Source organism: Aeromicrobium panaciterrae (genome assembly GCF_039537165.1).
GTDB lineage: Bacteria > Actinomycetota > Actinomycetes > Propionibacteriales > Nocardioidaceae > Aeromicrobium > Aeromicrobium panaciterrae.
On the sequence record NZ_BAAAZZ010000002.1, the window covers coordinates 2,588,608 to 2,646,278 of the forward strand.

51 protein-coding genes and 2 tRNA genes (2 of these 53 only partly in view) are annotated in these 57,671 nt (G+C 67.2%); 35 read left to right on the plus strand and 18 right to left on the minus strand.

Annotation, left to right across the window (positions count from 1 at the left end; all coding sequences use genetic code 11):
• The 8 genes from ABD683_RS13625 to ABD683_RS13660 form a co-directional block, all read left to right on the plus strand.
• A protein-coding gene (locus ABD683_RS13625) for an LPXTG cell wall anchor domain-containing protein (protein WP_344770498.1) crosses the window boundary here: on the plus strand, positions 1–882 show its 3' portion. Its footprint begins 687 nt before the window's first position; the window shows 882 of its 1,569 coding nt (coding positions 688–1,569); its start codon lies off the left edge, out of view; its stop codon occupies positions 880–882.
• A gap of 166 nt (positions 883–1,048) precedes the next feature.
• On the plus strand, positions 1,049–3,634 hold the full coding sequence (gene clpB / locus ABD683_RS13630) for an ATP-dependent chaperone ClpB (RefSeq protein ID WP_344770499.1): 2,586 nt from the start codon (positions 1,049–1,051) through the stop codon (positions 3,632–3,634).
• 73 nt (positions 3,635–3,707) lie between these two features.
• Positions 3,708–3,797, plus strand: a complete 90-nt coding sequence (gene kdpF / locus ABD683_RS13635; protein WP_344770500.1) for a K(+)-transporting ATPase subunit F — start codon at positions 3,708–3,710, stop codon at positions 3,795–3,797.
• Positions 3,798–3,806: 9 nt separating this feature from the next.
• Positions 3,807–5,465, plus strand: coding sequence for a potassium-transporting ATPase subunit KdpA (kdpA, locus tag ABD683_RS13640; RefSeq protein ID WP_344770501.1), 1,659 nt, complete (start codon positions 3,807–3,809; stop codon positions 5,463–5,465).
• The gene (kdpB, locus tag ABD683_RS13645) at positions 5,462–7,459 is read left to right on the plus strand and encodes a potassium-transporting ATPase subunit KdpB (protein ID WP_344770502.1); all 1,998 of its coding nucleotides are present in this window, start codon (positions 5,462–5,464) and stop codon (positions 7,457–7,459) included. Before kdpA ends, kdpB begins: the two co-directional genes overlap by 4 nt.
• A 3-nt stretch (positions 7,460–7,462) precedes the next feature.
• Positions 7,463–8,044, plus strand: coding sequence for a potassium-transporting ATPase subunit KdpC (gene kdpC, locus ABD683_RS13650; RefSeq protein WP_344770503.1), 582 nt, complete (start codon positions 7,463–7,465; stop codon positions 8,042–8,044).
• A 29-nt stretch (positions 8,045–8,073) separates the two neighbouring features.
• Positions 8,074–10,584, plus strand: a complete 2,511-nt coding sequence (locus ABD683_RS13655) for a DUF4118 domain-containing protein (protein WP_344770504.1) — start codon at positions 8,074–8,076, stop codon at positions 10,582–10,584.
• On the plus strand, positions 10,581–11,258 hold the full coding sequence (locus ABD683_RS13660) for a response regulator (RefSeq protein ID WP_344770505.1): 678 nt from the start codon (positions 10,581–10,583) through the stop codon (positions 11,256–11,258). Before ABD683_RS13655 ends, ABD683_RS13660 begins: the two co-directional genes overlap by 4 nt.
• On the opposite strand, the gene ABD683_RS13665 is transcribed toward ABD683_RS13660, so the two are convergent.
• On the minus strand, positions 11,237–11,854 hold the full coding sequence (locus ABD683_RS13665; protein ID WP_344770506.1) for an FMN-binding negative transcriptional regulator: 618 nt from the start codon (positions 11,852–11,854) through the stop codon (positions 11,237–11,239). The two genes, ABD683_RS13660 and ABD683_RS13665, sit on opposite strands and share 22 nt — an antisense overlap.
• Before the next feature lie 16 nt (positions 11,855–11,870).
• Positions 11,871–12,167, minus strand: coding sequence for a DUF503 domain-containing protein (locus tag ABD683_RS13670; RefSeq protein ID WP_344770507.1), 297 nt, complete (start codon positions 12,165–12,167; stop codon positions 11,871–11,873).
• Positions 12,168–12,202: 35 nt separating this feature from the next.
• Here ABD683_RS13670 and ABD683_RS13675 point away from each other — a divergent pair, with 35 nt between their 5' ends.
• The gene (locus ABD683_RS13675) at positions 12,203–12,787 is read left to right on the plus strand and encodes a YczE/YyaS/YitT family protein (RefSeq protein WP_344770508.1); all 585 of its coding nucleotides are present in this window, start codon (positions 12,203–12,205) and stop codon (positions 12,785–12,787) included.
• A gap of 49 nt (positions 12,788–12,836) precedes the next feature.
• Positions 12,837–13,214: a hypothetical protein gene (locus tag ABD683_RS13680; protein ID WP_344770509.1), complete on the plus strand. Its 378-nt coding sequence runs from the start codon at positions 12,837–12,839 to the stop codon at positions 13,212–13,214.
• Here ABD683_RS13680 and ABD683_RS13685 read toward each other — a convergent pair.
• Positions 13,211–13,456 (minus strand): TFIIB-type zinc ribbon-containing protein, encoded by a 246-nt coding sequence (locus ABD683_RS13685; RefSeq protein ID WP_344770510.1) that lies wholly within the window; start codon positions 13,454–13,456, stop codon positions 13,211–13,213. The two genes, ABD683_RS13680 and ABD683_RS13685, sit on opposite strands and share 4 nt — an antisense overlap.
• A 28-nt stretch (positions 13,457–13,484) precedes the next feature.
• Positions 13,485–13,835: a TraR/DksA family transcriptional regulator gene (locus tag ABD683_RS13690; RefSeq protein ID WP_344770511.1), complete on the minus strand. Its 351-nt coding sequence runs from the start codon at positions 13,833–13,835 to the stop codon at positions 13,485–13,487.
• Between the two features lie 323 nt (positions 13,836–14,158).
• Here ABD683_RS13690 and ABD683_RS13695 point away from each other — a divergent pair, with 323 nt between their 5' ends.
• A complete protein-coding gene (locus ABD683_RS13695) occupies positions 14,159–14,632 on the plus strand; it encodes a hypothetical protein (RefSeq protein ID WP_344770512.1) in 474 nt (157 codons plus the stop codon).
• Positions 14,633–14,698: 66 nt separating this feature from the next.
• Here the strand turns inward: ABD683_RS13695 and ABD683_RS13700 are convergent.
• From ABD683_RS13700 to ABD683_RS13720, 5 genes are all read right to left on the minus strand, one after another.
• Positions 14,699–14,771: transfer RNA gene (locus ABD683_RS13700), tRNA-Lys, on the minus strand.
• A 59-nt stretch (positions 14,772–14,830) separates the two neighbouring features.
• The gene (locus tag ABD683_RS13705) at positions 14,831–16,342 is read right to left on the minus strand and encodes a phytoene desaturase family protein (RefSeq protein ID WP_344770513.1); all 1,512 of its coding nucleotides are present in this window, start codon (positions 16,340–16,342) and stop codon (positions 14,831–14,833) included.
• The gene (locus tag ABD683_RS13710; RefSeq protein WP_344770514.1) at positions 16,332–17,033 is read right to left on the minus strand and encodes a DNA alkylation repair protein; all 702 of its coding nucleotides are present in this window, start codon (positions 17,031–17,033) and stop codon (positions 16,332–16,334) included. The genes ABD683_RS13705 and ABD683_RS13710 overlap by 11 nt, the downstream gene beginning before the upstream one ends.
• A complete protein-coding gene (locus tag ABD683_RS13715) occupies positions 17,002–17,814 on the minus strand; it encodes an ABC transporter permease (protein WP_344770515.1) in 813 nt (270 codons plus the stop codon). Before ABD683_RS13715 ends, ABD683_RS13710 begins: the two co-directional genes overlap by 32 nt.
• Positions 17,811–18,794: an ATP-binding cassette domain-containing protein gene (locus tag ABD683_RS13720; RefSeq protein ID WP_344770516.1), complete on the minus strand. Its 984-nt coding sequence runs from the start codon at positions 18,792–18,794 to the stop codon at positions 17,811–17,813. Before ABD683_RS13720 ends, ABD683_RS13715 begins: the two co-directional genes overlap by 4 nt.
• Before the next feature lie 115 nt (positions 18,795–18,909).
• Between ABD683_RS13720 and ABD683_RS13725 the strand changes: the two genes are divergently transcribed.
• Positions 18,910–19,890 (plus strand): pirin family protein, encoded by a 981-nt coding sequence (locus ABD683_RS13725; RefSeq protein ID WP_344770517.1) that lies wholly within the window; start codon positions 18,910–18,912, stop codon positions 19,888–19,890.
• A gap of 2 nt (positions 19,891–19,892) precedes the next feature.
• Here ABD683_RS13725 and ABD683_RS13730 read toward each other — a convergent pair whose 3' ends face one another.
• Positions 19,893–20,543: a type 1 periplasmic-binding domain-containing protein gene (locus ABD683_RS13730; protein ID WP_344770518.1), complete on the minus strand. Its 651-nt coding sequence runs from the start codon at positions 20,541–20,543 to the stop codon at positions 19,893–19,895.
• A gap of 192 nt (positions 20,544–20,735) precedes the next feature.
• On the opposite strand from ABD683_RS13730, the gene ABD683_RS13735 reads away from it, so the two are divergent.
• The 6 genes from ABD683_RS13735 (at position 20,736) to ABD683_RS13760 (ending at position 28,696) form a co-directional block, all read left to right on the plus strand.
• Positions 20,736–21,950 carry a HupE/UreJ family protein gene (locus ABD683_RS13735; RefSeq protein ID WP_344770519.1) on the plus strand — a complete coding sequence of 405 codons (1,215 nt, stop codon included), beginning with the start codon at positions 20,736–20,738 and terminating at the stop codon, positions 21,948–21,950.
• A 120-nt stretch (positions 21,951–22,070) separates the two neighbouring features.
• The gene (locus tag ABD683_RS13740; RefSeq protein WP_344770520.1) at positions 22,071–23,573 is read left to right on the plus strand and encodes a purple acid phosphatase family protein; all 1,503 of its coding nucleotides are present in this window, start codon (positions 22,071–22,073) and stop codon (positions 23,571–23,573) included.
• Positions 23,574–23,669: 96 nt separating this feature from the next.
• Complete coding sequence (locus ABD683_RS13745) at positions 23,670–24,716, plus strand: COG1470 family protein (protein ID WP_344770521.1); 1,047 nt, start codon at positions 23,670–23,672, stop codon at positions 24,714–24,716.
• Positions 24,653–26,176, plus strand: a complete 1,524-nt coding sequence (gene glpK, locus ABD683_RS13750; RefSeq protein ID WP_344770522.1) for a glycerol kinase GlpK — start codon at positions 24,653–24,655, stop codon at positions 26,174–26,176. Before ABD683_RS13745 ends, glpK begins: the two co-directional genes overlap by 64 nt.
• Positions 26,177–26,201: 25 nt before the next feature.
• Entirely contained in the window at positions 26,202–27,947 is a 1,746-nt protein-coding gene (locus ABD683_RS13755; RefSeq protein WP_344770523.1) for a glycerol-3-phosphate dehydrogenase/oxidase, read from the plus strand.
• Entirely contained in the window at positions 27,947–28,696 is a 750-nt protein-coding gene (locus tag ABD683_RS13760; RefSeq protein WP_344770524.1) for a DUF4097 family beta strand repeat-containing protein, read from the plus strand. Before ABD683_RS13755 ends, ABD683_RS13760 begins: the two co-directional genes overlap by 1 nt.
• On the opposite strand, the gene ABD683_RS13765 is transcribed toward ABD683_RS13760, so the two are convergent.
• The 3 genes from ABD683_RS13765 to orn all read right to left on the minus strand — a co-directional run bounded on the left by ABD683_RS13765 (position 28,693) and on the right by orn (position 31,247).
• Positions 28,693–30,249, minus strand: coding sequence for a peptidoglycan-binding protein (locus tag ABD683_RS13765; RefSeq protein ID WP_344770525.1), 1,557 nt, complete (start codon positions 30,247–30,249; stop codon positions 28,693–28,695). The genes ABD683_RS13760 and ABD683_RS13765 overlap by 4 nt on opposite strands.
• A 249-nt stretch (positions 30,250–30,498) precedes the next feature.
• Positions 30,499–30,574 (minus strand) — tRNA-His (locus ABD683_RS13770).
• 61 nt (positions 30,575–30,635) lie between these two features.
• Positions 30,636–31,247: an oligoribonuclease gene (gene orn / locus ABD683_RS13775; RefSeq protein WP_344770526.1), complete on the minus strand. Its 612-nt coding sequence runs from the start codon at positions 31,245–31,247 to the stop codon at positions 30,636–30,638.
• 136 nt (positions 31,248–31,383) lie between these two features.
• On the opposite strand from orn, the gene ABD683_RS13780 reads away from it, so the two are divergent.
• Both ABD683_RS13780 and ABD683_RS13785 read left to right on the plus strand, forming a co-directional pair.
• The gene (locus tag ABD683_RS13780; protein WP_344770527.1) at positions 31,384–32,145 is read left to right on the plus strand and encodes a DsbA family protein; all 762 of its coding nucleotides are present in this window, start codon (positions 31,384–31,386) and stop codon (positions 32,143–32,145) included.
• A gap of 188 nt (positions 32,146–32,333) precedes the next feature.
• Complete coding sequence (locus ABD683_RS13785; RefSeq protein WP_056208020.1) at positions 32,334–32,537, plus strand: cold-shock protein; 204 nt, start codon at positions 32,334–32,336, stop codon at positions 32,535–32,537.
• 61 nt (positions 32,538–32,598) lie between these two features.
• On the opposite strand, the gene ABD683_RS13790 is transcribed toward ABD683_RS13785, so the two are convergent.
• Positions 32,599–33,456 (minus strand): NUDIX hydrolase, encoded by an 858-nt coding sequence (locus tag ABD683_RS13790; RefSeq protein WP_344770528.1) that lies wholly within the window; start codon positions 33,454–33,456, stop codon positions 32,599–32,601.
• 112 nt (positions 33,457–33,568) lie between these two features.
• On the opposite strand from ABD683_RS13790, the gene ABD683_RS13795 reads away from it, so the two are divergent.
• Both ABD683_RS13795 and ABD683_RS13800 read left to right on the plus strand, forming a co-directional pair.
• Positions 33,569–34,099: a helix-turn-helix domain-containing protein gene (locus ABD683_RS13795; RefSeq protein ID WP_344770529.1), complete on the plus strand. Its 531-nt coding sequence runs from the start codon at positions 33,569–33,571 to the stop codon at positions 34,097–34,099.
• Complete coding sequence (locus tag ABD683_RS13800) at positions 34,096–35,349, plus strand: MFS transporter (RefSeq protein ID WP_344770530.1); 1,254 nt, start codon at positions 34,096–34,098, stop codon at positions 35,347–35,349. Before ABD683_RS13795 ends, ABD683_RS13800 begins: the two co-directional genes overlap by 4 nt.
• Here ABD683_RS13800 and ABD683_RS13805 read toward each other — a convergent pair.
• Positions 35,288–35,497, minus strand: coding sequence for a DUF6458 family protein (locus ABD683_RS13805; RefSeq protein ID WP_344770531.1), 210 nt, complete (start codon positions 35,495–35,497; stop codon positions 35,288–35,290). The genes ABD683_RS13800 and ABD683_RS13805 overlap by 62 nt on opposite strands.
• Before the next feature lie 143 nt (positions 35,498–35,640).
• On the opposite strand from ABD683_RS13805, the gene ABD683_RS13810 reads away from it, so the two are divergent.
• The 12 genes from ABD683_RS13810 (at position 35,641) to ABD683_RS13865 (ending at position 53,588) form a co-directional block, all read left to right on the plus strand.
• Positions 35,641–36,420, plus strand: a complete 780-nt coding sequence (locus tag ABD683_RS13810) for an enoyl-CoA hydratase/isomerase family protein (RefSeq protein ID WP_344770532.1) — start codon at positions 35,641–35,643, stop codon at positions 36,418–36,420.
• 134 nt (positions 36,421–36,554) lie between these two features.
• Positions 36,555–38,885 (plus strand): coiled-coil domain-containing protein, encoded by a 2,331-nt coding sequence (locus ABD683_RS13815; RefSeq protein ID WP_344770533.1) that lies wholly within the window; start codon positions 36,555–36,557, stop codon positions 38,883–38,885.
• 31 nt (positions 38,886–38,916) lie between these two features.
• On the plus strand, positions 38,917–40,347 hold the full coding sequence (locus tag ABD683_RS13820; RefSeq protein ID WP_344770534.1) for a hypothetical protein: 1,431 nt from the start codon (positions 38,917–38,919) through the stop codon (positions 40,345–40,347).
• Positions 40,348–40,550: 203 nt separating this feature from the next.
• Positions 40,551–41,330 carry an electron transfer flavoprotein subunit beta/FixA family protein gene (locus ABD683_RS13825; RefSeq protein WP_344770535.1) on the plus strand — a complete coding sequence of 260 codons (780 nt, stop codon included), beginning with the start codon at positions 40,551–40,553 and terminating at the stop codon, positions 41,328–41,330.
• A 16-nt stretch (positions 41,331–41,346) separates the two neighbouring features.
• Positions 41,347–42,288: an electron transfer flavoprotein subunit alpha/FixB family protein gene (locus ABD683_RS13830; protein WP_344770536.1), complete on the plus strand. Its 942-nt coding sequence runs from the start codon at positions 41,347–41,349 to the stop codon at positions 42,286–42,288.
• A 249-nt stretch (positions 42,289–42,537) separates the two neighbouring features.
• Positions 42,538–44,178, plus strand: coding sequence for a peptide ABC transporter substrate-binding protein (locus tag ABD683_RS13835; RefSeq protein ID WP_344770537.1), 1,641 nt, complete (start codon positions 42,538–42,540; stop codon positions 44,176–44,178).
• 140 nt (positions 44,179–44,318) lie between these two features.
• Positions 44,319–45,245, plus strand: a complete 927-nt coding sequence (locus ABD683_RS13840; RefSeq protein ID WP_344770538.1) for an ABC transporter permease — start codon at positions 44,319–44,321, stop codon at positions 45,243–45,245.
• Positions 45,238–46,212: an ABC transporter permease gene (locus tag ABD683_RS13845; RefSeq protein WP_344770539.1), complete on the plus strand. Its 975-nt coding sequence runs from the start codon at positions 45,238–45,240 to the stop codon at positions 46,210–46,212. Before ABD683_RS13840 ends, ABD683_RS13845 begins: the two co-directional genes overlap by 8 nt.
• Complete coding sequence (locus ABD683_RS13850; protein WP_344770540.1) at positions 46,209–47,921, plus strand: dipeptide ABC transporter ATP-binding protein; 1,713 nt, start codon at positions 46,209–46,211, stop codon at positions 47,919–47,921. The genes ABD683_RS13845 and ABD683_RS13850 overlap by 4 nt, the downstream gene beginning before the upstream one ends.
• An 83-nt stretch (positions 47,922–48,004) precedes the next feature.
• Positions 48,005–48,667, plus strand: coding sequence for a hypothetical protein (locus tag ABD683_RS13855; protein WP_344770541.1), 663 nt, complete (start codon positions 48,005–48,007; stop codon positions 48,665–48,667).
• Positions 48,667–50,175 (plus strand): DNA polymerase Y family protein, encoded by a 1,509-nt coding sequence (locus ABD683_RS13860; protein ID WP_344770542.1) that lies wholly within the window; start codon positions 48,667–48,669, stop codon positions 50,173–50,175. Before ABD683_RS13855 ends, ABD683_RS13860 begins: the two co-directional genes overlap by 1 nt.
• Complete coding sequence (locus tag ABD683_RS13865; protein ID WP_344770543.1) at positions 50,175–53,588, plus strand: error-prone DNA polymerase; 3,414 nt, start codon at positions 50,175–50,177, stop codon at positions 53,586–53,588. Before ABD683_RS13860 ends, ABD683_RS13865 begins: the two co-directional genes overlap by 1 nt.
• 28 nt (positions 53,589–53,616) lie before the next feature.
• Here ABD683_RS13865 and ABD683_RS13870 read toward each other — a convergent pair whose 3' ends face one another.
• The 3 genes from ABD683_RS13870 to ABD683_RS13880 form a co-directional block, all read right to left on the minus strand.
• Positions 53,617–55,218, minus strand: coding sequence for an MFS transporter (locus ABD683_RS13870; RefSeq protein ID WP_344770544.1), 1,602 nt, complete (start codon positions 55,216–55,218; stop codon positions 53,617–53,619).
• Positions 55,215–55,832, minus strand: coding sequence for a TetR/AcrR family transcriptional regulator (locus ABD683_RS13875; protein ID WP_344770545.1), 618 nt, complete (start codon positions 55,830–55,832; stop codon positions 55,215–55,217). Before ABD683_RS13875 ends, ABD683_RS13870 begins: the two co-directional genes overlap by 4 nt.
• Positions 55,833–55,942: 110 nt before the next feature.
• Positions 55,943–57,109, minus strand: a complete 1,167-nt coding sequence (locus tag ABD683_RS13880; RefSeq protein WP_344770546.1) for a GNAT family N-acetyltransferase — start codon at positions 57,107–57,109, stop codon at positions 55,943–55,945.
• A gap of 113 nt (positions 57,110–57,222) precedes the next feature.
• On the opposite strand from ABD683_RS13880, the gene ABD683_RS13885 reads away from it, so the two are divergent.
• On the plus strand, positions 57,223–57,671 hold the 5' portion of the coding sequence (locus ABD683_RS13885; RefSeq protein ID WP_344770547.1) for an NUDIX hydrolase. It continues 238 nt past the right edge of the window; 449 of the gene's 687 nt are visible here — the first part of the coding sequence; the start codon lies at positions 57,223–57,225; its stop codon lies off the right edge, out of view.

Consider the following 57,671-nt stretch of genomic DNA (forward strand, 5'->3'; position numbering starts at 1 on the left):
GCGCCCGGTGAGGTCGACGTCGACGCCACTGCTGCGCCGGGATACGTCCTTGCCGAGGACGCAGTGATCCATTGGGACTTCACGGTCCTCGAGCAGCTGTCGGGACAGATCGACTGCCCCGTGATCACGGATGACCCGCCGGACTCGACCGACGTCAAGATCTGCCACGCCACTGCGTCGTTCCAGAACCCGTACAACGTGATCCCGCCGGCAACCGCGGGTGTGGCGAACGGGCACGACGAGGAGCACAACGGCCCGATCTTCAACGGTGTCGACGCAGGCTGGGGTGACATCATCGAGCCGTACGTCTACAACGGTGTCGAGTACCCCGGCCAGAACTGGACAGCCGAAGGCCAGGCGATCTACGCCAACGGCTGTGAGCCCGTCGACGAGGTCGAACCGACACCGCCGACTGTCACGGATCCGACGTGTGAGCTCGACGGAACGCTGTCCGTTCCCGCCGACACCGACGCCATCGACTACTCGCAGGAGCCTGAAGGCACGGGCCCCGGTGACTACGTCGTGACTGCGACCGCTACCCCGGGCAACTTCATCAGTGGCCAGTCGGAGTTCCCGGTCACCGTTGAGCCGAAGCTGTCGGCCGATGATCCGGCGTGTGTCACGGGCGGAACCGAGCCGGGTGGCGAAGAGGACGGACTGCTGCCCGACACGGGTGGCTCGTCGCTCCTGCTGCTCGTCCTCGCGGGTTCGATGATGGCCGCTGGATTCATGGTCCTCGCGGGCCGCAAGCCGGTGGGAGCCGCACTGGGACAGGGCGTCGTCTACTCGCCGATCCTGCCGCCGACCCACACGGCCGCGCAGTCATGGGTGAGCAAGCTGGTGGCTGCCATCAAGGCGACATTCAGGGGCAACAGCCACTGATCTAGCCGGGTTCGTCAGAAGGGGAGTCGCTCAGGCGGCTCCCCTTCTGCGCGTTCGCGTGGTGAAACGGGTGCTGGCTCGGTGCACATGGCAAAGTTGAGTGGAATGGACTCAACTCTGTCGATGTTGAACCTCATGACGCCCCAACCTTTGAGGAGGACCACCCATGGATCTTGCCAAGTTCACCACGCGCAGCCAGCAGGCACTGGGCAGCGCCATCTCTGCCGCCGCTGCCGCTGGCCATCCTGCGGTCGAGCCCGCCCACATCCTCGCGGCGCTGCTGACGCAGGACGGGGGCACGGCGGCACCCTTGCTGCAGGCAGGGGGCGTCGATCCTCAGGACGTGCGCTCCGGGCTCAAGGACGCCCTCGACGCACTGCCGTCCGCGCGAGGCGCGAACGTGCAGAACCCGTCGCTGAGCCGCGCCTCGCACGAGGTGCTGCAACGTGCACAGGACCTGGCTGACCAGCTCGGCGACGACTTCGTCTCGACCGAGCACCTCGTCGTCGGCATCGCCACGGTCGAGTCGGCGGCCAGGACCGTGCTGACCGACAACGGTGCCACGGCGGAGGCCCTTCAATCGGCGTTCACGGCCGTACGCGGCAATGCCAGGGTCACCAGCGCCGAGGCGGAGGACACGTACCAGTCGTTGGAGAAGTACGGCGTCGACCTGACGGCCGTGGCACGCGAGGGCAAGCTCGACCCAGTCATCGGGCGTGACAGCGAGATCCGTCGGGTCGTGCAGGTGTTGTCGCGGCGTACGAAGAACAATCCCGTGCTCATCGGTGAGCCCGGCGTCGGCAAGACCGCTGTCGTGGAGGGTCTGGCGCAGCGCATCGTCGCCGGAGACGTGCCGGAGTCGCTGCGCGGACGCCGGTTGATCTCGCTCGACCTCGCCGCGATGGTCGCTGGCGCGAAGTACCGAGGTGAGTTCGAGGAGCGGCTCAAGGCTGTGCTGACCGAGATCAAGGAGTCGGACGGACAGGTCATCACCTTCATCGACGAGCTCCACACCGTGGTCGGCGCTGGTGCCGGTGGTGACAGCGCGATGGACGCGGGCAACATGCTCAAGCCGATGCTGGCCCGCGGCGAGCTGCGCATGATCGGCGCCACGACACTTGACGAGTACCGCGAGCGCATCGAGAAGGACCCGGCCCTGGAGCGCCGCTTCCAGCAGGTGTTCGTCGGTGAGCCCAGCCCGGAGGACACGATCGCGATCCTGCGCGGGCTCAAGGAGCGCTACGAGGCGCACCACAAGGTGTCGATCTCGGACGCCGCGCTCGTGGCCGCCGCGACGCTCTCGGATCGCTACATCCCGGGTCGACAGCTGCCCGACAAGGCGATCGACCTGATCGACGAGGCCAGCAGTCGCCTCCGCATGGAGATCGACTCGAGCCCGATCGAGATCGACGAGCTGCGTCGTGCAGTCGACCGGCTCCGCATGGAGGAGCTGCACCTCGAGCAGGAGTCCGACGCCGCGAGCGAGGACCGCTTGGAGAAGCTCCGAGTCGAGCTGGCCGACAAGCAGGAAGCGCTGCGGGCCCTCGAGACACGATGGGAGCGCGAGAAGCAGGCCCTCAACGCCGTCGGCGAGATCAAGGAGCGCATCGACGAGGTGCGCAGCGCTGCCGAGCGCGCCCAGCGCGAAGGTGACCTGGAGACGTCGAGCCGGCTGTTCTACAGCGAGATCCCCGCCATGGAACGTCAGCTCGAGGACGCACAGGCCGCAGAAGCCGAGCACGACGGCGAGTCGATGGTGCACGAAGAAGTCGGCGCGGACGACATTGCCGAGGTGGTGGCCTCGTGGACCGGCATCCCGACCGGCCGCCTGCTGGAGGGCGAGACCGGCAAGCTCCTGCGGATGGAGGACGAGCTCGGCAAGCGGCTGATCGGCCAGAAGACGGCCGTTGCCGCGGTGTCGGACGCAGTACGTCGTTCGCGCGCCGGCATCTCCGACCCAGATCGTCCGATGGGATCGTTCCTGTTCCTCGGCCCAACCGGTGTCGGCAAGACCGAGCTCGCCAAGACACTTGCGGAGTTCCTGTTCGATGACGAGCGGGCCATCGTACGCATCGACATGAGCGAGTACGCAGAGAAGCACTCGGTCAGCCGCCTCGTCGGTGCGCCTCCCGGCTATGTGGGTTATGACGAGGGTGGCCAGCTGACGGAAGCCGTGCGCCGTCGCCCCTATTCCGTGGTGCTGCTCGACGAGGTCGAGAAGGCCCACCCCGAGGTGTTCGACATCCTGCTGCAGGTGCTCGACGACGGTCGGCTGACCGACGGGCAGGGACGTACCGTCGACTTCCGCAACGTCATCCTGATCCTGACGTCCAACCTCGGCTCACCCTTCCTGGCTGACTCGACGCTGGATGACCAGGCGAAGCGCGACGCCGTGATGGGCGTGGTCAAGGCGTCGTTCAAGCCCGAGTTCCTCAACCGGCTCGACGAGATCGTCATGTTCGACGCGCTCGGCACCGAGGAGCTCGCGCACATCGTGGACCTCCAGGTTGCGTCACTGGCGAGGCGACTCGAGGCTCGTCGCATCGCACTGGACGTCACGCCGGCGGCTCGCGAGTGGCTGGCGCTGACCGGCTGGGACCCGGCCTATGGCGCCCGGCCGCTGCGACGGCTCGTGCAGCAGTCGATCGGCGACCAGCTCGCGCGGATGCTGCTGGCGGGCGACGTACGCGACGGCGACACCGTGACGGTCGATCGCCGGCCCGATGCCGAGGAGCTCACGATCAGCGCGTAAAGATCGCGTCAAGATCCGCTAGGAGCCCGTCAACGCCCGAGGAACCGGGCGTTGGCGGGTGTGCGATGGGTGCATGACCTTCGATTCAGCCGTCTCACTGGTGATCGTGATCGGCCTGCTGGCGTACCTCGTGGCGGCCCTGATCTTCCCTCACCGGTTCTGAGGGGCGCACATGTCCGACACCTCTGCCGGGTTGCTCACGATCGCAGCTCTTGTCGCCCTGCTCGCCGCGGTCCACGTGCCGTTCGGTGACTACATGGCACGCGTCTTCACCTCGCCGAAGCACTGGCGTGTCGAGAAGCGCGTCTACCGACTGCTCAGGGTCGATCCCGACGCTGAGCAGACCGCCCGCTCCTACACGTACAGCGTGCTGGGGTTCTCCCTCGTCAGCATGGTTGCGCTGTTCGCGATCCTCGTCGGTCAGCGAGCGCTGCCGTTCGATCGAGGCATGTCCGGCATGCCATGGGACATGGGTCTCAACACCGCTGTCTCGTTCGTGACCAACACCAACTGGCAGTCGTACGCCGGTGAGTCGGCGCTGGGGTTCAGCGCCCAGATGGGCGGGCTTGCTGTGCAGAACTTCCTGTCGGCGGCGGTCGGCATCGCCGTGGCGGTGGCCCTGATCCGAGGCTTCGTACGCTCACGCAGCGGCGAGCTCGGCAACTTCTGGGTCGACCTCGTACGCGGCACTCTGCGGATCCTGCTTCCCGTCGCGTTCGTCGGTGCCATCCTGCTCGTCTCGCAGGGCGTGATCCAGAACTTCGCGGACCACACGGTGCACACGATCACCGGCGGCACGCAGGTCATCCCCGGGGGCCCAGCGGCGAGCCAGGAAGCGATCAAGGAGCTCGGCACCAACGGCGGCGGCTTCTTCAACGCCAACTCGGCGCACCCGTTCGAGAACCCCAACCCGCTGTCCAACCTGGTCGAGATGTTCCTCATCCTGGTCATCCCGATCTCGCTGACCCGCACGCTCGGCACGATGGTCGGCAGCCGCAAGCAGGGCCTGTCGATCCTCGGTGCCATGACCTTCCTGATCGCGGCCTCCGTCACGATCACGACCTGGGCCGAGGCGGGCGCCCGCTCGCAGGCGGCCAAGCTCGCCGGCGCGGCGATGGAGGGCAAGGAGACGCAGCTCGGTGAGTGGGCGTCGTCGCTGTTCGCCGTCGTCACGACTGGCACGTCCACCGGCGCGGTCAACGCCTCCCATGACTCGCTGACTCCCACGGGTGGCGGCACGGTGTTGGTCAACATGATGCTCGGCGAGGTCTCGCCGGGCGGTGTGGGTGCCGGCATCTACGGCATCCTCATCATGGCGATCCTGACGGTGTTCATCGCCGGCCTGATGGTCGGCCGTACGCCCGAGATCCTCGGCAAGAAGATCGGCGCCAGGGAGATGACGTACGTCGCGCTCTACACGCTGAGCGTCCCGGCGATCATCCTGGTCGGCGTCGGCACGGCGATCGCGCTGAGCGGCACGCCCGACGCGATGGGCAATCCCGGCGGTCATGGCTTCAGCGAGGTCGTGTACGCGTTCACGTCGGCCGCCAACAACAACGGCAGCGCCTTCGGTGGCATCACCGTCACGTCGACGTTCTTCCAGATCGCGCTGGCGTTGGCCATGCTGCTCGGCCGGTTCATCCCGATCGTGCTGGTCCTTGCGCTGGCCGGATCGCTCGCCAAACAGGGCAAGGTCCCGGCGACCGCCGGAACACTGCCGACTCACACGCCATTGTTCGCCGGACTGCTCGTCGGCGTGATCCTGCTGATCACCGGGCTGACGTTCTTCCCGGCGCTCGCTCTCGGACCCATCGCGGAGGCCCTCTCATGACCCTGTCCGCCCTTCTGTCGCAGCTGCCCTCGGCACTGCGGAAGCTGGACCCACGCCACCTGTGGCGCAGCCCGGTGATGTTCATCGTGTGGATCGGATCGGTGATGACGACCGTCATCGCGATAGCCGACCCGTCGGTGTTCGCCTGGGTCGTGACGGTCTGGCTGTGGCTCACGGTGGTCTTCGGCAACCTCGCCGAAGCAGTAGCCGAGGGTCGCGGCAAGGCGCAGGCCGCGTCGTTGCGTGCGGCGCGTACGGACGTCACCGCACGGCGGATCAATGCCGCTGGTGTCGAGGAGACCGTCGCCGGCACGCAGCTCCGCAAGGGCGACCGCGTCGTCGTCGAGGCCGGCGAGACCATCCCGGGCGACGGCGATGTCGTCGAAGGCGTCGCCTCGGTCGACGAGTCGGCCATCACCGGCGAGTCTGCGCCGGTGATCCGCGAGGCCGGTGGCGACCGGTCGGCTGTCACGGGCGGCACCAAGGTCCTGTCGGACCGGATCGTCGTCGAGATCACGTCGGCACCCGGCGAGACGTTCCTCGACCGGATGATCGCGCTGGTCGAAGGAGCATCCCGCCGCAAGACGCCCAACGAGATCGCCTTGTCGATCCTGCTGGTGAGCCTGACGATCGTGTTCCTGCTCGCGGTCGTCACGCTGCGCCCCATGGCGGACTACGCCGGCGCACCGCAGAGCACGCTGGTGCTGGTCGCGCTGCTGGTGTGTCTCATCCCGACGACGATCGGCGCGCTGCTCAGCGCCATCGGCATCGCCGGGATGGACCGGCTCGTACGCGTCAACGTGCTCGCGATGTCTGGTCGAGCCGTGGAGGCGGCCGGTGACGTCAGCACGCTGCTGCTCGACAAGACCGGCACCATCACGTACGGCAACCGCCGGGCATCGGAGTTCGTCCCCGCTGACGGCGTGACCCAGGTCCAGCTGCGCGATGCGGCACGGCTCTCGAGCCTCGCCGACCAGACCCCGGAGGGTCGCTCGATCGTCGAGCTCGCCCTGGCCGAGGGCGCCGACGACGCGGACCTGCCCACTGGTGCGGAGTTCGTGGAGTTCACGGCCCAGACTCGGATGTCGGGCGTCGACCTCGCCGATGGACGTACGGTCCGCAAGGGTGCGGGCTCGTCGGTCGCCGCCTGGGTCGGCACGGAGATGGAGCCCGGCGTCCGCACGTCGATCGACGCCATCGCCGGCAGCGGCGGCACGCCCTTGGTCGTCGCCGAGTCGACATCGTCGGGCAGCAGGGTGCTGGGCGTCGTACACCTCAAGGACGTCGTCAAGGACGGCATGGTCGAACGGTTCGCCGAGCTGCGCCGGATGGGGATCCGCACCGTGATGATCACGGGCGACAACCCGCTGACGGCCGCTGCGATCGCCAAGGAGGCGGGCGTCGACGACTTCCTCGCCGAGGCCACCCCCGAGGACAAGATGCAGCTGATCCACAAGGAGCAGCAGGGCGGGCACCTCGTCGCGATGACCGGTGACGGTACGAACGACGCCCCGGCACTCGCCGCTGCGGACGTCGGCGTCGCGATGAACTCCGGCACCTCTGCGGCGAAGGAGGCCGGCAACATGGTCGACCTCGACTCCGACCCGACCAAGCTCATCGACATCGTCGAGATCGGCAAGCAGCTGCTCATCACCCGTGGCGCTCTGACGACGTTCTCGATCGCCAACGACGTCGCGAAGTACTTCGCAATCATCCCCGCGATGTTCCTGGTGGCCTACCCGTCACTCGACGCCCTGAACGTCATGAACCTGGGGACCCCGAAGTCCGCGATCGTCTCGGCGGTGATCTTCAACGCGCTCGTCATCGTGGCGCTGATACCGCTGGCACTGCGCGGCGTGAAGTTCAGGGCCGCATCGGCGGAGTCCGTGCTGCGGCGCAACATCCTCGTCTACGGCTTCGGTGGCGTCATCGCACCGTTCATCGGGATCAAGCTCATCGATCTCATCGTCTCGACCATCCCAGGAATCGGATAACCCATGTCAGCCTTCATTCGCCAGTGCGTCGTCGGACTCAAGGTCCTGGTCGTCATGACCGTCCTGCTCGGCGTCGCCTACCCCGCCGCGGTGTGGGGAGTCGGCCAGGTCGCGTTCCACGACAAGTCGAACGGTCAGCTCATCGATCGCGACAGCAAGGACGTCGGATCGTCGCTGATCGGCCAGGACTTCCCGGTCGACGACCCGATGTGGTTCCACGGCCGGCCGTCCGCGACCGAGTACGACGGGCTCGCCTCCGCCGCCTCGAACCTCGGACCGTCCAATCCCGACCTCCTGAAGGCGATCAAGGAGCGTCAGGCAGCGATCGCCGAAGCGGAGGGTGTCGCCGTGAGTGACGTGCCCGCCGATGCGGTGACCGCGTCGGGATCGGGACTGGACCCGTACATCTCACCGGAGTACGCCGAGCTGCAGGTTGCGCGGGTCGCCCGGGAGCGGGGCCTGTCCGTCGAGACGGTGCGCAGGCTCGTGGACGACCACACGTACGGCCGGCAGCTCGGATTCCTCGGTGAGCCCAAGGTCCACGTGCTGGAGCTCAACCTGGCCCTCGAGCTGGCCACGACCTGATCTGGTTGCCGCAGGTGCACACTGAGAACGTGGACTCAGAGGCGAGGCAGCGAGGCATCCTGAGGGTGTATCTCGGTGCCTCGCCCGGCGTGGGCAAGACCTTCGCGATGCTCGACGAGGGCCGCCGACGTGCCACGCGCGGCACCGACGTCGTCGTCGGCTTCGTCGAGACCCACGGACGCGTGCACACTGCCGAGCAGCTCGACGATCTGGAGGTCGTGCCGCGGCGCCGGGTCGACTACAGCGGAACGTCCTACGAGGAGATGGACCTGCCGGCGATCATCGTTCGCCGGCCGGAGGTCGCCCTGGTCGACGAGCTGGCCCACACCAACGTCCCCGGCACCGAGAACGAGAAGCGTTGGCAGGACATCGAGGCGCTGCTCGACGCCGGGATCTGCGTCATCACCACCGTCAACATCCAGCATCTCGAGTCGCTCAACGACGTCGTCGAGTCGATCACGGGTGTACGGCAGCGCGAGACCGTGCCCGACAAGATCGTCCGCCAGGCCGATGCGATCGAGCTGGTCGACATGAGCCCGCAGGCGCTGCGCCGGCGGATGGCGCACGGCAACATCTACGCCGCCGACAAGGTCGACGCGGCGATGTCGCAGTTCTTCCGCGAGGGCAACCTCACGGCGCTCCGAGAGCTGGCGCTGCTGTGGCTCGCCGATCGCGTCGACGAGGGCATGGATCGCTACCGTGACCAGCACCAGATCGACTCGACGTGGGCTGCCCGCGAGCGCCTGGTCGTGGCGGTCACCGGCGGACCGGAGTCGGAGGTGCTGCTGCGACGAGCTGCACGGATCGCCTCACGTTCGGGTGGCGGCACCTGGATGGCGTTGTACGTGACTCGCGGAGACGGGTTGGTGCAGATGGACCCGGTGCGCTTGCACAAGCTGCACGTGATGACCGAGGACATGGGCGGCACGTTCCACACCGTCGTCGGCGACGATGCGGCCACGGCGATCCTCGACTTCGCCCGGGCCGAGAACGCGACCCAGGTCATCATCGGCGCGAGTCGCCGCAGTCGGGTGTCGACGCTGGTCAACCCGGGAATCGGCGAGATCGTGATCGCCGAGTCAGGTGACATCGACGTGCACATCGTCACGCACGACGAGGCGCGACGAAAGAAGGGCAACGTACGGGCGGCGCCCAACCTCGGACAACGGCGTCGGCTCCTCGGCTACGCGCTCGGCGTCCTGGGCCCGTTCGCGCTCACCGCGACCCTGCTGGCCACTCCGGACTTCCACGGACTGCCGACCGAAGCCATGTTGTTCATGGCCCTGGTCGTGGCGACCGCGCTGACGGGTGGCCTGAGGCCCGCGATCGTGACGTCGTTCGTCAGCGGATTCACGCTCAACTACTTCTTCACGCCGCCGCTGCGCAGCATCACGATCGCCAGCCCCGAGAACGCCTTCGCGCTGGGTCTGTTCGTCGTCGTGGCGATCGCCGTGTCCTCGGTCGTCGACCTGGCGGCGAGGCGTACGGCACAGGCGGAGAGGGCCACGGCCGAGGCCGATGCGCTGACCGTGCTGTCGCACAGCCTGCTGCACGCCGGCGACGACTTCCCGGCGCTGCTGGCCAGCGCCTGCGAGCTGTTCGGCATGCGCGGGGCAGCGATCATCGGCGCCGGTGACGAGATCCGTACGGCGTATGGCGCGCCGATCACCGCGCTCGCCGAGGCTGACGCCAGCGTGGCGATCGACGACGACTCATGGCTCGCCCTCGTCGGCCGATCGCTGCCGGCCGCAGACCAGCGGCTGCTCAAGGCCTATGCGGCCCACGCCTCCGTGATCGGCGAACGACGGCGTGCAGCAACCGCGAATGACGAACGTCGGGTCCTCGAGGAGGCCGACCGCACTCGCACGGCGTTGCTCGCAGCTGTCTCGCACGATCTGCGCTCACCGCTGGCGGCAGTCAAGGCCGCGGTCAGCAGCCTGCGCAACAACGACATCGACTGGTCGCCCGAGGATGAGCAGGCACTGTTGGCGACGGTGGAGGAGTCAGCCGACCGCCTCGATGACCTGGTCGCCAACCTCCTCGACATGAGTCGCCTGCAGATGGGTGCGGTCAAGGCGCATGTCGACGAGGTCGAGGTCGAAGGACTCGTACGTGGTGCCATCGCCTCGCTACCCGGACATGAACGCGTCGGTGTCACGGTCGAGCCCGATGCGGCGCTGATCGCGGCTGACGGCGGCCTGCTCGAGCGGGTGATCGCCAACCTCGTCTCCAACGCCCTGAGCTACGCGCCCGAGCCTGCCCATGTCGGCATTGCGACGTCTGCGTCGGCATCCCGCGTCTCGATCCGGGTGGTCGACTCCGGACCGGGCGTGGCCGACACCGAGAAGCAATCGTTGTTCGAACCGTTCCAGCGACTCGGCGACGTGCCGCGTGGCGAGGGTGTCGGCCTCGGACTCGCCGTCGCCCGGGGTCTGACAGAGGCCATGGGCGGTACGTTGACAGCCGAGGACACCCCGGGCGGGGGACTGACGTTCGTCATCGACCTTCCGCTGCACGCATCGGACGGAGACAGCGCATGACCTTCGTGCTCGCGGTCGACGACGATCCCGCTATCCTCCGTACGTTGTCGATCAATCTGCGTGCTCGCGGATATGACGTCGAGACCGCGGCTGACGGCCGCTCGGCGCTGCAGATCGTCGACGAGCGCATGCCCGACGTCGTGATCCTCGACCTCGGCCTGCCAGATCTTGACGGCGTCACGGTGCTCAAGCGGCTGCGCTCCTTCGGTCAGGTACCGGTCGTGGTGCTATCGGCCCGCCACGAGTCGGACGACAAGGTTGAGGCGCTTGACGAGGGTGCCGACGACTACGTGACGAAGCCGTTCGACATCGAGGAGCTGCTGGCACGGGTGCGAGCCGCGATCCGGCGCGGCGGCGGTGACGGGGAGTCGTTGGTCGTCGAGGTCGGCGACGTACGGCTCGACATCACCGAACGCACGGCCACCCGCGGCGGTGAGGATGTCCGCCTCACGCCAACCGAGTGGCACATCGTCGAGGTGCTGGCCCGGCGTCAGGGTCGCCTGGTCCGCCGGGCCGACCTGCTGCACGAGGTGTGGGGCCCGGGCTACGTCCGCGAGACCAACTATCTGCGGGTCTACATGGCGCAGCTGCGGCGCAAGCTCGAGCAGGATCCGTCGCGGCCGGCGTTGTTCATCACCGATCCCGGGATCGGCTATCGACTCGTGGTGTCCTGAGGTCCGGCCGCGGGGTCGGCGCCGTCTTCGAGGAGACCGGCCGCAACACCGGCCTGGTCCTCGGCGGAACGGTTCTGGCTGAGCTTCGCCTTCGCCTCGACCGTCGTCACGGTCAGCTCGATGCCGACGATGGCCTTGAGGTTCTTGCCGACGTACGTCTCGGGCGCGTCGGTGACCGCCCACGGCTCGTCGCGGCGCTGCTCGTGGCGATCGGTGAGACGGGTGACGGCGTCGCGTACCCACGCCGGGTCGTCGTGCACCGTCGCGGTGCCGGTGAGGTGAACCGACGAGTAGTTCCACGTCGGGACGACGCGGCCGTGCTCGGCCTTGGCGGCATACCAGCTGGGGGAGATGTAGGCCTGCGGGCCCGCGACGATGGCCAGACAGGGCTGACCGGGAGCAATCGCGCGCCAGTGCGGGTTGGCGCGGGCCATGTGTGCGATGACCGTGCCGCCGTCGTCGGACCACAGGATCGGCAGCAAGGTCGCCAGCGGGACGCCGTCGGCGCCGACCGTCACGATCTCGGCGCTCCCCATCGCCGCGACGAAGTCGTGCACGTCCGCGTCTGCCATGACGTTGAAGTGCGGGATGTACACGTGATCAGCGTACGGACTACTCGTCGTCGCTGGAGACCATGCCGCGATGCGCCGAGAGCAGCTCGATCTCCGGCCGCCGGGCCACGAAGTCGTCGACGGCGTCGAGCACGTCGATGACATGCGCGCTGTCGGCTGCGACGACGCTGACGCCGATACCGGCCCGGCGATGCAGGTCGAGCGAGTCGCTCTCGGCGACGGCGACGCTGAACGTGCGCCGGATGTCGGCGACCAGCGGCCGGACGTACGCGCGCTTCTCCTTGAGCGAGTGCACGTCGCCGAGGAGCACGTCGAACTCGATCCAGCCGATCCACATGTCGTCGATCCTCTCAGGCCTGCAAGGATCGGGTCGTGATCGTCCGCCTGAGCCGCCTCGTCGTCTCGTGCGTCATCCTCGGCATCGGCGTGGCCATGCTGTTGATCGCGGCGCTGGGGTCGGACGGCTACTCGACCATGATCAACGGCTTGTCGATCGCTCTCGACGTCACGTTCTGGGTCGTCAACCTCGTGGTCGGCATCGTGCTGGTCGCGATGGCATGGGCTCGGGGCCTCAAGCCGGGCATGGGCACGCTTGCCCAGCCGCTGGTCGTGGGCTTCGTTGTGTCGGGCTTGCTGGATGCGTTCGACGAGCCCGACTCGATGGGGGTACGCATCGTCCTCCTGGTGCTGTCGTTCCCGGTCGTGGCGGTGGGCGTCGCCGGTTACCTCGCGGTCGACGCCGGCGCGGGCCCGACCGAAGCCGCGGCGCTCGCGTTCGACCCGCCGGTGCCGTTCAAGTGGAGTTATAGCGTCGTGCAGGGTGGTGGCGCCCTGCTCGGCTGGCTGTGCGGCGCGGCGATCGGTCCCGGGACGATCCTGGTGATCTTCCTGCTCGGTCCCGTCGTCGACTGGCTCTCGTCACGTTTCTCGATCCTGTCGATCGACCGCATCGAGTGACACTGCCGATGTCGTCGAGATTCGGGCCCACCGGTGCGACTCTGGAGACATGACGAATCTGCTCAAACGCCTTGCGCTCGCGGCCGGCGCCAACGGACTTCTTCTGTTGCTCGCGGCCGTCCTGTTCGACAAGTTCGAGCTCAGCTTTGTGGGCTGGCTCATCGCCGCCGCACTGTTCACGCTGCTCACGATGCTGCTCGGCGGCATCATGGACTCCCTCGCGGGCAGGTACGCCGCCCAGGCGACGTTCCTGGGCGGACTGGCCACCACGTGGGTCGCCCTGCTGATCATCGATCAGCTCACCAAGCGCAAGAACTTCGATCTCGAAGGGCTCGGCACCTGGGTGCTGACGGTGCTCATCGTGTGGTTGGGCACGGTGGTCTACGGACTGGTCGACGCCCGGGTGATCAAGACCCGCAAGGCCTAGTCGAACAGCTCGCCGAGCCAGTGGCCCTTCTTCTTGCGATAGGGCTGCTGGCTCCGTGAACGGTCGTCGTAGCGCGGCTCGGCGTACTTCGGCGTGGGCGCGGCTTCCTGCGCCGCGCGATCGACGATCTTGTCGAGCTCGCCGCGATCGAGCCACACGCCGCGACACTCCGGGCAGTAGTCGATCTCGATGCCTGAGCGCTCGCTCATGACGAGAGTGGCGTTGTCAGTTGGGCATTTCATGTGATGGTTTGCCTCCTGCCCTAGCCAACTAGCCGGACGTTCGCGAAGTTCCCGCACACGCAACGCAGGTACGCGCGATCGGCCTGGCCTCGAGGCGCCCAGGCGCAATCAGCTCGTCGCACAGCTCGCACACGCCGTACGTCCCGGTGTCGACACGTACGCGCGCCGCCTCGATCTCGCCAAGGCGTCGCTCGGCCTGCTCGATGAGGGCGCCGACCTGGGACCTCTCGAAGGCGATGGTCGATCCCTCAGGATCGTGCTCGTCGTCTGCGTTGGAGTCGGCCGACGCGGCGACCATCTCGGCGAAGTCGCGCTTCAGTGCCGCGAGCTGCTCGGTGGCCTCACGATGCTCGGCGTCGAGCTGTGCCTGCGGATCCATGCCACTGACCCTAGGTGTCAGGTCAGACGTATCCGAGGCAGAGCAAAGGCCCCGTTTCGGCGAGGAACGAGGCCTTCGCCCGCCGATCTTGCGGGCGGTGCGGCATCAGGGACTCGAACCCCGAACTCGCTGGCTAATGGGCCTTCGAGAGGTGCGGAGCGCAGAGTGAGTATTGACGTGAGCCCGAGCGACTGAAAGTCTGTCCGGTTGCCTCGACGGAGGAACGGCGGCGCAGAGCGCTCCTACGTCGCACGAAGGAGCACGACATGTCCAGGCAATGGTGGCGGAGTCGTCGCGACCGCGACGACTCACGGATTCTCCCGATGAGGTTCCTGATTGACGAGGTCGGCGTCATATCGTTTCCCGCTGACTTCTTCAGCCGCGACATCGAGCGAGGAGAGTCGCTTCCCCCACCGGGACCAGCGGCGGTCATCCACGGGGCAACTCGCGAGTCCATCACGAATGCCGCTGAAGCCCTTGACCTAGCCGAGTTGGAGGGCGAAGACGGCCAAGCCCTCTTTTCTCGTCACACTCGCTGTCGCGACTTCCGATACCAGCTGGCTGGAGAACCTGCTCTAGACCTCGTGGTCGAGCGTTACGAGTCAACCAAGCTGATGAACTTGAGGTTCGGTAACGCGGTCATCACGGACTGGATCACCGAGCCGAACTACTCCGCGAGCGATCCAAATGACGAGCTCTGCGAACTTCGATGGGATGGAGGAAGGCACTTCCTGCTGACGTTCTTGTCGTTCATGGTGATTCTTCGCGCTGACAGCCTGACGTTCACATCGCAGTGACAACACATGCAGACAGATCCAGGACAGAGCAAAGGCCCCGTTCGGCGAGGAACGAGGCCTTCACAGTGCGGCATCAGGGACTCGAACCCCGAACCCGCTGATTAAGAGTCAGCTGCTCTGCCAATTGAGCTAATGCCGCGAAGCGGGTGCAACATTATCAGCCGGGCAGGCCGCTCCCATAATCGGCCATCGCGGCCTCTATGACTCGAGGATCGCGTGCGCAGCGTTGTGCCCGCCGATGCCGCTCACGGCGCCGCCACGGCGTGCTCCGCTGCCACACAAAAGCACCCTCGGATGGCTCGTCGCGACGCCCCAACGCTCTGCGGGATTGTGGGGTTTTTCGCCTTCCTCGAGCCACGGCCAGGCGAGGTCGCCGTGGAAGATGTGGCCGCCGGGCATGCCCAGCGCCTGTTCGATCTGCGCCGGCGTCTTGTGCTCGACGCCGAGGATCAGCGGCTCGATCGGCTCGGCGAGATGCTCATTGATCGCCGTGAGGAACTGTTCGTATGCGCGCGTCGCCGCGGCCTCGTCCGGGAGCACCTCGTACGGCGTGTGCAGGCCGAAGTACGTCAGCGTCTGGGCGTCGGAGGCTGCGAGCTCGCGGCCGAGGATCGACCGGTCGGTGAGGGTGTGGCAATAGAGCTCGCCCGCAGCCGCGTCGGGCAGCTCACCCCTCGATGCGGTCGCCCAGGCTGCTTCGAGCTCCGACATCGACTCACCGAGGTGAAACGTGCCGGCGAAGGCGATCGCCGGGTCGATGCCGGACTTCAGCTGGGGCAGGCGTGACACCAGCAGGTTGATCTTGAACTGCGACCCTGACGGCTTGGCCGGCACGCTCTCGCCGAGCAGCTGTGCGAGCACGTAGGGCGCCACGCCGCTGAGCAACCAGTGGGCGTCGACCACGAATCCGTCGCCGGTCACGGTGACGCCGTCGTCGCGAGCCTCGACCCCCTCGACCTCGCAATTGGTGCGAATGACGACTCCGGCCTCGCGGGCGACCCGTTCGAGCTCGGCTGTCACGGCACCCATGCCGCCGACCGGAACGCGCCACTCGCCGGTGCCGTTGCCGATCAGGTGATAGAGGAAACAGCGGTTCTGGATCAAGGTCCGGTCGTGCAGCGAGGCGAACGTACCGATCAGCGCGTCGGTTGCGACGACTCCGCGTACGAGGTCATGGGTGAAGCGGCGCTCGATCGCGACGCCGAGGGGTTCGTCGACCAGGTCGGTCCAGACCGCCATCTCGACCTTGTCACGCAGGTCGCCGACGTGGGGGAGCGGTGACAGCAGCGTCGGGGCGATCGCCTCGGCAACCGTCGCCACCTCGTCATAGAACGCCTGCCAGTGCGCGTACTCGTCATCGGACCCGGTCAGGGCCCGGAACGACTCACGGGTCGCTTCTCCCTCGACGGTCTCGATGAGCAGACCCCCACCGTCGTAAGGCGTGTATGAAGCGGTGTCGCGTGAGCGGAGCTCGAGGCGGAGGCCCAGCTGGTCGATGAGCGGCGAAGGCATCAGGCTGACGAGGTAGGAGTAGCGCGACAGACGCGCATCCAGCCCGTCGAAGACCGGTGCGCTGATGGCGGCGCCGCCCACGTGCGCCAGGCGTTCGAGGATCGTCACCGACCTTCCGGCCTGCGCGAGATAGGTCGCGGCGACGAGTGCGTTGTGGCCGCCTCCGACGATGACGACGTCCGTGCGCTCATCCGACATGCTTCAACGCCTCTCGCTTCGACAGACCGCTCAGCCGATCATCGCGGTCCGCGACGAATGTACGCACCCAGTCGGGTTCGACCTTGGCGTACTCGCGGAGCGCCCATCCGATCGCCTTGCGGATGAAGAACTCAGTGTCGTCCATGTTGGGCTCGATCACCTCGGTGAGCAGCTCGGAGTCAACCCGGTCGCGCCGGCCGAGCTGGCTGATGATCGACAACCGTCGGAGCCACATGTCGTCGGAGGTGCTCCACCGCCGTACGTCGTGCGCCGTCTCGACCGGGTGCACGTCGTGGAGGTCGGCGATGCGGTGGGCGATCTCGTCGACATGGTCCCACCACGCTCCGGTGACGGCCATGTGCTCGTGCATCGGGATCAGTGAGAGCCGACCCTTGGCGATCCGCAGTGCCATCAGGGTCGCAGCGGCATAGCGCTCCTCACGATGTGTCGCGTTGTCCCACAGCTCGAGCGCGACAGCCTCGAGTCGGTCGAGATCGGCGAACGGGTGCTCCTTGGCGAGCGCCCGGACGATCGCGCGTACCTCCGGAACCCGGACACCGAGGAAGGGCATTGCCGACTTCATGTAGGCCTGCATCCCCGGCGCCCGAGTCGGATCAGCCGCCTCCCGCAGTGCGGTGCGCACTGCGGAGACGAACTGATCAGCGGCTGGTCGACCGCCGGTACTGGGCATTGGCCAAGGGTACGAAGATCAGCAGCACCACGGCCGCCCAGATCAGCGTGTAGAGCTCCGGGTGCACCAACGGCCACGCCGTCGGGTCCGGCGCTTGGGGATTGGGATCACCGTTGCCGAACAGGTTGCGAGCGGCCTGGGTCACCGACGAGACGGGATTCCACTCGGCGAACACCTTGAGCGGGCCCGGCAGCGTGTCGAGCGGTACGAACGTGTTGGCGATGAACGTCAGCGGGAAGATGATCATGAAGGATGCGTTGTTGACCACCTCGGGGCTCGGCACCAGCAGCCCCACCCACGCCATGACCCACGAGATCGCGTAGGCGAAGATCAGCAGCAGGATGAACCCCCACGCCGCCTCGAAGAACGAGGTGCGGATCCGCCAGCCGACGAGCAGGCCCGTCAGGCTCATCACGACCAGCACGATGACGTTGTTGACGACATCGGACAACGTACGACCCGCGAGTACGGCCGAGGGCGACATCGGCAGCGACCTGAACCGGTCGACGATGCCCTTCTGCACGTCCTCCGCCAGGCCGGCTCCGGTGATCGTCGCACCGAAGATCACGGTCTGGGCGAAGATTCCGGCGATCAGGAACTCGCGGTAACCCTCGCCGCCGCCCTGCTGGTCGATCGCGCCACCGAACACGTAGGCGAACAGCAGGACGAACATGATCGGCGAGAGCGTCGTGAAGACCAGCAGGTCGGGAACCCGCTTGATCTTGATCAGGTTGCGCTTGGCGACGACGGCCGCATCGCCGAGTACGTCGATGGCGATCATGCCGTCACTTCCTTGTCAGTCGTCTCTTCTTCGTCGACGGCGACGTGGCCCGTCAGGGTCAGGAACACGTCGTCGAGGGTGGGACGGCGCAGGCCGGCGTCATCGACGCCGATCTCCTCGTCATCGAGGAGCTGCAGCGCCTGACGCAGCACGGCGACGCCGCCCGTGACCGGCATGAGCAGGCTCTTCTGGCTCTCCGACAGGACCGGATCGGACACGCCCAGCGGTGTGAGCAGCTTGGCGACCCGCTCGAGATCGGCAGCGTCGCTGACCGTGACCTCGACACGTTCGCCGCCGACCTGTGACTTGAGCTGATCGGCAGTGCCTTGTGCGATGACCTTGCCGTGGTCGATCACGATGATGTCGTCGGCCAGGAGGTCGGCCTCCTCGAGGTACTGCGTCGTGAGGAGCAACGTTGTGCCTCCGGAGACCAGCTCCTGCAGGACAGCCCACATGTCGGTGCGGCTGCGAGGGTCGAGTCCTGTGGTGGGCTCGTCGAGGAACAGCACCGGGGGAGCGGCGACCAGGGCGCCGGCGAGGTCAAGACGGCGACGCATGCCGCCGGAATAGGTCTTGGCCGGACGGTCGGCGGCGTCCTCGAGGTTGAACTGACCGAGGAGCTCGCGGGCTCGCGCACGGCTCTTGTTGCGGCCGAGGTGATAGAGCCGACCGATCATGTCGAGGTTTTCGAAGCCGGTGAGGTATTCGTCGACCGCGGCGTACTGCCCGGACAGTCCGAGGTTGCGTCGCACCTCCCTCGGGTTGGCGAGCACGTCGATGCCGGCGACCTCTGCCTCGCCCGCGTCGGGTCGCAGCAAAGTCGTGAGGATGCGCACGATGGTTGTCTTGCCGGCGCCATTGGGCCCCAGGAGGCCCAGCACCGATCCGGTGGGCACGGTGAGGTTGACGCCGTCGAGCGCCGTGACATCGCCGTACTTCTTGACCAGACCTCGCGCCTGGATCGCAGGGATTGGAGTCATGGACCGCAGCCTATGGGCGGGGTGTGACAGGTCACATCGGTCGAAGGTCGAAGAAGTAGTTGAAGATTGAACTATCAAGAGGTATGCTGGCTTCACCAAGACGAAGGAGCCCCCCATGCCCGCTGTGACAGTTGCCGACTGGACCGTTCTCCCGCGCGTGATCGCGACTCCGACACAGACCGAGGACCGCGCCCCCGTCAGCGTCACGACGGCTCCGCGAGGGTTCGAGGGCGAGGGGTTTCCCGTCCACCGCGCGTTCGCCGGGGTCGACCCGACCCTGCTCGACCCGTTCATCCACATGGACCAGATGGGTGAGGTCGAGTACGCACCCGGCGAGCCCAAGGGCACCCCGTGGCACCCGCACCGCGGCTTCGAGACCGTGACCTACATGATCGACGGCGTCATGGACCATCAGGACACCCACGGTGGCGGTGGCTCCATCACCGACGGCGACACCCAGTGGATGACAGCCGGCAGTGGCCTGCTGCACATCGAGACGCCGCCGGAGTGGCTCGTCGTCAAGGGCGGCGTGTTCCACGGCCTGCAGCTCTGGGTCAACCTGCCCAAGGCCGACAAGTGGCTGCCCCCGCACTACCAGGACATCAGCCGCGACGACGTCGGGCTTGCCTCCACGCCCGATGCCGGCGCGCTGATCCGCGTCATCGCGGGTGAGGTCGACTCGGTCAAGGGTCCGGGCAGCACGCACACGCCCATGACGATGGTCCACGCGACCGTGCTGCCGGGTGCCGAGATGACGGTCCCGTGGCGCACCGACTTCAACGCGCTCGTCTACGTGCTCGGTGGCAGCGGATACGTCGGCCGCGAGCGTCGCCCTGTCTCGTCGGGCCAGCTCGCCGTGCTCGGCCATGGCGAGACGATCACGGTCGGCGCCGACCAGCAGCAGGAATCGCGCCATCCGGCGCTCGAGGTCGTACTCCTCGGCGGTCTTCCGATCCGTGAACCGATCGCGTGGGCCGGACCGTTCGTCATGAACACCAAGGCCGAGGTTCAGCAGGCGTTCGAGGACTTCCAGAAGGGCAAGCTCGGCACGATCCCGACGGTGCCGCACGCCGACGTGCACGGCGAGATCCTCTAGCTCTAGTCCAGCCAGATCACGATCCCGGTCAGATCGCTGAGCACCGCCGCGACACCGGCACGAATGGCCCGACCGGCGCGTTCGGCGGTGAATGATGCGGGGTCGTACGTCGACGACATCCCCAGTCCTTCACCGCGATAGGACGCGCCGGTCCAGTCGGCTGCGGTGACGTTCACGGTCGGCTCGGCCAGCTCGGCTCCGACGACCAGGAACTTCTGGTCGAGATGGCTGGCCGTCACCAGGGTCAGCGGGTCGACGAGGTCGTTTCCGGCGCTGATGATCAGATCGGGCGACAGGGCGATGGCCTTCTCGATGAGAGGTATGTGATCGGCCGGCTTGGTGACTTTGATGGTCTTGAGGCTGACGTCCTGCTCGTCGGCCCATGAGTTCACGGCCCTGACCAGTGTCTTGGTCGACTTGTCCTTGCCCGCCGTGAGCAGGACCACCCGGTAGCCCTTGGACGGGCGGATGTCGTCCCACGAACCGGGACTCGGCGTGATGGTCGCTTCCGGCGTGGGTGGCGTGTCGGGAAGAAAGCCCTGACCGAGGGTGCCGATGGCACTGGGCGCGGTGTGCGGTTCGGACCAGTCGTCACGTGCTTGACACCCGGCCACGACCACGACTGTCAGGACCGCCGAGGCCGCGAGGGCCATCCAGGACCGCGGGTGCAAATGGATCGTCCTCCAGTGGCCGGTACGTCGTTCACGTACTTCATACCTCACTCCTGGCCGGGTTCACGCGTCGTGGAGTCCCGGCCGCCAAGCCTTCGCCGGCTGTTTGCGTACGGTGCCCCAACCGTTCATCTGCGACCGAAAATCTGCGCATGCCAACAGAAGAGGAGAACCATGGCGTACGCCGCTCGTCGCAGCGCCCAGGCCGTTGCGGTGGCGGTGCTGGCGGCAACCGCGTTCCTATTCCTCAGCACCGGGCCCGCTGCTGCACACGGGTTCACCTCCGTCGCGTACGTCGACCTCACCTCGCCGGAGAAGGGTCACGTCCGCGCCGTGCTTGCACTCGAGTACGACCTGCTCGTGGTCTCGGCGGCCGACGCCGGGCAGGACGATCCGCTCTTCCAGCAGGGCGACGCCGCGTTCAAGGACGGCGACCCGGCCGAGCAGGCCGCCGCGCTGCAAGCGCACGCCGACTCGGTGACCGACTACGTGACCGAGCGTTTCGGCATCTCCGCGGACGGTGACGAATGCGCTGCGGTGCGTGTCGGTGACTTCACGATGACGGAGCGCGACGGCGTCCCGTACGCGCAGATCGTCCTCGACCACAGCTGCCCGGTCTCGGCGGTGGCTCACGACGTCCGAAGCGAGCTGTTCCCTGACTCCGAGGGCTACGTGCGTGGCACCAAGACGATCGTCACCTATGACCTGGATCTACGAACTGGCAGCGCAGCTCTCGATGCGACGCAGCCGTCCTTCTCCACTGACCAGTCCTGGACAGAGCGCTTCTGGGAGTTCTTCCGGCTCGGAGCGGAGCACCTGCTCACCGGGCTCGACCACATCCTGTTCCTGCTCGCGCTGATCGCCGGGTCGCGCAGGCTGCGCGAAGTGGTGCTGGGAGCGACGGCGTTCACCCTCGCGCACTCCGTGACGTTGATCCTCGCGGCGCTGGGGATCGTGCGGGTGAGTCCATCGTTCGTGGAACCGATGATCGCCCTGTCGATCGCGGTGGTTGCCGGGTGGCACCTGTGGCGACTGTTGCGACGAGGTACGCACGCAACCGATCTCGTCACGGTCGGTGACAGCCACGTGAGCCTCGACCGCGCGGGCTGGACCAGGCTCGCCGTGGTGTTCTGTTTCGGCCTGGTCCACGGACTCGGCTTCGCATCGGCCCTGGGGATCGACCAGGCGTGGTCGTGGACCCTGCTGTGGTCGCTGGTGGTCTTCAACGTCGGCATCGAGGCCGTCCAGCTGGTGCTCATTGCGAGCGTGTTCCCGCTCCTGGCGTTGCTGCGCCACCGATCGCCGGTCCTCGCCTCGTGGACGACCGGGACCATCGCAGCGTTCGTCTCCGCGATGGGCCTGATCTGGTTCGTGGAACGCGTCGTCTGAGAGCTGCCTGACAAGTTCGGCTACCTGCCAAGTCGTGTTCACGTCACGGACACCGGGCATGACGAGGCTGTGATCGTTCTTCCGCACGTCCACTCGTAACTCGAAGGAGAAGCAAATCCGATGAAGCTCTTCAACTCAGCACAGGCCCCCGGGTCCGTGCGACGACGCGTGGCAGGCGGCGCCGCCGCGGCTGTCCTCGGCGTCAGTCTGGTCTTTGGCAGTGGCCTGATCTCTGGGGCCAGCGCCGATGCGCCCGCAAGCGTCAGTGGAATCGTCCTCGGCGTCGGCTCGAACGAGTCGCAGCGCGTCGTGAGCTGGTACGCCTCCGCCAACACCGCGCAGGTCGTCCAGGTGGCTCCCACGTCGACCTTGGTGAACGGAGCGTTCCCCGCCAATGCCACGACCTATCCCGCCACCGTCGCTGCCAACAGCGTCAACGGCGGCTTCAACGGACACTCCACGATCAGCAGCCTGAAGGAGCACACCGCGTACTCCTATCGTGTGGGCGCTGAGGGCGGCTGGTCCCCGACATACGCGTTCAAGACGCAGGACTTCGATGGTGACTACGACTTCCTGTTCTTCGGCGACCCGCAGATCGGAGCCTCCGGCAACGTGGCGAAGGACGGCGCCGGCTGGGCTGACACGCTCGATGTCGCCACGGCGGCCAACCCGAATGCCGAGCTCCTCGTCTCCGGTGGTGACCAGGTCGAGACGGCCGGCGTCGAGTCGCAGTGGAACGCCTTCCTCGCCTCCGACAAGCTGCGCCAGTACCCGTGGGCCGCGACGATCGGCAACCACGACGTCGGCAGCAAGGCGTACGAGCAGCACTTCTGGACGCCGAACACCGATCGCTCGGCATCGCTCTACCGTGGCAACTCGGCGACCGAGTCCGGCGGTGACTACTGGTACATCTACAAGGACGTGCTGTTCATCGACCTCAACAGCAACGCGTATGCCAACAATGCTGACGCCGCGCACATCAACTACGTGACCCAGATCGTCAAGGAGCATGCCGACGAGGCGAGGTACACCGTGCTCGTCTACCACCACTCGATCTACTCGCCGGCAGATCACGCGAACGACGGAGACAACAAGGTGCGCCGACAGGACTTCCCGACGGCCTTCTCCAAGCTCGGTGTCGATCTGGTGCTCCAGGGACATGACCACAGCTACTCGCGCAGCTACGTGCTCAAGAACGGCAAGAAGGCGCACGCCGACGAGCAGCCGGGTGCGGCGGACGTGGCACAGGGGCCGGGCGGTGTCATCTACGTGACGGGCAACTCCGCGTCGGGCTCGAAGTACTACGACCTCACCGACCCGGTGGAAGGCTCGGACTTCGGCCCTGACCCGCTGAACCCCGACAACCACTGGGCCAACTCGGTCGAGGACCAGGAGCACGTGCGCACCTACGTCAAGGTCGAGGTGCGCAAGAACCGGCTCGTCGTCGAGAACGTCCGCAGTGGCACGTGTGCTGCGCCCAACGCTGCGGTGGAGCTCGGCAAGGTCGCCTGGTGCGGTCCGGACAGCGGGGCCAGCGCTGCCCAGCCGGTCGGCTCAACGGTCGACAAGGTGGTGATCCACCGTTACGGCGGACCGGACGCCTTCGAGAAGCCGAGCCACTGATCGATCTCGTCCACCTGGTGGGGTGAGCGCCTTCGGGCACTCGCCCCACCAGTACGCATTCCCCAACCCGTTCGTCGGCCTCTCGAGGATCATCAGATGCACCTGTCACCATCACGTACGACTCTCCTGCGGGCAGCCGTGTTGCTGCTTGCCGGCCTTGCCACCCTTGCCGGAGTGGGATCCGGGCCGGCCGCTGCGGCGGGCGATGACCTGCCGTGGACCGTGTCGACCGCGTCGAACGACTATGGATCCGACCGGCCGGACTTCGGCTACACCGTCAACCCTGGCGGTACGGTCGAAGACGGTGTCGTGATCGTCAACCGCGGGCCCGCGCCGCTCGTGCTGGGAGTCGACAGCGCCAACGGGCTCACCACCAAGACAGGCAGCATCGAGCTGGTCACGAAGGACGCGAAGTCGAGCGGTCTCCGTACGTGGGTGCGCCTCAGCCGTGACAGCGTGACTGTCGAGCCCGGCAGGTCCGTCGAGGTGCCGTTCACCGTCAACGTCCCCGATGACGCGTCTCCCGGGGACCACGTCGGCGGCATCGTCACCTCACTGACCTCGGCCGACGGCGCGACCGTGGGTCGTCGGCTCGCGATCCAGATCCGCCTGCGAGTGGGCGGTCGACTGAAGCCGATGCTGTCGATCGAGGACCTCGACGTCGACTACTCGGGTGCACCCAACCCGTTCGCGAAGGGTGACGCCACGCTGACCTACACGATCCACAACACCGGCAACGCCACCGTGGCGGCCAGGCAGGCCGCGTCGATCTCTGGTCCCTTCGGTCGTTTCCGCGTCCCCGCGACGACGATCGATGACACGCCCGACCTGCTGCCGGGGGACAGGCGAAAGGTCTCGGTCCGCTTCCGCGACGTGGCCCCCGCCCTCCTGCTGGACGGGACCGTCACGGTCACGCCGCTCATGACGGATGAGTCGGGCAGTGTCGCCTCGCTGACGGCTGTCGAGACCACCGCGCGTGGTTGGGCGATCCCCTGGGTGGTTCTGGTCGGCCTGGGCGTGCTGGTGCTCGTCGGGACACATCTCCTCGGCGGGAGGCGACGCTTGGCTAGGCTCGCCGCATGGCGGAGACCAAGCAGTACGTCGGCGCGATCGACCAAGGAACGACCAGCACTCGATTCATGATCTTCGACCACGACGGTCACGAGGTTGCCAGGCACCAGCTCGAGCACGAGCAGATCCTGCCGCAGGCCGGCTGGGTCGAGCACGATGCCAGCGAGATCTGGGAGTGCACCCAAGAGGTCATCACCGCGGCGATGGGCAAGGCCGGCATCACCGCCGACAACCTCGCCGCCATCGGCGTCACCAACCAGCGTGAGACCACGGTCGTGTGGGACAAGCGCACCGGTGAGCCTTATTGCAACGCGATCGTCTGGCAGGACACCCGCACCGACAAGATCGCCTCGGCGCTGGATGCCAACGGCAAGGGCGATGTGATCCGCGACAAGGCCGGGCTCCCACCCGCCACGTACTTCTCCGGCGGCAAGATCCAGTGGATCCTCGAGAACGTCGACGGCGTGCGCGCCGACGCCGAGGCGGGCCACGCGATCTTCGGCAACACCGACGGCTGGCTCCTGTGGTGGCTGACCGGGGGGCCGGACGGCGGTGAGCACATCACCGACGTCACCAATGCCAGCCGCACCATGCTGATGAACCTCGAGACCCTCGACTGGGACGATGAGCTGCTGGCCCTCTTCGACATCCCGCGGGCCATGCTCCCGGCGGTCAAGTCGTCGTCGGAGGTCTACGGCAACACGCTCGCGGACGGGCCGTTCGGTGGCGAGGTGCCGCTCGCCGGCGACCTGGGTGATCAGCACGCAGCCCTGGTCGGCCAGGTCTGCTTCAAGCCCGGCGAGCTCAAGAACACGTACGGCACGGGGAACTTCCTGGTGCTCAACACCGGCACCGAGATCGTGAAGTCGACGCACGGGCTCATCACGACGGTCGGCTACAAGTTCGGCGACGCCCCCGCGGTGTACGCGCTCGAGGGGTCGATCGCGGTGACAGGCTCGGCGATCCAGTGGCTCCGCGACCAGCTGGGCATCATCAAGGCTGCCGCCGACTCGGAGTCCTTGGCCGGAAGTGTCGACGACAACGGCGGCGTCTCCTTCGTGCCCGCGTTCTCGGGACTCTTCGCTCCACATTGGCGCTCCGACGCCCGAGGGGTGATCGTCGGACTCTCCCGCTTCAACACCTCCGCGCACATCGCCCGTGCCGCCCTCGAGGCCATCTGCTACCAGAGCCGTGACGTCGTCGACGCCATGGTTGCCGATGCCGACCTCGACCTGCAGGTCCTGCGTGTCGACGGGGGCGTGACCCTCAACGAGCTCTGCATGCAGATCCAGGCCGATGTCCTCGGGGTCACGGTGAGCCGTCCGGTCGTGGCCGAGACCACGGCGCTGGGCGCTGCGTACGCGGCTGGCCTGGCCGTCGGCTTCTGGGCCGGCACCGACGAGCTCGTCGCCAACTGGAACGAGTCGAAGCGCTGGGAGCCCACGTCGACGCAAGAACAGCGCGACGTCGGCCATGCCCAATGGAAGAAGGCAGTGGACAGAACTCTTGATTGGGTCGACACCAGCAGCTGATTCGTTGACCTGATTGACTAGCGCCATGCGTTCCGTTGCACTGTCACCCGCCAATCGCCAAACCGCGCTCGATGCCATGGCCGCGGCCCCGCTCGATGTCCTCGTCGTCGGTGCCGGCGTGGTTGGTGGCGGTGCGGCTCTCGACGCCGCGACACGTGGCCTCTCGGTCGGCCTCGTCGACGCCCGTGACTTCGCCTCCGGCACGTCGAGCCGCTCCAGCAAGCTGATCCACGGTGGCCTGCGCTACCTCGAGATGCTCGACTTCCGGCTCGTCGCCGAGGCGCTCGGCGAGCGCAGCCTGCTGCTCGAGAAGCTCGCCCCGCACCTCGTGCACCCCGTGCCGTTCCTCTATCCGCTGACCCGCCGCATGTGGGAGCGCGTCTACGCCGGATCCGGTGTGCTGCTGTACGACTCGATGGCCTTCCTGTCGGGCCGCTCCCGTGGCGTCCCGCACCACCGCCACCTGACGCGCCGCGGCGCGCTGCGGATGATGCCGGCGCTCAAGAAGGAAGCCCTGATCGGCGCGCTCCACTACTACGACGGCCAGGTCGACGACGCCCGTCACACGATGTTCCTGTCCCGTACGGCGGCTGCCTATGGCGCTCACGTCGCAAGCCGTACGCGTGTCGTCGGGCTGCTCCGCGAGGGCGACCGCGTCACCGGCGCCACGGTCAAGGACCTGGAGTCGGGCAAGGAGTTCGACATCCTCGCCAGGCAGGTCGTCAACGCCACGGGCGTGTGGACCGACGAGACGCAGTCCTTCGCCGGCGAGCGCGGCCAGTTCCACGTACGCGCCAGCAAGGGCATCCACATCGTGGTCCCGCGCGACCGCATCCGTGGAGACTCCGGACTGATCCTGCGTACCGAGAAGTCGGTGCTGTTCGTCATCCCGTGGGGCCGGCTCTGGATCATCGGCACGACCGACACCGACTGGGCCCTGTCGAAGGACCACCCGGCCGCCAGCCGCAGCGACATCGACTACCTCCTCAAGCACGTCAACAAGGTGCTCGTGACGTCGCTGACGCACGAGGACATCGTCGGCGTGTACGCCGGGCTGCGCCCGCTCCTCGCGGGCGAGGACGAGGCCACCAGCAAGCTGTCGCGTGAGCACGCCGTCGGCACCAGTGTGAAGGGCCTGGTCGTGATCGCGGGCGGCAAGTACACGACCTACCGGATCATGGCGAAGGACGCGATCGACGCGGCGGTGCACGGCATGGCCAGCGACCTCGACCGCATCACCCCACCGTGCTGCACCGAAGACGTGCCGCTGCTCGGCGCCGACGGTTTCGAGGCCGTGTGGAACCAGCGCCAGATGCTCGCCGCGTCGAGCGGACTCGGCATCGGCCGCATCGAGCACCTGCTGCACCGCTACGGATCGCTCATCACCGAGGTGCTCGACCTGATCACCGAGCAGCCCGACCTCGGCAAGCCGTTGACCGGTGCCGACGACTACCTCCGTGCCGAGATCGTCTATGCCGCGAGCCACGAAGGCGCGCGTCACCTCGACGACGCCATCGCCCGTCGTACGCGCATCTCGATCGAGACCTTCGACCGCGGCACGGAGGTCGCCGTCGAGGTCGCGGGACTGATGGGCGACGTCCTCGGCTGGACCAAGGCCCAACGTGACAACGAGGTCGACCACTACCTCAAGCGCGTCCAGGCCGAGCTCGAGAGCCAGACGATGCCCGACGACGAGACCGCCGACGCCGCTCGCATGGGCGCCGAGGACGTCGTACCCGTCTCGACGACCCGCGCGAAGGCTGCCGGCTGATGCCGGAAGAGGTCATTGCCGACTACGACGTACGGTCGCCGGCATCCCGCACACTGCTCACCGTCATCGGCACGATCCTGGCGGTCGCCCTGTTCGCCGCCGCCGTCCTGGGCGTCTCGATCCTGATGAAGGACACCAAGACCTCCACCAGCATCATCGAGCTCGGTGACAGCGCTCAGATCGTGGTCAACGCGACCACCGCCGACATCCGGGTGGTCGAAGGCGCCGACGACGTGGTCAAGGTGACGTCCAAGGTCACCAGCGGCCTGCGCAAGACCGACTTCCTGATCGGTCGCAAGGGTGACGAGATCAAGGTCATCTCCGGTTGCACCAGCTGGCTGTCGCCGGGGTGCGGCGTGTCGCTGACGCTCTCGGTGCCCAAGGGCATCCCGGTCGTGATCAACACGACGTCCGGTGACGTGACAGCCGACGCCCTCGAGCAGGGGGTGCTGACGGTTGCCACGACGAGCGGCGACATCAGCGTGGGCGACCTGACGGTCGACGAGTTCTCGGCCGAGTCGAGCTCGGGCGACGTCAAGGCGTCGTTCGCGACCCAGCCGTTCGCGTTCAAGGCGCTCACGAAGTCGGGCGACATCTCGGCATCGGTCCCGGCCGGCGACCGTACGTACGCAGTCACCGCCGAGTCCAAGTCCGGCGACGTCAGCTCGACGATCGACTCCGACGAGAACGGTCAGGGCTTCGTGCGCGCCACGTCCGTCGACGGTGACATCGACCTGCGCTCGGGCTAGGCCGGCAGCGAGACCGAGAAGAGGATCGGCACGTGATCGGACGGGCGCAACGGAGGGAACGTGCCGGTCGCGTCGTACCCCAGTGCCACGGTGTAGGCGTTGACCACCATGTTCTTGGAGCAGTAGCCGTGGTCGATGATCCAGTCGGCGTTCTTGCTCGCCTTGTCCTTCCTGATGTTGGTGTAGGTCGCGAAGTCGCTGCTGGCTGAGCCGGTCTTGGCGACCTTGCGCATGTTGACGAGGCCGCCCTTGATGAATGCGCCCAGGTCGTCGGAGCGGTTCATGTCGCCGCCCACGAGGATCGGGCAGCTGCCGTGGAGGGCCGAGACCCGCTTGAGCTCCGTCATCGCGATCACGGCCTGGGCGGCGCGTCCGGCTCCCCACTGCTTGCCGTCGACGAGGTGGGTGTTGCCGAACACGAACTTCGTGCCGCTCGCGATGTCCTCGAACACCGCGAGCGTCAGGTGACGACCGGGCACGGCCTTGCCCGCGACCTTGGCCGCGAGGATCTTGTCCGGCACCTTCTCGACGAGGGCGGTGGTCTTTTTCTCGTAGAACAGGTAGTTCTCGTTGAACGCCGTTGTCGGCACGATCATGGTGTAGGCCGCTCCCAACGCAGCGTTGATCTTCCTGGCGAACGCCGACCCGGTGTTGGTCATCGAGTTCTTGCCCGGACCGATCAGCTCGTTCATCCCGAACACCGAGGGCGAGCCGGTCTTGACCAGGGCGGCTCCGGCGAGTGCGCGTTCGGAGTCCTTGGCGAGCTTGTCGGGACCGGGGATGTTGTACCAGAGCGGTCTCAGCACCATCGGCGTACTGGACGTCTTGGCAGCCGCGGTCGGGGCCTTGACCGGTGCCGGTTGTGGCGGTGATGCCTCGGCCGGCTTGGGGTCGGCTGCCAGGCGGATGAGTGTGGATGGCCCGGGGAACCCATCGGCGTTCTTGCCCCTCCAGCCCTGGGCCCGCTGGAAGTCGGCGACGTTGTCCCTGTCGGCCTTGCCGAAGATCGGGCCCGGGCCCTTGACGTAGTGCTTGCCGAATCCGTGCGCCACGAGCCGTTCGCCGAGCCACGTCACGTGCACACCGGTCGCGCCCATGAAGTAGGCCGCCGGGTCCATCCGGTCACCGGACTCGGCACCGATCGCCGGCCACGGATCGACGTGGTCCGACCAGGTCGACGACTTGTTGACCTGGAAGTGGACGTGCGCCCCGGTCGAGTTGCCGGCACCCCATTGGCCAGGGACGCCTCCGGACAGTCCGAGCTGCTTGCCGATCGACACGACCTGGCCCGTCTTGACGTCGATACGCGAGAGGTGTGCCACCTGCACCCAGCGGATCTTGCCGTGCACGGATCCCTTGATGATGACGTGAGCGCCGTACGCGGGGCCCCAGCCTCCGCCGACCCCGGCGTACCAGACCTTGCCGCTGATCGCGGCCGTCACCTTGGTGCCCTTCTTGGCGCCGAAGTCGACACCCTTGTGGGGCTTGCCGTTCTTGTAGAGACGCTTGTAGGCGAACGAGACAGGTGTCGACGCCGGAACGGGCTTGGCCACTGAGCATCCCTTCCTTTCGCGGAGGTCAGGGATGCGTTTCAGCGTAGGCCCGAGGAAGCCCCGTGAAAAGGCAGATGGCCCAAGATCGCAGGGATCTTGGACCATCCGTTGTGGGGTGGACGACGGGACTTGTCCCCCAAGCACTCCGCTTCGCTCCGTGCAGGGGGTGCCCCCACCCGCGGGTTCTGCGTCCCGTCGTCCACACATGACGAAACGCGGTCCTCGCTGGCGCGAGTTCCGCGTTTCGTGTGGGGTGGACGACGGGACTTGAACCCGCGGCCACCGGCACCACAAGCCGGTGCTCTACCAACTGAGCTACGCCCACCACGCGTGCCGGGCATGCGCCCGACACGGCGTCAGGAAGTCTAACGCAGGTCGGACCGCTCCTATGACGGACCCGTCACCGAGCCGGCGACCTCGGCGGCGATGGCCTTGGCCGCGTCGGTCTCGGGGCCGGGCTGCGGCACGAACACGGCACGCCGGTAGTACTTGAGCTCCTCGATGCTCTCCTGGATGTCGACCAGGGCGCGGTGGTGTCCGCGCTTGGACGGGGAGGCGAAGTAGGCCCGCGGGTACCACTGCCGGGTGAGCTCCTTGATCGAGGAGACGTCGACGACGCGGTAGTGCATCCACGACTCGAGCTCGACCATGTCGCGGGCCAGGAACATCCGGTCGGTGCCGATCGTGTTGCCGGCGAGGGGAGCCTTGCGGGGCTCCTTGACGTGCTGGCGGATGTAGTCGAGCACCTGCTCCTCGGCATCGCGGAGCGTGAGTCCCGCGTCGAGCTCGTTGATCAGCCCGGAGTTGGTGTGCATGTCGCGTACGAAGTCGTCCATCTGCTCGAGCGCCTCTGCGGGCGGCTTGATGATCAGGTCGACCCCGGCGCCCAGCACGTTGAGCTCGTAGTCGGTCACCAGCGCCGCCACTTCGACCAACGCATCGGTCTCGAGGTTCAGCCCGGTCATCTCGCAGTCGATCCACACCAACTTGTCGTTCACGTCGTGCACCTTACTTGGCACCCACGACTTCGCACTCGTGGGCGGATCGCTTCCGGGGACCGATAAGGTCTGATGGAACCTTCCATTGTCGTCCCGCGTTGGTCATCGTGGTGACCGCCGGACCCAGGAGACTTACGTGGCTAACGAACGACAGCAGCGCGCCGCCCGTGCCGAGCAGATGCGCAAGGAGCGCGAGAAGGCCGACCGCAAGCAGCGCAACCTCATCTCGCTCGCGATCGTCGCGGTCGTCATCGCGCTGATCGCCGTCGGAGGCTATGCCGTCAAGAGCGCCAACGACAAGAACAAGGCCGAGACCGAGGTCATCGTTCCCAACGGTGCGACCAAGGACAACGGCTTCATCTTTGACGCTGCCGCCGCGGGTGGCACCGCCGGCACCAACCCGGTCAAGGTCGTGCTGACCGAGGACTTCCAGTGCCCCGCGTGCCTGTCGTTCGAGCAGCAGAGCGGCGCCTTCCTCACCGACCTCGTCAAGAAGGGCGAGATCACGATCGAATACCGCCCGGTCAGCTTCCTCGACAAGAGCAGCGGCAACGAATACTCCAGCCGGGCGCTCAATGCTGCGTTGTGCGTGCTCGACAAGGGCGGTATCGAGAAGTACAAGACGATGCACGATCTCCTCTACGCCAACCAGCCGCAGGAGGGCACCAACGGTCCCGAGGACTCGGCACTGATCGACACCGCCAAGAACGCAGGGGTCACTGGGATCGACTCCTGCATCAACTCCAAGCGATTCGGTCCGTGGATCGAGAAGGCCTACGACAAGCTCCTCGACGAGGGCTTCAAGGGCACGCCGTGGGTCCGAATCGGCGGCAAGGACATCGAGTCGCCGACCCCCGCTGCTCTGCAGCAGGCGATCGACGCCGCCAAGAAGGCGTAGCTCGCGCGCCTCGCAAGGCGAAATTGTCAGCGAAAACCGGTACACTTGACGTAGTTGCACAACGTTGGGCCGTACGAATGAATCTGGTTTCCTTAATTGGTGTCTTGCTTCTCCTCGAAGGTTGAATGTGTGTGGCGAAGTCGCTCGCGAAACGCGTGAGTGACTAGCTCGCTAATAGGAGTAAGAACATGGCAACAGGAACCGTCAAGTGGTTCAACGCTGACAAGGGCTTTGGATTCATCGCCCCCGATGACGGCAGCGAAGACGTATTCGCGCACTTCAGCGCGATCGCCACGAGCGGCTACCGCTCGCTGGACGAGAACCAGAAGGTTGAATTCGACGTCGAGCAGGGCCAGAAGGGCCTGCAGGCGACGAACATTCGTCCCCTCTGATTCACCCACTGATCTAGTTCAGTAAAGAACCCCGGAGCTTCGGCTCCGGGGTTCTTTGTCTCTAGGCCTGAAGGGGAGCTTCGCGGTACGGCGCCAGGTCGCCAAGCTCGACAGCGTCGAGCAGCTCGACAGCAGCGAGCGCACCGTTGGCGCGTACGGTCTCCGGGTCGCACCATTGCACCGACTTGATCTCGGTGGGCTGCAACGTCATGCCGTCCGTGATCGAGCTGTCGACCACGCCGAGGTCGAACAGGAAGACGCATGCGTCGTCCCACCCGCGCCAGGCCGGCAGCCAGTTGACCGTGATCAGGCCCCGCACCCCGACCTCGATGCCGAGCTCCTCCTCGAGCTCGCGCACGAGTCCGAGCGCAGGCGCCTCGCCGACCTCGACGACGCCACCTGGGAGATCCCACTCCTGCTTGTAGGTCAGCTCGCACATCAGCACGCGACCCTGCTCGTCACGCAGCAGACCTTGGCTGATGACCCGCTTGGTCGGGAGCCCGGCGTTGAGGATCGCGATGAATCCGTCACGGCTGAACGGGGGAGGGTCGCCGACGATGCGCGCCAGCAGAGCACGATCGGGATCGCCGCCTGCACCGCGGGTGATGCCCTCGCGGCGGAGGCCGGAGATCGAGGCGGCTCGGATGTCGTTGTCTCGATCGACGGGGATGCGGGCCTCGACGCGGGTCCAGCCCAGGTCGTCGAAGGCGTGGTCGAGGGCGAGCCGCAGTGCGCGGATAGCGACAGGCAGGTTGTCAGCCCCCGCATTCCATCGGATCGACCCTGAGTTGCGGTCCTCGGGGCGGAGCGCCACGGTGCCGACGCGCTCGCCGTCGACGACGATCGCAAACCCGATGAACTCGTCGGATCCCGTCGTCGGTTCGAGCGACAGGTCGTCGTCGCGCAGCGTCGCGGTCATGCCGTCGCCCTGGAGGTCACGTCCTCATCCTGCCAGTCCCGATCGAGGAAGCGGTGTGACCAATCGCAAAGAAATGTTTGCAAAGGAGTCTTTGCAGTCGTACGGTGGCGGCATGGCACTCACCAGCAAGGTCGTCGAGGACCTCGACACGCTCAAGGCCGTGTCTCATCCGCTGCGCATGGCCCTGCTCGGAAACCTTCGTGCACACGGGCCCGCCACTGCATCGGAGCTCGGCCGCGCCCTGGGCGAGTCGAGCGGGTCCACCTCCTACCACCTGCGCCAGCTCGAGCGGTACGGGTTCATCGGCGACGCCGACGAGCAGCCTTCAGGGCGCGAGCGCAGATGGAAGTCGCTGTACGACCTGACGAACTTCCCCACGGCACTGGCCGAGCTGGACGGCGGACGTGAGTACCTCGACACCGTACGAAGGCGACAGGAAGAACGCCTGAAGGCCGGGCTCACTGCCTGGACCGAGACGCGCCCGGGCATCGGGCACAGTGACTACGCCGTCCGGCTCGACCCGGATGACCTGCAAGCGATGGAGGCCGAGATCGAAGAGGTCATCTCACGCTACTCAGATCGCAAGGGTTCGGAGCGCGTCACGGTCCACGTGTTGATGCTGCCCTGGACCAAGCCCACATGAGCCTACGTACGCGCTTCCTGTTGCTCACCGGACTGCGCTGGCTGCCGACCGGATTCATCATCCCGGTCACTGCGCTGCTGCCGTTGCACCGCGGTCTGACGATCGCCGAGATGGGAGCGGCGTTCGCACTCCAGGGCGTCGTGGTGCTCCTGCTCGAGCTGCCCACGGGCGGATTCGCCGATGCCCTCGGCCGCAAGCCGGTCATCATGGCGTCGAGCTGCATGGCGTTGCTGGCGTATGTCGTCTTCGTCCATGCACAGTCCGTCCTGGCCTTCGCCATCGCGGCATCGCTGACGGGTGTGTTTCGGGCCCTGGACAGCGGGCCGCTCAATGCCTGGTTCGTCGATGCGACACACGCCCAGGGTGGCGAGAGCGCCGATGTCGTACGCGGATTGTCGGGATCAGCCGGAGTGATCGGCGCCGCGATCGCGACGGGGTCGCTCGCGGCGGGAGGCCTCATCGCGTGGGCGCCGGTCGATGACACCGCGCGGCTGACCTCGCCCTACTGGATCGCCATCGCGTTGACGGTCGTGCAGCTGATCGCCGTGACGGTGCTGATGGACGAGGATCGGTCGGCGCGCGTCGCGGGCGTCCTCGCGTCCATCACCTCGACGCCCCGGGTCGTCGCGTCGTCGTTCGCTCTCGTACGGCGGTCGCGCGTGCTCGCGGCGCTCGTCGCGGTGGAGCTGTTCTGGGGCTTTGGCATGGTCGCGTTCGAGTCGCTGATGCCGGTGCGGATGTCTGAGCTGCTCGGCGATCGCGACGACGCCGCGGCGGTCATGGGTCCGATCGTCGCTGCTGGCTGGGGCCTGTCAGCGGTCGGTGCCTTCGCGGTTCCACTGCTGCTGCGTCGATGGTCGATGCGCTCGGTGTCATTCACCTTGCGCATCGTGCAGGGTGTCACGGTCGTCGGCATGGGACTTGCGGCCGGGCCGATCGGGCTGGTCGTCGCGTACTTCGCGACGTACGGCGTGCACATCGTCGCGGGCGCGATCTATGAGTCTCAGCTCCACGAGCAGGTCGGTCCGGAGCAGCGGGCGACCGTGCTGTCTCTCGCCTCGATGGCGATGCACCCGGCAGCATCCGTCGGCTCGATCGTCCTCGGTGCGATCGCCACCGGCGCGTCGACGGCCACGGCGATGGTCGTCGGGGGTGTCATGCTGGCCCTCGCCGCGCCGCTCTTCCTCGTCAGGCCGGCGGCGGAGGATCCCGACGTTCGACGACCCGCGTACCGCGGTTCTGCCCGTTGATGATGAGGCTCACCACCAGGCCCAGTGCACCTGCACCCATCAGGATGTAGCCGACCTGGACGAGGTCGACGTCGTTGATGTTGTCGCGGACCGCGAAGGACAAGATTGCGCCGATGGCGAGCAGCGCGATGGATCCACCGATGAACATGGCTCAACCTTTCGTAGGGGTTCTTCGACCGTACGCAGTCCTCAGGGATTCGCACCTTTTGTCGGCGCCACACCGCCGCCCCCGCCGCAGGAGGCCCCCGTCTATGCTCGGCGGCGACGACATCATCGAAGGAAGGCCTGCTCGTGGGAGAGCTCGTACGACTTGAAGTCAGCGACGGCGTGGGGACGATTCGTCTCGATCGCCCCAAGATGAACGCGCTCAACGCGCAGATGCAGCGCGAGATGGTCGAGGTGTGCGCCGAGGTGGAGAGCCGCGATGACGTGTCCGCGGTCGTCGTCCATGGCGGGGAGCGGGTCTTCGCGGCTGGCGCCGACATCAAAGAGATGGCGGACATGACCCACGAGGACATGACGTCGCACGCCCATCTCCTGCAGGACTTCACGAAGTCGCTCGCCGGCCTCAGCGTGCCGACCGTCTCGGCAATCACCGGATTCGCGTTGGGTGGAGGCTGTGAGGTTGCACTGTCGACCGATCTGCGATTTGCCGCCGACACCGCCAAGCTCGGCCAGCCCGAGATCCTTCTCGGCATCATCCCCGGAGCTGGAGGCACCCAGCGCCTGGCGCGACTGGTCGGCCCGGCACGGGCCAAGGACCTCATCTTCACCGGCCGTTTCGTCGACGCCCAGGAAGCGCTCGCGATCGGCCTGGTCGATCAGGTGCATCCCGCCGACGAGGTCTATGACAAGGCAGTCGAGTGGGCCACGCAGTTCGTCGGCGGACCGAGGCTTGCACTGAGTGCCGCCAAGCGCGCCATCGACCAAGGTCTCGACGTCTCGCTCGACGAGGGCATCGGTGTCGAGCGCGAGGAGTTCGCGGCACTTTTCGCGACCGAGGACCAGAAGGCCGGCATGGTCTCGTTCATGGAGAACGGTCCGGGCAAGGCCACGTTCCAGGGCCGATAGGGCTCAGCTTCCCGGCGCCGAACCCGGCGTACGCGGGCACGTTTTCACACGTGACAGGCGAGACGCATGGGGCATACTGAACAACGACGTGCACACCTGTGTGGCCTGGTCTGACGCAACGACGAAAGGGAGTCATGAGCGACTCAGAATCCAACTCGCCAGTCGATCGCCAGCGGGCTGACCCCTTGCAGGTGGCCGCTGACATGTTGGCCGAGGAAGAGGCCAACGACCAGCAGTCTCCGCGTGTCGAGCGCCAGGAAGCCCCGGCTCGCGACGCACACGATGAGCTGTCTCCCAAGGAGCGCCGCGCCGCTGCCCGTGCCGCGCGCCAGGCAGCCCTGGAGCAGCGCCGCGAGGAGCGCGCCGCTGCCAGGGCGCAGTCGGCGGTCACCAAGGCCGAGTCGTCGGGCCGTCGCCGTGAGGAGAAGCCGCACCGCGGCAAGTCACTCGCCGAGAAGCTCGACGAGGCGCGCGAGGCAGTGGGGACGCCGCCAGCCGATCGCGAGGAGATTCCCGAGCAGGCCCCCGCCGAACCGGTGCTGGAGGAAGCGCAGCCTGTCGTGGAAGCGCAGGACAACGCCCAACCGGAGCCGCCGTCCGTCGTGCACGACGTGGTCGAGGAGGACCCGAGTCCCACGATCACCTGGTCCGACACTCCGACCGCCGCCGACTTCTCTGACGAGCCAGCACCCGGTGGCGCCCTCGAACCTGCACTCGTGACGGCCGGACTGGCCGACGAGCCAGAGCCGGAGCCCGAGCCGACCCCCGAGCCCGAGCCGACGCCCGAGACCCACGATGTTCCCGAGATCCCCGAGCGCGAAGAGCTCTCGCTGCCGACGTCGCCGGGCGAGGGCTCGACGTTCGCCGAAAAGCTTGCCGCGGCAAGTGCCGCCGCACAGCAGCGGGTCGCCGCGGCGCGTGCCGAGGCCTCTCGCCTGATGGAGGAAGCGGCTCGTGAGCGTGCCGAGGTCACGGCGCGCCTGACCGCTGACGAGGCTGCAAAGCGCGAGGAGAGCGCTGCCAAGCTCAAGGCCGCCGAGCAGGCCGCCGCGGAGCGGGTGACCGCAGCTCGCCTCGAGGCCGATCGGGTGTCCGCCGACATCGAACGTGAGCGTGCCGCTGCTGCCGCCAAGATCCAAGAGCTTCAGGAGGCCGCCGACGCCCGCGTCGCGGCGGCCCAGGCTGCGGCCGAACGCCAGGCCGAGCAGCGCATCAATGAGGCCAAGTCCGAGGCCCAGCGGCTGGCTGAGGCGGCAGAGGCCGACGCTCGCGCCACGGCCGAGCGCCGTATGGCCGAAGCCGAGCTCCAGGCACAGGAGGCTGCGACCCGACGTCTGGCCGAGGCCGAGGCAGATGCGCAGCGTCGTATCGAGGAAGCCCGCGCCGAGGCCGCAGAGGTCTCCGCCAAGGCCAAGGCAGATCGCGAAGCCGCACTCGAGCAGCTGGCTCAGGAGCGCGCCGAGGCAGAGACTCGCCTCGCCCAGGTCCGTGACCAGGCCGACCGCATCGTCCGCGAAGCCGAGGAGACCTCGGCGAGCCACGTGGCAGCCGCCAAGCGTGAGGCCGAGAAGTTCGCGCAGGAGACCGCTGCAGAGCGTGTGGCGATCGCCGTACGTGTGGCTGACGCCGAGCGTGACGCCGAGGAGAAGCTCGTCGCCGCCAAGCTCGAGGCCGATCGCCTGGCTGCCGAGGCGGCTCGTCGACACGAGGAGGCTGCCGCCGAGCTGGCGCGTGAGCGAGACGAGGCACATGAGCTCGTCGCCCGGGCCAACGCGGAGGCTGACAAGCTGGCCCGCGAAGCAGAGGCCGAGCGCGCCGATGCCGCGGCAAAGCTCGCAGAGGCCGAGCGCGTGGCGGCAGAGAAGGTACGCGTTGCCGAGGCCGAGGCCGAGCTGGTCGCCGCGAACGCGGCCGAGGCGGCACGGGCGGCCGAGGAGTCCCGCAAGGAGACCGAGAGCAAGCTTGCAGCCGAGGTCGAGGCCGCCCGACTCGATGCCCAGAAGAAGATCGAACAGGCCGAGAAGGATGCCGCCGATCGTGTGGCCGCTGCAGAGGCAGAAGCCAAGCGACTGTCCGACAAGTCGGTCGCGGACGCCCAGGCGCGAGTCGCCCAGGCGCAGGCTGAGGCCGAGCGTGTCACGGTGCAGTCCAAGCGTGACGCCCAGGAGCGGCTGAGCCAAGCCGTCGCCGCGGCCCGCGTGGCGGCCGAGGAGAAGCTCCAGGAGGCCGAACGGACGGCATTGGAATGGGTTGCCGCTGCCGAGGCGGAAGCCGAGCGCGTGGCGCAGACGCACATCGCGATGGCCAACCATTCGGTCGGCGAGGCGCGATTGTCAGAGCCGGCGCCATTGGTGGACGAGTTCGTCGACGAGAGTCACGCCGACGACCAGGTGCCTGAGGCGGTGAGCGACGAGACTGAGGCCCTCGCCCCCCCGATCAAAAAAAGAATCGTCCGACGAAAGTGACGCCCTAGACGGATCTGAGGACGCCGAGTCGGTGTCCGAGAGCCCCGCTGCCGGTGTGGTGACGGCGGGATCGATCGTTGCCGGGCTGGCGAGCTTGTCCGACAGCCAGTCCGCGACGGCCGCTGTGCCCGACGCGTCGACGGAGGCGCAGGAGTCCGACGCCGAGGCGAGGGACGTCGAACGTGCGGCCCGGGCCGCTGAGAAGGCCGAGGCCAGGGCTGCCGCGAAAGAGGCGAAGGCTGCGGCCAGAGCCGAACGGCTGGAGGCCAAGGCCGTCGCAAAGGCGGAGCGACTCGAGGCCAAGGCTGCCGCCAAGGCCGCGCGGCTGGAAGCCGAGAACGCCGTCGACGACCAGGTCGAAGAGATGCCGGCCGAGTCCGGCGACCTTGATTCTCCGGCTGAGCGGCGAGCCCGCACCAAGGCCGAGAAGGCTGAGGCGAAGGCAGCGCGCGCCGAGGCCAAGCTCAACGCCAAGCTGGAGCGTCAGGCGTCTGCCGAGGCGCGCCGCGAAGCGCGCGCAGCAGCAATAAGGGCAGCGCGTGGAGAAGTGACCGAACCAGTCGAACCCGATGTGGATGACGCGCCCGGCGACGAACGTCCAATTGCGGTCGCCGGCCAGCTTCAGCAGGACGAGGAAGAGACGCTGCGCAAGCAGCAAGAAGAGCGCGAGGCCGAGATCAAGGCTCGTGAGGAGGCGGCTGCGGCCAAGCAGAAGGCTCGTGAGGAGGCGGCTGCGGCCAAGCAGAAGGCTCGTGAAGAGGCGGCTGCGGCCAAGCAGAAGGCCCGTGAAGAGGCGGCTGCGGCCAAGCAGAAGGCCCGCGAAGAGGCTGCCGCGGCCAAGGCCGAAGCCGATGCCGCGGCTCAGGCGGCGCGCGAGGAGGCCGAAGCCGAGAAGCGCACGGCACAGGCGGAGGCCGACGCCGAGAAGCGCACGGCACAGGCGGACGCCGACGCCGCCAGGGCTGCCAAGGAGGCCAAGACCGCCGCCAAGCGTGAGCGGGCTGAGGCCAAGGCACGAGCCAAGCAGGAGGCCCGACAGGCGAAGTCGTCGCACCGCGCCGATGACCGCATCGTCGAGGCTCCGCGGGAGCCCAAGAAGTCGCTGATCCAGCGACTGCTGCCCGCGGAAGCCGACGGAGCCGGCGCAGACGACAATGCACGGTCCAACGTGCTGCCGACGATCGCCGTCCTGGTCGGTGTCCTCGGATTCGTGTTCTCCGTGATCCTGGCGATCGGTGCGTTCATGGTGGCCCTCAACCCGCAGGACGACGGTGGCGTGTTCACTGTCGTGTCCAACGTGTGTGACGCCCTGGTCGGGCCGCTGCGCGGGCTGTTCTCGTTCTCGGGCGTCAACGGCGAGAGCAAGGACGCCCTGGTCGCGTGGGGTCTTGGCGCACTCGGCTACCTCGTCCTCGGCCTGTTCGCGCAGTCGTTCCTGCGCTCGCACACCGAGGACGACTGACCTCGCGGCGACTCCAACCGTCGACGATCTCGAGAGCTCGGCGTGGTCGATGCGCATGGCGTGATGTGACCTAGCCCATGCCGCTGAGGCTCGCTCGCATTGCTACGCCTCGGTAACATTCAGATCACATCGGACCGCCTCGATCCGGCGCCTCGCGCCGTGGGATGGTGGATCCGCACCCCTAACTCACAGGAGGGTCCCTCGTGACCAAGATCGTTGTCGCGGTCAAGTACGTCCCCGACGCCACCGCCAACCGTACGTTCAGTGCCGACAACACCGTCGACCGCGACGGCGTTGACGGACTGCTCTCGGAGCTCGACGAGTATGCCGTTGAACAGGCACTCCAGATCGTCGAGGCCGGAGAGGGCGAAGTCACCGTCCTGACCGTCGGCCCCGACGACGCAGCCGATGCGATACGCAAGGCCCTGCAGATGGGCGCCGACGCCGGCGTCCACGTCAAGGACGATGCGATCCACGGTTCCGACGCCTTCGCGACGTCGCTCGTGCTGGCCGAGGCCATCAAGAAGCTCGACTACGACCTGCTGTTCTTCGGCATGACCTCGACCGACGGTGGCATGGGTGTCGTACCCACGCTGGTTGCCGAGCGCCTCGGCGTACCGGCCGTCACCTTCGCCTCCGAGGTCACCGTCGACGGTGACACGGTCAAGATCCGCCGTGACGGCGACGTCGCCGCGCAGACCATCGAGGCGACCGGCAAGGTCGTCGTCAGCGTCACCGACCAGACGGGTGAGGCTCGCTACCCGTCGTTCAAGGGCATCATGGCCGCCAAGAAGAAGGACGTCCAGGAATGGAGCCTCGCCGACCTCGGCCTCGACGCCGGGAGCGTCGGTCTCGACAACGCCTGGACCAAGGTTGAGTCGTTCGAGCCCCGCCCGCCGCGCACTGCCGGCGAGATCGTGACCGATGAGGGAGACGGCGGCACCAAGCTCGCCGAGTTCCTTGCCTCCAAGAAGTTCGTCTGAGAAGGAACCCGAACCCATGACTGAAGTTCTCGTAGTCGTCGACCACGTCGACGGAGCCGTTGCCAAGCCCACCCTCGAGCTGCTGACGATCGCCAAGCGTCTCGGTGAGCCGTCCGCCGTCTACTTCGGTGGCGGGCCCGTGCCGTCCGTGCTCGCCGAGCACGGTGCCGAGAAGATCTACCAGCTCGACGACGCGGCCTACACCGATTACCTGGTCGCCCCCAAGGCCGAGGCCATCGCCAAGATCGCGGCAGACTCCTCGCCCGCAGCCGTGCTGTTGTCCTCGAGCGCCGAGGGCAAGGAGATCGCGGCACGTGTCGCGCTCAAGACCGAGTCGGGTCTCATCACCGACGCCGTCGACGTCACCGCTGACGGCGTGACCACCCAGTCGGTGTTCGCGGGCAACTTCACGGTGCAGTCCAAGGTCACCAAGGGTGCCGCGGTCATCACGGTCAAGCCCAACTCCGCCAACCCCGAGGCATCTGCAGGAGCTGGCGCGGTTGAGGCCGTATCGGTCGACATCTCCGAGGCAGCCAAGGGCGCCAAGGTGACCGACTCGCAGCCCAAGGCCGAGTCGGGTCGCCCCGAGCTCACCGAGGCCGCGATCGTGGTCGCTGGTGGCCGTGGAACCGGTGGAGACTTCTCCGAGGTCGAGGCGTTCGCCGACTCGCTCGGTGCAGCCGTCGGCGCCTCGCGCGCCGCGGTCGACTCCGGCTGGTATCCGCACTCGTTCCAGATCGGCCAGACCGGCAAGACGGTCTCGCCACAGCTGTACGTCGCGAACGGCATCTCCGGTGCCATCCAGCACCGCGCCGGCATGCAGACGTCCAAGACGATCATCGCGGTCAACAAGGACGACGAAGCACCGATCTTCGAGCTGGTCGACTTCGGCGTCGTGGGAGACCTCAAGACCGTTCTGCCGCAGGCCACGGACGAGATCAAGAAGCGCAAGGGCTGATTCCTCAGCCCCACACGTACGGCCGGTCCCACACGGGGCCGGCCGTACGTGCGTCCTGACCCGACAGGATCGGGTGAGATGACCCGCAGGGGCTATTGACTTTCGACGGTCATCTGGTCGACTCCGGGCCGCCTGAGTTTGGTAACACTTTGATTACGGAGCCCTTCCGCGCTGTTCGGTGAGCCACGGTCAGTGATAGCAATGGGGGGCGCGCGCTTCAGTGTGCACACACAATCACAGGAGGAATCCATGCGACTCTCTCGGCGTACACGCCTTGCGGGCGTGGCATTCGTCGCTGTCGGCAGCCTGACATTGGCGGCCTGCGGCGGCGGAAGCGACGACAAGTCCGGCGGAAGCGATTCGGTCATCACGGTCTACGGGACCAACCCGCAGAACCCGCTGATCCCGACGGCCACCAACGAAGTCGGTGGCGGCGACCCGCTTGACAACCTCTTCTCGGGTCTCGTCGCTTACAACACCGACGGATCGGTCACCAACGAGGTCGCTGAGTCCATCGAGCCCGACGCAGCCAAGAAGGTCTGGACCGTCAAGATCAAGTCCGGCCAGAAGTTCACCGATGGCGAGGCCATCACGGCAGAGTCGTTCGTCAAGGCCTGGAACTACGGTGCCAACCCGGCCAACAAGCAGCTCAACAACTACTTCTTCTACCCGATCGAGGGCACCGACGACGTCGGCAACACCGTCGAGGGTGCTGACTCGGTCTCGGGTCTGAAGATCGTCGACGACACGACGTTCACCATCACGCTGAAGTCGGCGGAGTCGGACTTCCCGCTCCGTCTCGGCTACTCGGCCTACTTCCCGGTTCCTGCCAAGGCCTACGGTCCCGACGGCAAGATCACCAAGGAGTGGGGCGAGCACCCGATCGGCAACGGCCCCTACAAGCTGACGAAGTCCGGCTGGGAGCGCAACAAGCAGATCTCGCTTGAGCCCAACCCCGACTACAAGGGCGTCCACAAGCCGAAGAACGGCGGACTGGTGTTCAAGTTCTACGCAGGTGGCGGAACCGACGCGGCATACACCGACGTCCAGTCCGGCAACCTCGACGTCCTCGACCAGGTGCCGCCGAGTGCGCTCACCACGTTCGAGAGCGATGACAAGGTCGCGGCTTACAACGAGCCCGGCTCGAGCTTCTCGTCGCTGACGATCCCGGAGAAGCTGGCTCACTTCGATGGTGCTGAGGGTGACCTGCGTCGTGCGGCCATCTCGATGGCGATCAACCGTCCCGAGATCACCGAGAAGATCTTCAACAACGCCCGCACACCCGCGAAGGACTTCACGTCGCCCGTGCTCGACGGCTGGAGCGAAGATGTTGCCGGCAACGATGTCCTGACCTTCAACGCCGAAGAGGCCAAGAAGAAGTGGGCAGAGGCCGACAAGATCTCCAAGTGGGACGGCAAGTTCGTCGTCGCCTACAACGCCGACGGCGCTGGCAACAAGGAGTTCACCGAGGCGATGACCAACCAGGTCAAGAACGTCCTGGGCATCACCGCCGAGCCGAAGGTCTACCCGACGTTCGACGAGCTCCGCAAGGAAGTCACTGATCGCACGATCAAGACGGCCTTCCGTACCGGTTGGCAGGCCGACTACCCGTCGATGCTCAACTACCTCGGTCCGATCTACGCCACCGGCGCAGGTTCGAACGACGGTGACTACACCAACCCGGCTTTCGACAAGCTGATCTCCGAGGCTTCGGCCGCTGAGGGCGACGCTCGTTACAAGCTGATCGGTGAGGCTCAGGCGATCCTCATGAAGGAACTGCCGGCCATCCCGCTGTGGTACCAGAACGCCACCGCAGTGACGAACAAGAAGCTCGATGGCTTCAAGTTCAACTGGAAGCAGAAGCCCGACTACTACGCGCTCACCAAGTAGTAGCCAGGTCCGACCAACGGACGGGGGCAGCCACCTGGCTGCCCCCGTCTCGTCGGGCCTACCAGGCGGACGGTTCGGCACGGGGAGTACCGTGGCGCCATCCGTGATCTGCCCTTCCACGGACTCAAGGAGGCCAACCCATGTGGTGGTACGTCGCCAAGCGGTTGCTGCAAACCATTCCAGTATTCCTGGGCGCCACGCTGATCCTCTTCATCTTGCTGAAGCTGCGACCGGGTGACCCCATCCTCAACCTGGCCGGCAACAAGCCGGTCTCCCCAGAGGTGCGCGACGCACTTGCTGCGCAGTACCACCTCGACGACCCGCTGTTCGTCCAGTGGTTCCAGTTCGCCAAGAACGCCCTGACCTTCAACTTCGGCGAGACATTCGCCGGTCAACCCGTCTTCGACCTGATCAAGCAGACCTTCCCGGTCACCGTCGTCCTCGCCCTCATGGCGCTCACGATCGACGCAGTCCTGGGCATCGGCATCGGTACGATCGCCGGCCTGCGACGCAATGGCTGGTTCGACTCGAGCGCGCTCGTCGTCTCCCTGCTCCTGATCTCGATCCCGATCTTCGTGGTCGGCTTCGTGATGCAGCTGATCTTCGGTGTCAAGCTGGGCTGGACCTCACCGACCGTCGGAAGCGACTGGAGCGTTGGTGACCTGCTGCTGCCGGCGATCGTGCTGGCCATTGCCAACTTCGCCTACACGATCCGCCTGACTCGCACCTCGGTCGCCGAGAACCTCAGCGCCGACCACGTGCGTACGGCCCGTGCCAAGGGCCTGTCGGAGCGGTTGGTCATCCGCAACCACGTGCTCCGCAACTCGCTGGTGCCGGTCGTCACCTACATCGGCATCAACCTCGGATCGCTGATGGCGGGCGCCATCATCACCGAGACCATCTTCAACGTCCCCGGCATCGGCAACGCCGCCTACACGGCGATCGCGAAGGGTGAGACCGCCACGGTCGTCGCCATCGTGACGTTCATGGTCATGGTCTACGTGCTCATGAGCCTGCTGGTGGACCTGATCTACGCCGTACTCGACCCGAGGATCCGCTATGTCTGAGACCCGAGTAGGTCAGGAACGATTCGTCGCGCCGATCGAGGAGACCCCGCTGCGGGCCATCGACGCGGTCAACGTCGACGAAGTTCCTGAAAACCAATGGAAAGAAGCCTGGAAGCGACTTCGTACGTCGTTCCTGTTCTGGTTCGCCGTACTGATCCTCGCGGTGATCGCCGCGATGATCTTCTTCCCGAGTCTCTTCACCGACGTGCCGGCCAACACGACCCCCAAGCTGGAGAACAGCTTCGGTCCCGCGTCCGACGGCCATCCGTTCGGCTTCACCCGGCAGGGTGAGGACGTCTGGGCCAACGCGGTCTACGGAGCGCGTGCCTCGGTCGCGGTCGGCGTGCTGACCACCATCTTCACGACGATCCTCGGCATGGTGACCGGCGCGATCGCCGGTTTCTACGGTGGCATCACCGACTCGCTGATCTCGCGCTTCAGCGACATCTTCTTCTCGATCCCGCTGCTGCTCGCCTGCATCGTCGTGATCTCGGTCCTCAACAACACGTTCCCCGATCGTGGGTTCTGGGGATCGGTCTTCGTGGTGGTGATGGCCCTGGCCCTGTTCGCCTGGCCACAGATCACCCGGCAGATGAGAGGCGCGGTGCTCGAGATCAAGAATCTCGAGTTCGTCGACGCAGCCACGGCGATCGGTGCCTCGAAGATGAAGAACCTTCGTCGCCACATCGTGCCCAACGCGCTGGCCCCGGTGATCGTGACGGCGACGATCTCGCTCGGCGTGTTCATCGTCGCGGAGGCGTCGCTGTCCTTCCTGGGCCTCGGACTTCCGCAGGGTGTCGCTTCGTGGGGCAACGACCTGTCGGACGCACAGCTGCAGGTTCGTTCCGGCCAGCACCTCAACGTGATGTACGTGCCAGCGGCCACCCTGGCCATCACGGTCCTGGGATTCATCCTGCTGGGTGAGGCCGTCCGTGAAGCCCTCGACCCGAAGGCGAGGAAGAAGTGAACGACTCAGCACCTCTCCTAAAAGTCGACAACCTCAGCGTCGGCTTCCGCGCCGGCAAGGAGATCCTCACGGCGGTCGACGAGGCCAACCTGACGATCTACCCGGGGCAGACCATCGCGATCGTCGGCGAGTCGGGCTCCGGCAAGTCGACCCTTGCGCATGCCGTGATCGGGCTGCTGCCCGGCACCGGCAAGGTGACGGGCGGATCCATCCAGTTCGAGGGCAAGGACATCAGCCACGCAGGCAAGGGCGAGATCCTGGCGTTGCGCGGCTCCTCCATCGGCTTGGTGCCGCAGGACCCGATGTCCAACCTCAACCCGCTGTGGCGGGTCGGCTCGCAGATCAAGGAAGCGCTCGTCGCCAACGGTGTCGCCACCGGCGCGGCGGCCGACAAGCGCGTCGTCGAGCTCCTCGAGGAGGCAGGCCTGCCTGACGCCGAGCGTCGTGCACGTCAGTACCCCCACGAGTTCTCAGGCGGCATGCGCCAGCGTGCCCTGATCGCGATGGGCCTGGCGGCACGTCCCAAGCTGCTGATCGCCGATGAGCCGACCTCGGCCCTTGACGTGACGGTGCAGAAGCAGATCCTCGACCACCTCGACAAGCTCACCGACGACCTGGGTGTCGCGGTCATGCTGATCACGCACGACCTGGGTCTCGCCGCCGAGCGTGCCGACCACCTGGTCGTGATGTATCGCGGCCGCGTCGTCGAGTCGGGTCCCGCCCGGGCGATCCTGCAGAACCCCGAGCACCCCTACACCAAGCGGCTCGTGTCGAAGGCGCCCTCGCTGGCATCGCAGCGGCTGTCGTCGATCAAGGCGCGCGCCGAGGTGCGCGAGCAGGCCGTACAGACCGCTGCCGAGATCGCCGCGGAGGTCGCGCACAGCTCGACCGAGTTCGGTGAGGGCAAGGCCGACATCCTCCAGGTGGACGATCTCACCAAGGTGTTCTCCCTGCGGGGCAAGAAGCCGTGGGAGAAGATTCCGTTCACGGCGGTCGACAGCGTGTCGTTCAAGCTCAAGCGCGGGACGACGACGGCGATCGTGGGGGAGTCCGGTTCGGGCAAGTCGACGGTCGCTCGCATGGTCCTCGACCTGTTGCCGCCGTCGTCGGGCCGGGTCTTGTTCGATGGCCACGACCTGCGCGAGCTCAAGACCAAGCAGGAGCGACTGCGCCTGCGTCGTCAGATGCAGCCGGTGTTCCAGAACCCGTACGCATCGCTCGACCCGCTCTACTCGATCTACAAGTCGATCGAGGAGCCGCTGCGCACGCACGACGTCGGCACCGGCAAGCAGCGAGAGACCCGCGTACGTGAGCTGCTCGACCGCGTCGCACTGCCGACGACCGTGATGTCGCGCTACCCGGGCGAGCTGTCGGGCGGTCAGCGCCAGCGCGTCGCGATCGCGCGTGCCCTGGCGCTCGAGCCCGAGGTCGTCATCTGCGACGAGGCTGTCTCGGCGCTCGACGTCCTGGTCCAGGCGCAGATCCTGGAGCTGCTCAACGACCTGCAGGCCGAGCTGGGCCTGAGCTACCTGTTCATCACGCACGATCTCGCGGTGGTCCGCCAGATCGCTGACAACGTGCTGGTCATGCAGGACGGCAAGGTCGTCGAGGCTGCGCCGGTGTCGGAGGTGTTCGACAACCCGCGCGAGGACTACACGCGCAAGCTGCTCGACGCGATTCCCGGTGCCTCGATCGAGCTGGGCAAATAGGTCTCAACACCCGACCCGCCGAAGTGACGTACTAAGCATTTCGGCGGGTTGCTCTATTCGAACAGATGTTCGAAGATGGGTGAATGACGGTCGCCATCTCACCTGCATCTGATCCGCTCAGCGAGCTGCGTGAGCGCGTCAACCAGATGCAGGGCCGACCGGCATCCCAGCCGGTGGCGACACATCCTGCACTCGCAGGACTGCTGCAGCTGCAGACCGGATCGAGCTATGGAGTCGATTCGGCGAGCCTGGCGATCGCCCTGATGGCGGGCCCGTCGGCCGACGGCGCCTGGTGCGGGATCGTCGGCTCGGCGGAGCTGGGGCTCGAGGCGGCTGCAGCAGCCGGCGTCGAGCTGCGCCGTACGATCCTGGTCCCCGATCCCGGTGACGCCTGGCTCGAGGTGACCGCCGCACTGGTCGACGTGCTCGGCGTCGTGGTCCTGCGGGCACCCTCCCACGTGTCAGACGGCGAGGTGGCCCGCCTCAGTGCCCGGCTGCGGCAGCGCGGGGCGATCCTCATCGCCTGGGGTGACTGGCCCCGGTGCGAGGCGCGGTTGTCGATGCGCGATGCCCAGTGGGGCGGGTTGGGCCGCGGTCACGGCCACCTGCAAGCCCGTCGGGTGACGGTCGACGTACGCCGTGGCACCGCGCCGCCACGGTCGGGACGACTCTGGCTGCCTGATGCCGATCTGGCCATCCGCCGGGTCGATTCGGGAGAGCCTGCTGTGCTGCGGAGCGTCAGCTGATGTCTCGCACGATGGTGATGTGGGCGCCGGACTGGCCGATCGTCGCCGCCGACCTGCCGTCGTCGGTGCCTGCTGCGGTGCTCGACAGGGGGCTGGTGCTGGCGTGCTCCCAGGCGGCACGGGCGGAGGGCGTACGCCGTGGCATGCGTCGCCGCGACGCCCAGTCACGCTGCCCCGACCTGGTGCTGCACGACTACAACGCCGACGCCGATGCCAGTGGCTTCGAGGCGGTGCTGACCGCGATCGAGGCGCTGAGTCCCGGTGTCGCACCGCTGCGGCCCGGACTGTGCGCGCTGCGGGTGCCGAGCCGCTTCTACGGCGGCGAGGCCGAGGCAGCGGCGGTGATCGCCGAGCGGCTGGTCGGCCTCGGGGTGTGGGACGTACGCATCGGCATCGCCGACGGACTGTTCGCCGCCGAGCTCGCCGCCCGCCGGGCACTGGCGCAGGACAGCCTCGCGATCCCGCGGGGCGGCTCGGCGCACTTCCTGCGTGACCTCCCGATCGACGCACTCGGTGATGCAGATCTTGTGGGGCTGCTGCGGCGCATGGGCCTGCGGACCCTCGGTGACTTCGCCGGGCTGCCGGCCGCCGACGTGCACACGCGCTTCGGCTCGCACGGTGAGCTGCTGCACCGGCTGGCTCGCGGACTCGACCCGCAGCCGGTCGGCCGTCGGCAGGTGCCACCAGAGCTCGACGCGACGCTGCTGCTGGAGCCACCGCTCGAGCTGATCGAGCCGATCGCGTTCAGCCTGCGCACCACCGCCGAGGGCTTCGTCCAGGGCCTCGCCGCGCACGGACTGGTGTGCACGACGGTGCTGATCGAGGTCGACGCCGACGGCTCGCTGGCGACGGCCCGGCGCTGGATGCATCCGCGCTGGTTCGGTGCCACCGACCTGATCGACCGGGTCCGATGGCAATTGCAAGCCGATGGCGCCGTACGCGCACCCGTCGACGCCGTGCGCCTCATCCCCGAGGTCACCGAGCCGCTCGGCGATCATGCCGACAGCCTGTTCGGTGGGGGGCCCGACGAGCGGGTCGAGCGTGGCGTGGCCCGGGTGCAGAGCATCGTCGGCCACGAGGCGGTGGTGTCGGCGTCGGTGCAGGGTGGGCGTAGTCCTGCCGATCGGCGACTCCTGGTGCCGTGGGGGGAGCGGATCGTGGCCAAGAGGCCTGCAGGCCTGCCGTGGCCCGGGAGCCTGCCGCCGCCCGCTCCGGCCACGGTCTATGCCGAGCCGCAGGAGGCGCTGGTCGTCGGTGCCGAGGGTCAGCCGATCGGGGTCACCGGCCGTGGTGTGGTCACGGGGGAGCCGGCCAGGTTCAGGGCAGCCGTCGGCAGCGACTGGCAGCCGGTCGCGTCGTGGGCGGGACCGTGGCCGGTCGACGAGCAGTGGTGGGACGAGGCGTCGTCACGGCGACTGGCCCGGTTCCAGGTCGTCGGCGTCGACGGCAGTGCCTGGCTGATGATCGTCGAGAACGGCCAGTGGTGGACTGAAGCGAGATACGACTGATGGGTTGGAACAATCCCGACATCTCCTGGCGAGAGCTCGAGCGGCGGCTCTCGGGCCGTACGCTGCCCAGCGATCGCCCGATGCCCGATGGCGGTGACGGTCCGGGGTTCTCACGCAAGCGCCCGACGTACGAGCCGGGCGAGCAGGTACGCCGCCCCGACGGACCTGTCGTCCCCTATGCGGAGCTGCACGCGCACAGCAACTTCAGCTTCCTCGACGGCGCCAGCGGACCCGATGCGCTGGTGGAGGAGGCGATCACCCTGGGCTTGCACGGACTCGCGCTCACCGACCACGACGGGTTCCACGGGGCACCGCTGTTCGCCGAGATCGCCCAGAAGTACCACGCAGAAGCTCTCAAGACGATCTATGGCTCCGAGCTGTCCCTGGGGCTGAGCGGACCGCAGAACGGTGTCGCCGATCCCGAGGGCAGCCACCTGCTGGTGCTGGCCCGTGGCGTCGAGGGCTATCACCGGCTCGCCGGCGCCATGACCGAGGCGTTCTTCCGCGGTGACGAGAAGGGTCGTCCCGTCTACGACCTCGACGAGCTCTCGGCGATGGGCCGTGACCACTGGTTGGTGCTGACGGGCTGCCGCAAGGGTGCCGTACGCCAGGCGCTCGCGGCCGGTGGGCGCGAGGCGGCTGCCCGCGAGCTCGACCGGCTGACGGCGCTGTTCGGGCACGACAACGTCGTGGTCGAGCTGATCGACCACGGCTACCCGACCGACACCGCCACCAACGACACCCTGGCCGGGCTCGCCGCCGATCATGGGCTGCGGATCGTGGCGACCAACAACGTGCACTACGCCAAGCCCGCGGGGCATCAGCTCGCCGCCGCGACCGCCGCCGTACGCGCCCGGCGCAGCCTGACCGACATGGACGGCTGGTTGCCGACCTCGAGCGCGGCCCACCTGCGATCGGGCGCCGAGATGCAGCGGCGGTTTGCGCGCTACCCCGGAGCCGTACAGCACAGCGTGACGCTCGCCGACGAGATCGCCTTCGACCTGCGCGCCGCCACCCCGCGCCTGCCGAGGCGTGGCATCCCCGAGGGTCACACCGCCATGAGCTGGCTGCGTGAGCTGGCCGATCGCGGTATCCGTACGCGCTATGCCCACGACATCGACGAGGCGCGGATGCGCATCGAGCGCGAGCTGGCCGTGATCGAGGAGAAGGACTTCCCGGGCTACTTCCTGATCGTCCACGACATCGTCCAGGAGGCCAAGCGGCGCAAGATCCTGTGCCAGGGCCGAGGATCGTCGGCCAACTCCGCGCTCTGCTACGCACTGGGCATCACCGCGGTCGACTCGATCTTCTACAACCTGCCGTTCGAGCGTTTCCTCGCCACGACCCGCGAGGAGGAGCCCGACATCGACGTCGACTTCGACTCGGCCCGGCGTGAGGAGGTCATCCAGTGGGTCTACGAGACCTATGGCCGGCACAATGCCGCCCAGGTCGCCAACATCATCAGCTATCGCCCGCGTTCGGCCGTACGCGATGCCGCCAAGGCGCTGGGCTACTCGACCGGCCAGCAGGATGCGTGGTCGAAGCAGATCGACGCGTGGAGCTCGATCTCGGCCGACGAGACGTCGGAGGTGCCGAAGCAGGTCGTCGACCTGGCCAACCAGCTGATCAAGGCGCCGAGGCACCTTGGCATCCACTCGGGCGGGATGATCCTGACCGAGCGGCCCATCGGTGAGGTGTGCCCCATCGAACGCGGCCGGATGAAGGACCGCACGGTCCTGCAGTGGGACAAGGATGCCTGCGAGTGGATGGGACTGGTCAAGTTCGACCTGCTGGGCCTCGGCATGCTCGGTGCGCTCAACCACACGCTCGAGATCGTCCGTGAGCACCTGGGGGAGGACCTGGACCTCGACACGATCCCCAGGGAGGAGGCGGCGGTCTACGACATGTTGTGCCGGGCCGACTCGATCGGCGTGTTCCAGGTCGAGAGCCGCGCCCAGGTCGGTACGCTCCCGCGGCTGCAGCCGCGCTCCTACTACGACCTCGCGATCGAGATCGCGCTGATCCGGCCCGGGCCGATCCAGGGCGGCGCGGTGCACCCCTACATCCGCCGGGCGACCGGCAAGGAGGAGGTGACCTATCCGCACCCGATCCTCCGGCCGGTGCTGGAGCGCACCAAGGGTGTGCCGTTGTTCCAGGAGCAGCTGATGCAGATGGCGATCGCGATCGGCGACTGCACCGGCGACGAGGCCGATCTGCTGCGCCGGGCGATGGGCTCCAAGCGCGGGATCGAGCGCATCGAGTCACTGCGCGAGAAGCTCTACGCGGGCATGGCCGGGCACGGACTCAGCGAGGAGGAGTCCGACGCGATCTATCTCAAGATCCAGTCGTTCGCCAACTTCGGCTTCGCCGAGAGCCACGCACTCAGCTTCGCACTGCTGGTCTATGCCAGCTCGTGGCTCAAGCTGCACTATCCCGGCGCCTTCCTCGCGGCGCTGCTGCGCAACCAGCCGATGGGGTTCTACTCGCCGCAGTCGTTGGTCACCGATGCCCGCCATCACGGCGTCACGGTGCTGCGTCCCGACATCATCCACTCGGGCGCCGTGGCCGACCTCGAACCGGGCGCGGCAGGTCCGACGGGTCGGGATGAGTGCCTCGAGCGGGTGCAGCCCACGGTGGGGAAGTTCGTACGCGGCACCCCCGATCCGACGCCGGAGCACCGTCGTGACGGTGGCTTCGCCGTACGGCTCGGGCTCGACGAGGTGCAGGGTCTCGGCACCGAGGTCGCCGAGCGCATCGTCGCCGTACGCGCCGAGCGGCCCTTCGCCGACATGGCCGACGTGGCACGCCGGGCGGAGCTGACGGTTGCCCAGATGGAGTCGCTCGCCACGGCTGGAGCGTTCGACGGCTTCGGCATCACCCGACGTCAGGCGCTCTGGAACGCCGGCTATGCCGAGCGCGCCGATCAGCTCGAGGGCACCTCGGTGACCCTGCCGCCCCCGACGCTGCCGGGGATGAGCGACGTCGAGCTGACGATGGCCGATCTCTGGGCCACCCGCATCTCACCCGAGACGCATCCCATCGAGCACCTGCGGCCGCTGCTGGAGAGCGAGGGCATCTACTCCGTCGGTGGTCTCGCAGCGGCGGAGTCGGGACGCCGGGTCAAGGTCGCCGGGCTCATCACGCACCGGCAGCGACCGGCGACCGCGGTCGGGGTCACGTTCCTCAACATCGAGGACGAGACCGGCATGCTCAACGTCGTGTGCTCGGAGGCGTTGTGGAGGCGCTATCGCCGGGTGGGTCGCAATGCCGCGGGCATGATCATCCGCGGCAAGCTCGAGCGGTACGAAGGCGTCACCAACCTGGTCGCCGACAAGCTCGAGCGCATCGAGACGGTCTATCCGCAGGCGGCTGCTGCGATCCCGGCCAAACACAGCGGCCGCAACTTCCGGTAGGAAGCTGCGGCCGCATGGTCTGTCTCGATCAGACGACGACGCCCTCTGGTACGTCGTCGACGATCTCGTGGTGCTTGACGTTCAGGAAGATCCAGACGATTGCGGAGGCGACCCAGATCATGAACGCACCGACCAGGAAGGCGTGTGTCGCACCTGAGGTGAACGCGCCCTGACCGACCAGGTCGCTGATGCGCTGCTGGACGTCGGCCGACGGAGCAGGTCCGCCGCCACCGGACAACGCCGCCGAGATGTCGGCCGCCTTGTCGCGGGTGAAGTGGACGGCCACGGTCGAGAGGCCGGCGAGGCCGATGGCGCCACCCACCTGCTGCATCGTGTTGAGCACGCCGGAGCCGATGCCCGAGTCCTCGTCGGGGATGCCGTGGACCGCGACGAGCATCATCGACACGAACGTCAAGCCCATGCCGAACGACATCAGCACGACCCACGGGGCGATCGCTGTCCAGTAGTTGATGCCGTCTCCGACGTGTCCGCCGTTGGTGGCGAGGCTGAGGAGGTTGGCGGCGCTGTCGTCGACCGTGATCTGCGAGAACATGAACAGCGCGACGCCGGCGAGCACGGTGCCCGTACCAGCCAGCCACCTCGGGTCGATCCTGGCGATCAGCTTCGACGACGTCGTGGCACCGGCGATCATGCCGACGCAGAACGGCAGGAAGGCGAAACCGGTACGCAGTGGGCTGTAGCCCATCACGTTCTGGACCAGCAGCGACAGGAAGAAGAACATCGCGAACATCGCTGCGGGCGTGATCATCATCGAGACCAGTGCGGTGGCACGGGCACGGCTGGCGAAGATGCTGAGCGGGAGAAGCGGGTTCTTGACGTTGCGCTCGATCAGCACGAATGCGACCAGCAGGATGGCAGCCACAACCAGGGTGACGATCGTTCCGGTGTCGCCCCAGCCGTAACGTGAGTCTCCGGCGCGGGACAGTCCGTAGACCAGCGACACGAGGCCGAGCGTTCCGGAGAGCGCACCGGGGATGTCGAGCGCGATGCGCTGCGGCTGGCTCTCGTTGAGGAATCGAGGGGCGATGAACGCTGCGAACAGGCCGATCGGGACGTTGATCAGGAAGGTCAGGCGCCAGCCTTCGAGGCCACTGACCTCGAGGCCGGTGAGCCAGCCACCGAGGATCAGGCCGATCGCGGCACCGACACCCGACAGCGCGGCGTAGACCGAGAAGGCACGGTTGCGCAGCGGACCGGCGGGGAACGTCGTCGAGATCAGTGCGAGTGCTGCGGGAGCGGCCATGGCAGCACCGACGCCCTGCAGGGCCCGCGAGCTGAGCAGCATCGCCTCGTTCTGGGCGAGACCACCCAGCGCGGACGCCACCGAGAACAGGACGAGGCCGGTCATGAAGATGCGGCGACGACCGTAGAGGTCAGCCAGACGTCCACCCAGCAGGAGGAGTCCACCGAACGCCAGCGCGTAGCCCGTGACGATCCACTGGAGGTTGTTCTGGGTGATGTCGAGGTCGTGCCCGATGTAGGGGAGTGCGATGTTGGCGATCGTGCTGTCGAGCACGACCATGAGCTGGGCCATGCAGATGACGACGAGCGCCCATCCCAGCTTCTCGTTGGAGGTCGAGGACTCCTCGACCGTGGCTGTCGTTGTCATGAATTGTCCTTGGGGGTGGAGGGGTGGAGGACTGCAGGGAGGATGATCTCGTCGATCGCATGCGTGATGCTCTCGGCCGTGGGTGACTCGCCGAGGATGAACTGGCGGTGCAGGACGATGCCGGCGAGAGCAGCGCCCATCAGGTCGACATCGATGTCGCTGCGGATCTCGCCGCGCGCCTCGGCTCGCTCGAAGAGCAGACGAGAACGCTCGACCTTGGGCCCGATGAACTTCGTACGGAACCCTTCGGCGAACTCAGCGTCACGACCGAGTGCGGTGATGACGCTGCTGAACATCGAGATCTGCCGCTCGTCGGCGAGCCCGCCATGGCCGCAGTACGACGCGATGAGGTCGCCGCGCAGCGTGCCGGTGTTGGGTGCCTCTTCGATGGGGCCCTTCTGGGCCAGGAGCGCCTCGAGCACGAGGCTGGCCTTGGTGTCCCAGCGGCGGTAGAGCGTGGCCTTGGATGCGCGCGCCGCCGAGGCCACCGCGTCCATCGTCAACCGGTCGTATCCGACCTCCGCGAGGACGTCGAGGGTCGCGTCGAAAATTTCCTGCTCACGCTCGCCCTCCACACGGGGTCGGGCGGCGGCTGCTACTTCTGCCGGGGTCATGGGAGCTCCTGGATGGAACGAAACTGTTTCGTACTATTCGACGGTACGACATCGTTCCATCCCTGCGCAACACGGCTCCATGTGACCTGCCGCACAGGCCGGATGCTGACCTAGAAGTAGTCGAGAATGTGCACCTGGCGACCGCCGAAGGCGGCATCCCAGGTCTCGTCGTCTGCGACGTCGCCGCCCGTGAGCTGGCTCGTGCTGCGCAGGTTGGCGCACGACTGGGCGCCGGCGTAGAGCGCGGCAAGACCCTGCGGTGTCAGCTCGCGGGTGTCCTGGTGGTCAGCGACCGCGCATTGGCCCGTGCCGCCGGAGAGTGTCAGGACCCGCGTCTGCCCGTCGACACTGAACGGCAGCTCGGCGGTGACGGCCCGTGGAAAGCCACGCTGCGACAGTGCGGCATCGACGTCGAGGACGCGCAGCATGTAGGGCGTCGACGAGGTGACCTTCCAGTGCGAGGTCGGCAGCAGCAGGCGTACGGCGTCGTCGCCGGAGGTGCGTATCGTCGTCGTGGGCGCGACTCCGGAGAAGCTGCCGAGAGTTGTGAGCAGGCCCCGGTAGGCGTCGGCATCGCGGGCGACCAGGTCGAGCACCTCGATCGTGGCGTCGTCGCCATAACCCTCGCCGCGGTTCCAGGCGGCGTAGCCGGTGACGGCGCCACTGCCATCGACCGCGACCGTCACGCCGCTGAGTGAGGCCAGCCCGTCGGCGTCGAGACCACCCATCGACGGACTCGTACGGGTGAGGGCGCCGTTCTGCTCGGCAGCCCACGCGTCGTAGACCGCGCGGATCGCATCGAGGTCGTCGGCTGTTGCCCGGCGAATGGATGCCGAGGACCGAGGGAGCCCGGTGAGGGTCGACGTCGGGATGCTGGCGATGGTGAGGTCGGTGATGCGCTCGTAGCCCAGGCCGCGGTAGATGCGCGGTGCCGTGGGGAACAGTGCTGAGACGACGGAGCCGCGGTCGAGTGCCGAGGCGAGCAGGGCGTCGAGCAACGGTCGCAGGATCCCGCGCCCGCGGTATTCGGCCGTGACGCCGACGAATGCGACTCCGGCCGTCGCGATCGCCACGCCGCCGAACCACGAGTGGAACTCCCGGTTGATCGCTTGGGCGACCAGTAGCCCGCCGTCGAATGCGCCGAACCACTCGCGACCTTCGCGGGTCGAGGACGGCAGATCCTCGTCAGGAGTCGGCGGATTGCCGAAGCTCTCCGCACCCAGGCGCATCGCCTGTTTCATGTCGGCGTCGGTCAGCTGGCGTATCTCGAGGTCCACGCGTTCATCCTGCCGCACCCCTCGGACAGTGCGAAAAATCCCGCCCACTAAAGGTTGACATGACTTTAAGGTCCGGCTTAGAGTCGTGGTGACACTAAGTCAGGAGGCGGGACATGACGATCGAGACGCAGGTCGACCAGCGAGTCTCACTCGCCGTCTCCACCGTGATCTTCGCGCTCCGCCCGCACCCCACGACGGGCCTGGTGACGCTGTGGCTGCCGCTCGTACGCCGCATCCGCGAGCCCTATGAGGGGCAGTGGGCGCTCCCGGGTGGACCGCTCGAGGCCGACGAAGACCTCGCCGCCAGTGCACAGCACACCCTCGAACGTACGACGGGTCTCACGCCCAACTACCTCGAGCAGCTCTACGCGTTCGGCAGCCTTGACCGTTCGCCGGATGACCGAGTCGTCTCGATCGTCTACTGGGCGCTGGTCCAGCCCGACGAGGTCGCCCGAGCCGTCGACGGCGAGAACGTCGAGTGGTTCGTCGCTGACGAGCTGCCGCCGCTGGCGTTCGACCACTCCGAGATCGTCGCGTACGCGCTGGCTCGGTTGCGCGCCAA

Coding starts and splice junctions, on each gene's coding strand:
- clpB (WP_344770499.1), top strand. CDS start 1,049: ATGGATCTTGCCAAGTTCACCACGCGCAGCCAGCAGGCACTGGGCAGC.
- kdpF (WP_344770500.1), top strand. CDS start 3,708: ATGACCTTCGATTCAGCCGTCTCACTGGTGATCGTGATCGGCCTGCTG.
- kdpA (WP_344770501.1), top strand. CDS start 3,807: ATGTCCGACACCTCTGCCGGGTTGCTCACGATCGCAGCTCTTGTCGCC.
- kdpB (WP_344770502.1), top strand. CDS start 5,462: ATGACCCTGTCCGCCCTTCTGTCGCAGCTGCCCTCGGCACTGCGGAAG.
- kdpC (WP_344770503.1), top strand. CDS start 7,463: ATGTCAGCCTTCATTCGCCAGTGCGTCGTCGGACTCAAGGTCCTGGTC.
- ABD683_RS13660 (WP_344770505.1), top strand. CDS start 10,581: ATGACCTTCGTGCTCGCGGTCGACGACGATCCCGCTATCCTCCGTACG.
- ABD683_RS13670 (WP_344770507.1), bottom strand. CDS start 12,167: ATGTGGATCGGCTGGATCGAGTTCGACGTGCTCCTCGGCGACGTGCAC.
- ABD683_RS13680 (WP_344770509.1), top strand. CDS start 12,837: ATGACGAATCTGCTCAAACGCCTTGCGCTCGCGGCCGGCGCCAACGGA.
- ABD683_RS13685 (WP_344770510.1), bottom strand. CDS start 13,456: ATGAAATGCCCAACTGACAACGCCACTCTCGTCATGAGCGAGCGCTCA.
- ABD683_RS13690 (WP_344770511.1), bottom strand. CDS start 13,835: ATGGATCCGCAGGCACAGCTCGACGCCGAGCATCGTGAGGCCACCGAG.
- ABD683_RS13695 (WP_344770512.1), top strand. CDS start 14,159: ATGAGGTTCCTGATTGACGAGGTCGGCGTCATATCGTTTCCCGCTGAC.
- ABD683_RS13705 (WP_344770513.1), bottom strand. CDS start 16,342: ATGTCGGATGAGCGCACGGACGTCGTCATCGTCGGAGGCGGCCACAAC.
- ABD683_RS13710 (WP_344770514.1), bottom strand. CDS start 17,033: ATGCCCAGTACCGGCGGTCGACCAGCCGCTGATCAGTTCGTCTCCGCA.
- ABD683_RS13715 (WP_344770515.1), bottom strand. CDS start 17,814: ATGATCGCCATCGACGTACTCGGCGATGCGGCCGTCGTCGCCAAGCGC.
- ABD683_RS13720 (WP_344770516.1), bottom strand. CDS start 18,794: ATGACTCCAATCCCTGCGATCCAGGCGCGAGGTCTGGTCAAGAAGTAC.
- ABD683_RS13725 (WP_344770517.1), top strand. CDS start 18,910: ATGCCCGCTGTGACAGTTGCCGACTGGACCGTTCTCCCGCGCGTGATC.
- ABD683_RS13730 (WP_344770518.1), bottom strand. CDS start 20,543: ATGGCCCTCGCGGCCTCGGCGGTCCTGACAGTCGTGGTCGTGGCCGGG.
- ABD683_RS13735 (WP_344770519.1), top strand. CDS start 20,736: ATGGCGTACGCCGCTCGTCGCAGCGCCCAGGCCGTTGCGGTGGCGGTG.
- ABD683_RS13740 (WP_344770520.1), top strand. CDS start 22,071: ATGAAGCTCTTCAACTCAGCACAGGCCCCCGGGTCCGTGCGACGACGC.
- ABD683_RS13745 (WP_344770521.1), top strand. CDS start 23,670: ATGCACCTGTCACCATCACGTACGACTCTCCTGCGGGCAGCCGTGTTG.
- glpK (WP_344770522.1), top strand. CDS start 24,653: ATGGCGGAGACCAAGCAGTACGTCGGCGCGATCGACCAAGGAACGACC.
- ABD683_RS13755 (WP_344770523.1), top strand. CDS start 26,202: ATGCGTTCCGTTGCACTGTCACCCGCCAATCGCCAAACCGCGCTCGAT.
- ABD683_RS13760 (WP_344770524.1), top strand. CDS start 27,947: ATGCCGGAAGAGGTCATTGCCGACTACGACGTACGGTCGCCGGCATCC.
- ABD683_RS13785 (WP_056208020.1), top strand. CDS start 32,334: ATGGCAACAGGAACCGTCAAGTGGTTCAACGCTGACAAGGGCTTTGGA.
- ABD683_RS13790 (WP_344770528.1), bottom strand. CDS start 33,456: ATGACCGCGACGCTGCGCGACGACGACCTGTCGCTCGAACCGACGACG.
- ABD683_RS13795 (WP_344770529.1), top strand. CDS start 33,569: ATGGCACTCACCAGCAAGGTCGTCGAGGACCTCGACACGCTCAAGGCC.
- ABD683_RS13800 (WP_344770530.1), top strand. CDS start 34,096: ATGAGCCTACGTACGCGCTTCCTGTTGCTCACCGGACTGCGCTGGCTG.
- ABD683_RS13805 (WP_344770531.1), bottom strand. CDS start 35,497: ATGTTCATCGGTGGATCCATCGCGCTGCTCGCCATCGGCGCAATCTTG.
- ABD683_RS13815 (WP_344770533.1), top strand. CDS start 36,555: ATGAGCGACTCAGAATCCAACTCGCCAGTCGATCGCCAGCGGGCTGAC.
- ABD683_RS13830 (WP_344770536.1), top strand. CDS start 41,347: ATGACTGAAGTTCTCGTAGTCGTCGACCACGTCGACGGAGCCGTTGCC.
- ABD683_RS13835 (WP_344770537.1), top strand. CDS start 42,538: ATGCGACTCTCTCGGCGTACACGCCTTGCGGGCGTGGCATTCGTCGCT.
- ABD683_RS13840 (WP_344770538.1), top strand. CDS start 44,319: ATGTGGTGGTACGTCGCCAAGCGGTTGCTGCAAACCATTCCAGTATTC.
- ABD683_RS13845 (WP_344770539.1), top strand. CDS start 45,238: ATGTCTGAGACCCGAGTAGGTCAGGAACGATTCGTCGCGCCGATCGAG.
- ABD683_RS13855 (WP_344770541.1), top strand. CDS start 48,005: ATGACGGTCGCCATCTCACCTGCATCTGATCCGCTCAGCGAGCTGCGT.
- ABD683_RS13860 (WP_344770542.1), top strand. CDS start 48,667: ATGTCTCGCACGATGGTGATGTGGGCGCCGGACTGGCCGATCGTCGCC.
- ABD683_RS13865 (WP_344770543.1), top strand. CDS start 50,175: ATGGGTTGGAACAATCCCGACATCTCCTGGCGAGAGCTCGAGCGGCGG.
- ABD683_RS13870 (WP_344770544.1), bottom strand. CDS start 55,218: ATGACAACGACAGCCACGGTCGAGGAGTCCTCGACCTCCAACGAGAAG.
- ABD683_RS13875 (WP_344770545.1), bottom strand. CDS start 55,832: ATGACCCCGGCAGAAGTAGCAGCCGCCGCCCGACCCCGTGTGGAGGGC.